Raw genomic sequence first — 56,581 nt, 5'->3', positions numbered from 1 at the left:
GCTGCTGATGTCGGAAATGGTCGAACACGGATACGACTCCGAACGAGGTCGCGAATCGTTGCGGACGGTCAATCGAATGCACGCGCAGTACGACATCTGCAACGACGACATGCTGTACGTGCTCACGACGTTCATCTACGAGCCCATCGAATGGATCGACACCTACGGGTGGCGTCGCCTGCATCCCCACGAGCGGCTCGCGACCTTCCACTTCTACAGCGAAGTGGGTAAACGCATGGGCATCAAAGACATTCCGGAGTCGTACACCGAGTTCGCACAGTTCAAGCTCGATTACGAAGAACGCACGTTCCGCTTCAGCGAGGACAACCGCCGCATCGGCACCTACACCCTCGATCTCTACTGCTCGTGGTTTCCCGCCGCGCTCACCCCGGCCGTCCGGCAGGGCGTGTTCGCGTTGCTCGACGATCGGATGGCGAACGCATTCGGCTTCCCCGCCGGCTCACCCACGCTGGAACGGGCCGCGGTGCGGGCGCTGCGGACCAAGGCCCGCGTGGAGCGCTTCCTGCCCACGAGAAAACACTCACGCACTACGGCCGACGCAGGCAACAAGACCTACCCCGGCTATCCCGTCGGGTACAGCCCGAAAGATCTGGGCACCCAGGCCGCATCACCGATTCGCGGTTGTCCGGTAGCGACGACGTAACTGCCAACTCGACGGGTCAGAGTCCGTCCACCCACCGACCGAACGCATCGCGAAACTCCCCCGAGAGCGGCAGCGGCGCCAGGGCGGTGTTCGGATCGGCGGGCAGCGGGCCGAGCTCGCCCAGCATGTGCGAGCTGTTGGCGAAGTGCGCGAAGTGGAGATCGGTGTGGCCCAGGGCCACTCGCACGTTCTCGACCTGGCCGCAGGACACGTTCAGGTCCTTGTCCGAGCAGGTCAGGAACGAGGAGTACGAGTCCGGTAGCGCGGCAGCCAGATCCGCCGGGTCCGTGGCATCCGCTTCCCGCAGGAAGGTGGCGCTCTGCCGCAGTCCCAGACCGTCGACGATCGGGTCGGGTTCGGCAGACAGCGGTCGTCCCGCGCGAATATCGGCGACGGCCTGCGCGAAGCGATCCCGCGACGACGCGGCCTGCTCCTCGGTGAACTGGCCGACCGCCACGGCCTCGCCGATGTTGCGATCGACCTGCGCGGTCAGCAGATCCAGGTAACGGATCGACAACGGCTCGAGCAGGCCGACATGGGTGAACGCCGCGCTGTCGGCATCAGCAAGGCGCAGTGCCGTCAGTGCACCCTCGCTGTGCCCGATCACCGTCGTGCGATCCGCCCCGACACCGGTGCGCTGCTGCAGGAAAGCCAGTGCGTCCGCGGCATTGTCGACCTGCGCATCGAAGCCGGGCGGGTTGTTCGGATCCACCCCGGCCAGGCCGGTGCGGCCGCTCCCGAGCTTGTCGAAACGCAGGCTCGCAATACCGCGTCGGGACAACTCGTCGGCGACGTATGCGGTCGTGTTCAGCTGCAGATCACCCGAGTTCCCGTTGCGATCGGTCGGCCCGCTGCCCGGCAGCACCAATGCCACGCCGCGGGTCTCGCCGACCGGCATGCGAAGGCTGCCGTAGAAGGTGATGCCACCGGACTCGAAGCTGACCTCCGAATCGAGCGCGTCGTCGGGTGACCACGGAACGTTGATCGGAGCAGCGGCCGCGGTACCCGCGCCGACGAGCAGGAGCATCGACGCGGCCAGTCCGGCCAGCAGTCCTCGGGTTCGCATCATGCCGCCAGAATAACAATCCGACCGACCGTTCGGATATGGGTACGCTGCCCGTAACCCGCGGCACGGCACTCGACGTCGCCCCTCGAAAAACGCACGCGACCGCTCCCGACCGAGCCGGCTCGAGGCGTCGAACACCCAGCACACACCGGCTCCGGAAGGCCGAAGTGCTGGTCGGGGCACACCCCGAATCGGATAGGACGTAGCCTGGCGAGGGAGGTTCGGTGGTTCGACCGTGAATGACACCCGTGTTGTTCGGTTAGATTGGAAGAGCCACCAGGCACGATGCAAGAGGGTCGAGACCTGTCAACGAGCGACGGGTCACCACAATCGAGGAGAACAGGCCATGGCTTTACCAGTATTGACACCGGAACAGCGCACCGCGGCGCTGGCCAAGGCGGCCGAGGCACGCACTGCGCGGTCGAAGCTGCTCGCATCCGTCAAGTCCGGCGAACTGAGCGTCGCTGACGTCCTCGCCAAGGCGGAGAACGACGAGATCGTCAAGAAGACCAAGGTGTCCGCGCTGATCAAGGCCCTGCCGGGCGTTGGATCCGTGCGCGCCGCACAGCTGCTCGAGCAGCTGTCCATCGCAGATACGCGCCGCATCGGCGGCCTCGGCGCAAACCAGCGCGAGGCGCTGCTCGCTGCCGTCGCATCCTGATTCACATTTTCATGGGTCGTTCCTGCAGGCTCCACTCCTGATCCTGCGATAACGCGTTGCCTGCAGGGCTAGCATTTCGACCATGAACGTCGAAGTGACCCTGCTGCCCGGAATCGGGGTGCGGAAAGATTTTGCCCTCGCTTCCGGGCGCCGCATCGGCGTCATCACCCGCAAGGACGGCGCGAACGAGTTGATCGTTTCGCGCAAGGACGACCCCGATGCGACGCAGGCGTCCATCACCCTGAGCAATGAGGAAGCGGCGGCCCTGGGCAATCTGCTCGGGTCGCCGCAACTCATTGCTCAGCTCGGGGAAGAGCATCGCGACCTCCCCGGAATCAACACTCGTCAACTCCCCATTCGCGCGAATTCACGGTTCGTCAGCCGCACACTCGGCGACACCGCCATGCGCACCAAGACCGGAGTATCCGTCGTCGCTGTCATGCGCGCCGGCCAGGTACAACCGTCTCCCACCCCCGACTTCACGCTCGCCGCAGGTGACCTGCTGGTCGCCGTCGGCACCGCGGACGGACTGGACGCAGCAGCCAAGTTGCTCGGCAATGCCTGAGATCAGTCGGGGCTGACCCGTGGCCGAGAGCGCGCTCGCCCTCACCGAGTTGGGTGCCGTGTTCTTCGTTCTCGGACTTCTCGCTCGCCTCGCCGGCCGGATCGGCGTCTCCCCCATCCCGTTCTACCTGCTCGGCGGACTGGCCTTCGGCAACGGCGGCTTCGTCAACCTCGGCGGCATCGACGAGTTCAGCGAGATCGCCAGCGAAATCGGCGTCATCCTGCTGTTGCTGCTGCTCGGCCTCGAATACACCGCAACAGAGCTCGTCACCGGCCTGCGTCGATCGTGGATGGCCGGTCTGGTCGACATCGTCCTCAACTTCGCGCCCGGTGCCGTCGTCGCGCTGCTGCTCGGCTGGGGCGGAGTCGGGGCGCTCGTGATGGGCGGCGTCACCTACATCTCGTCGTCGGGAATCATCGCCAAAGTTCTCACCGACCTGGGCCGACTGGGAAACCGTGAAACCCCCGTCGTACTGTCGATCCTGGTGTTCGAAGACCTTGCGATGGCCATCTACCTCCCGATCCTCACCGCCGTCCTGAGCGGAGTCAGCTTCCTCGGCGGACTCGAAGCCCTCGGCATCTCACTGTTCGTCATCACCTTCGTGTTGGTCGTCGCGCTGAAATACGGCAGATTCGTCTCGGCGATCGTCGACAGTCCCGACCGCGAAATCGTCCTGCTCAAAGTCCTCGGATCCGCCCTGCTGGTGGCCGGCATCGCGTCGGAACTGCAAGTCTCGGCGGCCGTCGGCGCGTTCCTGTTGGGAATCGCGATCTCGGGCTCGACGGCCGACAACGCGACCCGCGTCCTCGAACCCCTACGCGACCTGTTCGCTGCGATGTTCTTCGTCGTGTTCGGTCTGGGCACCGACCCGTCGACCATCCCGCCCGTGTTGGGCTGGGCCGTCGTCCTCGCCGTCACCACCGCCGCGACCAAGATCGCGACGGGCTGGTGGGCGGCAGGTAGGCAGGGAATCGGCAGGCCGGGACGACTACGCGCCGGTGCGGCTCTGGTGGCGCGCGGAGAGTTCTCCATCGTCATTGCCGGACTGGCCGTCGCCGCAGGAGCTGTCGAAGGCGAACTGGCAGCCCTGGCGACCGCATACGTGCTGCTGATGGCCATCCTGGGGCCGATCGCTGCTCGCGTCGTCGAACCCGTCGCGAAGGTTGTGCTCCGGACCAAGCCCGCGGTGTGATTGGCTTTTCGACATGGCAGACAAGCGGACGGCTCTGAGGCGACGGCCGCAGTTGTCCGAGGAAGTCGCCAGCCACGTCCGGCACCTGGTGATGTCCGGAGAGGTGAGTCCGGGAGACTTCATCCGGCTCGACGAGACCGCAGCTCAGCTGGGCGTCAGCGTCACACCTGTGCGTGAGGCGCTACTGACCTTGCGCGGTGAGGGCATCGTCGAGCTCGTCCCCCACCGCGGCTATGTGGTGTCTGCGCTGACGCCGAGCGACATCGTCGACATCTTCTGGCTGCAGGGGCAGATCGCGGTCGAACTCGTGCGCCGGGCGGCACCGAAGATCACCGAGGTCGAACTCGACAGGCTCGCCGAGCTGACCGCTGCCCTGTCGGTCGCCGTCGAGAACGGCCGGGCCGAGGACGTCGAGAACATCGAGTTCGAGTTCCATCGCGTGCTGAACCGTCTGGCCGAGTCGTCCAAGTTGGCGTGGTTTCTCAACAACGCCACCCGCTACACCCCGACCCGTCTCTACGCCACCGACCGCGACTGGGGCCGAGCAGCCGTGCGCAATCACGAGGATCTGATCGCGGCCCTGATTCGAAACGACATCGACGCCGCCTGCGAATTGATGAAGCAACAATTCACAGACGGCGCCGAGAGGTTGATCGCGCATCGCGGGTGAGAGCGCTACGCGCATGTGAGTGGAAACTCGTAGCCTGCTACGCGTTTCCACTCACATGGGGTCAGCGCAGCGAGGCCGGAACCTGGAAGCGCTCGCCGTACTTCTTGGCCAATTCGTCCGCGCGAGCGACGAATCCGGCCTGACCACCCGGGTAGCCGACGACGTACTGGTGCACGCCACCCGTCCATGCCGGGAAGCCGATGCCGAAGATCGAGCCGATGTTGGCGTCGGCGGTGGTGTTCAGGACACCCTCGTCGAAGCACTTCTGCGTCTCGATGGCCTCGATGAACAGCATGCGCTCCTTGAGGTCCTCGAACGGGATGTCCGCCGAACCCGACTTGAACGCATCACGCAGTCCGGGCCACAGCCCGGTGCGCTTGCCGTCCTCGTACTCGTAGAAGCCCGCACCCTTGGCCTTCGACGGACGCTCGAACTCGTCGACCATCTTGTCGATGACCTCGCCGGCCGGATCCTCGGGGGGAGTTCCGCCGGCAGCCTTGATGGCGTCGTAGGTCTCCTTGCGGATCTTCTGCATCAGGTTGAGCGTGAGCTCGTCCGAAAGCTGCAGTGGCGCAGCCGGGTAACCGGCCTGCAGACCTGCCTGCTCGATGGTCGACGGCTCGACGCCCTCGCCCAACATCGCGATGGCCTCGTTGATGAAGGTGCCGATCACGCGAGAGGTGAAGAAGCCGCGACTGTCGTTGACGACGATCGGGGTCTTCTTGATGAGCTGCACCAGGTCGAATGCCTTGGCCAAAGCGGCATCCGATGTCTTCTCGCCGCGAATGATCTCCACCAGCGGCATCTTGTCCACCGGTGAGAAGAAGTGGATTCCGATGAAGTCTTCCTGACGCTTGATGCCCTGAGCGAGGCTCGTGATGGGCAGCGTCGAGGTGTTGGAACCGAGCAACGCCGTCGGATCGACGAGGTCCTCGATCTCCTGGAAGACCTTCTGCTTCAACTCTTCCGACTCGAAGACGGCCTCGATGACGAGGTCGGCACCTTCGACGTCCTTGGCATCGGCGGTCGGGTGGATACGTGCGAGCAGAGCGTCCGACTTCTCCTGGGTGGTCTTGCCACGCGAGAGTGCCTTGGCCTCGATGGCCTCGGAGTACGCCTTGCCCTTCTGCGCCGACTCGATCGCAACGTCCTTGAGCACCACGTCGATTCCGGCCTTGGCACACACGTACGCGATGCCCGCGCCCATCATGCCTGCGCCGAGAACCGCGACCTTGGTGAAGGTGGTCTTCTCGATGCCGTCGGGACGAGACTTGCCGGCGTTGATCGCCTGCAGGTCGAAGAAGAATGCCTGAATCATGTTCTTGGACACCAGACCGGTGACCAACTCGGTGAAGTACCGCGACTCGATGGTGCACGCATTGTCGAAGTCGACCTGCGCACCCTCCACTGCCGCAGCGAGAATCGCGCGCGGAGCCGGCATCGGTGCGCCCTTGATCTGCTTGCGCAGGTTGGACGGGAAAGCAGGCAGGATCTGCGCGAGCTTCGGGTTCGACGGCGTACCGCCGGGGATCTTGTAACCCTTGACGTCCCACGGTGCGACGCCACCCTCGGGGTTGGCCTTGATCCATGCCTTGGCGGTGGGCACCAATTCGTCGATGCTGCCGACCAATTCGTGAACCAGACCGATTTCGAGAGCCTTGGCCGGACGGAACCGAGTGCCCTGCGCGAGGACCGTCATGAAGCCGGTCTGGATGCCGAGCAGCCGGGTGATGCGGGCAACGCCGCCGCCGCCGGGCAGGAGACCGAGCGAGACCTCGGGCAGACCGATCTGCACGCCGGGAACATCGGCCGCGATGCGGTGATGCGTCGCGAGCGCGATCTCGAGTCCGCCGCCGAGTGCCGCGCCGTTGATGGCGGACACGACCGGCTTACCGAGCTTCTCGAGCCGACGCAGCTGTCCCTTGACTTCCTGGACCTCGTCGAACACCCGCTGGGCGTCCTCGGGCTTGGCTTCGATGAGGGTGTGCAGATCGCCGCCGGCGAAGAACGTCTTCTTGGCGGAGGTCAGCACGACTCCGGTGATGCTGTCCTTCTCGGCCTCGAGGCGGTCGACCGTCGCGCCCATCGAGTCCTTGTACAGCTGGTTCATCGTGTTGGCGCCCTGGTTGGGGTCGTCCATCGTCAGAACGACGATGCCGTCGGCGTCCTGGTCCCACTGAATCATGTTGTCAGACATCGTTCTACCTCAGACTCGCTCGATGATGGTGGCAACGCCCATGCCGCCGCCGATGCACAGGGTGATCAAGGCGTACCGGCCGCCGCGGCGCTCGAGCTCGTCGAGCACGGTGCCGGTGATCATGGCTCCGGTGGCACCGAGCGGGTGGCCCATGGCGATGGCGCCGCCGTTGACGTTCAGCTTCTCGTTCGGGATCTTCAGATCCTTCTGGAAACGCAGCACGACGGAAGCGAACGCCTCGTTGAGCTCGAACAGATCGATGTCGTCGACGGTCAGTCCCGCGGTGGCGAGAACCTTCTTCGACGCCGGGGTCGGTCCGGTGAGCATGATGGTCGTGTCGGCACCACTGGTGGCCGTCGCGACGATGCGGGCGCGCGGGACCATGTTCAGGTCCTTGCCCGCCTGCTCGCTGCCGACGAGGACGAGGGCTGCGCCGTCGACGATGCCGGAGCTGTTTCCGCCGGTGTGGACGTGATCGATCTTCTCGATCCAGTGGTACTTCTGCAGCGCCACGTCGTCGAACCCGCCCATGGCCGCAATACCGGTGAATGCCGGGTTCAGCTTGCCGAGCGACTCGACGGTGCTGCCCGGACGCATGTGCTCGTCCTGATCGAGGATCAGCAGACCGTTCTGGTCGGTGACCGGAACGACGGACTTGGCGAAGTAACCACCGGACCACGCCGCTGCGGCGCGCTCCTGGGACTGGACTGCATACGCGTCGACGTCCTCGCGGGTGAATCCTTCGATGGTGGCGATCAGGTCGGCACCGATGCCCTGCGGGGCGAAGTAGGTGTCGTAGTTGGTGGCCGGGTCCATGGCCCAGGCGCCGCCGTCACTGCCCATCGGCACGCGAGACATCGACTCGACGCCGCCGGCAACGACCAGTTCGTCCCAGCCCGAGCGCACCTTCTGCGCGGCCAGGTTGACGGCCTCGAGGCCCGACGCGCAGAAGCGGTTGAGCTGGAAGCCGCCGACGGTGTCGGGCATCTTGGCTGCGAGCACGGCCGTGCGGGCGATGTCGGCACCCTGATCTCCGACGGGCGAGACCACGCCCAGGATGAGGTCGGAGATTCGGTTCTCGTCCATGTCGGGGAAACGTCGACGAAGCTCGTCGATCAGCCCAGTCACCAAGGAAATCGGCTTCACCGAATGCAGGGAGCCGTTCTTTCCTTTACCTCGGGGAGTCCTGATGGCCTCGTAAATGAATGCCTCTGTAGTCACAGCGCGCAGTTCCTTCCACATACTCGATCTTGTCGCGATCGCCGTGCCGGCCGATCGCGTCGGTGCGAGGCCATGACAGACCTCAGCTCATGCCACAGTAAGTTGGCATACCGATCCGACATAAGGACCGAAACGAGCGTTTCGCATGACCCACGATGCGGTTCAGGTTTGAACGACCCCGTCATGGGAAATTACGATGCGTCAGATCGACCGAAGGCGAAAGAAGACCGACCATGGAAACCGACAACGAACCGACCGTGGGCGCTCGCGTCAAGGTACGCACTCGCAACGACGACAAGTCCGGAGCCGACAGCTCTGGATCCGACGCCTACGAGACAGGCGCGATCGTCGACGACTTCGGAGTCCAAGCGACCGACAGCACCTCGCGGGACTGGGCCGTCGCCAAGCGTTGGGCCGTCGCTCTCGACAGCGGCCGATTGGTATTCGTCGACACCGACGATCTCACGCTCGCTTGAGCCTCAGATCTCCTTGAGCGGTACCGCTCCGAGTTCGCTCACCAGCAGCTCCATGGCGACCGTTTCCGGGTCCCGACGAACCGACGGGTCCGCGGGTTCGGCCGCGGCCTTGAGCAGTTCTTCCTCGTCCTCCGGCGTCTCCGGAGGCGGCGGACCTACCGGCTCGGGATCATCGGGATAGTCCGGGGCCTCGGGCATCGGAATATCTGCGTCCGATCCATCGCCCGCTGAACCGAAACCGTCCGACGTCGGACGGGGAGCCCCTGCCTGGCTCGGCCTCGAGAACTTCGGCAGCGACGCGGGTTTCGCTGCCGGTTCATCTTTTTTTGCTGATGACGGTTCCGGTGGTGCCGCAGCACCCACCAGACAGACCACCGACCATTCGACGCCGAACACGTCACGCAACGCGTCCCGAATGACGTCGGCGTTGCGGGGTTCTTCGAGACGCTTCGCCAGCGGTGCCGAATCGTGGCCCAGAGTGATGGTGCCGTTCTCGACGGTGCGTACCGACGCACCGGACAACATCACCTCGACGGTCCTGCTTCGCTCTCGTACCTTGGTTCGCACCTCGGACCACACCGCGCGGACGGCTGCCGCATCCGGCTCGTTGGAGGCAGCCGCGGGTGCCGCGACATGCTCGGGCTCGGATTCGTACACCGGCTCGGGTTCCGGGCCGTACTCGTCCTCGGGCTCCGGCGGAAAATCCTCGTGAGAGAGCGATGGTTCCGAATGCTGTTGCACTGCAGAGGAAGTCGCGACCGGTGCGGGCTCGGGTGCCGGTGCCGGTGCCGGTGCCGGTTCGGGGGTCGGAGCTGGCTCGGGTGTCGGAGCTGGTTCGGGTGTAGGAGCCGGTTCGGGTGTCGGGACCGGTTCGGGTGCGGGAGCCGGCTCGGGGGCTGCAGGCTCGGGTGTGGGAGCGGGCTCGGGCGTGGGAGCGGGCTCGGGCGTGGGAGCGGGCTCGGGGCTTGCAGGCTCGGGCACCTGCGACGGTTCCGGGATCGCCTTGGGTTCGGGTGCCGCGACAGGCGCAGGCGCTGGTGTCGGAGCGGGGGTTGGCGCCGGAGCGGGGGCGGACTCGGCGGCCGGCTGTCGCTGGGACGGTCGCTGGAATTTGTTCACCGGGGGCGGGCCGGAGGGTGCAGGCTCTTCGGTCGCGGGCAGCTGTGGTCGTGTCGGGTCTGCGGCTGCCTGTGCCACTGCGGCCTGTTCGCCGGCAGGAAGGGTGACGTCCAGGCGACGTTCGACGCGTTCGAGCCTCTGCAACACAGCCGATTCCGCATCGGAGGCCGAGGGCAGCAGCATCCGTGCGCACATCACTTCGAGCAGCAGGCGCGGCGCGGTGGCCCCTCGCATTTCGCCGAGGCCCGAGTGCACGATCTCGGCGTAGCGAGTCAGCGTCGCCGAGCCGAGCAGGTCCGCCTCGTCGCGGAGTCGTTCGAGGACGTCGCCCGGCACGTCGACCAGGCCACGTTCACCGGCGTCCGGTACGGCCTTCATGAGGATCAGGTCTCGCATGCGATCGAGGAGGTCGATCGCGAAGCGACGTGGGTCGTGGCCCGCGTCCATCACCTTGTCGACGGTGCCGAACAGTGCGCCGCCGTCTCCCGCGGCCAGTGCGTCGACGGCCTCGTCGATCAGCGCGACGTCGGTGACGCCGAGCAGCGACAGAGCTCGCGGGTAGGTGACGCCTTCCGGTCCGGCTCCGGCCAGCAACTGGTCCATGACCGACAGCGAGTCACGCGGAGAACCGCCACCCGCGCGGATGACGAGTGGATAGACCGCGTCCTCGACCGGTACCTGTTCCTGACCACAGATCTTCTCGAGCAGGCCGCGCATCGTCGACGGCGCGAGCAGTCGGAACGGGTAGTGGTGGGTTCGCGAGCGGATGGTGGGGAGCACCTTCTCCGGCTCGGTGGTCGCGAAGATGAAGACCAGGTGCTCCGGCGGTTCCTCGACGACCTTGAGCAGCGCGTTGAAGCCGGCCGGGGTGACCATGTGTGCCTCGTCGATGATGAAGATGACGTAGCGCGACTCGGCCGGGGCGTACACGGCTTTGTCTCGAAGATCGCGGGCATCGTCGACGCCACCGTGGCTGGCTGCGTCCATCTCGACGACGTCGAAGTTGCCGGGCCCGCCCGGTGCCAGTGCGACGCAGGAGTTGCACACACCGCAGGGGGTGGAGGTCGGTCCTTCGGCGCAGTTCAGCGATCGGGCGAGGATGCGTGCCGAGGACGTCTTTCCGCAGCCACGAGGGCCTGAGAAGAGATAGGCGTGGTTGATTCTGTTGGAATCGAGCGCCACGCTGATCGGTTCGGTGACGTGCTCCTGACCGACGACTTCGGCGAACGTCGCGGGACGGTACTTCCGGTAGAGGGCCACGCCCGAAAGGGTACCGGCGACCGACGACACAGTTGCATCGCGCGTCGGTGTGCGCGGTGGAACCATTGGCTCAGTTGCATCGCGCGTCGGTGTGCGCGGTGGAACCCACGGCTCGGTTGCATCGTGCATCAGTGCGGACCGGCGGACACCGCTCTGATGTTCATGATCGCGAAGCTTTCCCGGGTGCCGGTGGACGTCGACAGCGCGAGTAGCCAATTGCCGTCCTGCAGCGCGTCCGAGATCGCGTGCCGCACGATTGCGCCTTTGGAGTTCTGATAGTCGATCGAGACGGGTGCGCCGCGCGCTGCGGCGTCGGTCAGCGCATCGAGCTCCCGTGGCAGCAGTCTGCTGTGCCTGCCGAGTGCGGAGCGCACCCGTGCGTCGTCGACGGTGCCGGGGTCGCCTGTCTGCAGCAGCCGTGCCAGCTCGCGTGATTCGCGTCGACGTGGTGCTGCAGGTGCGCTCGGGTGCGGGGTTCGGGTGGTGTTGGCGCGGACCTTGGTCGCGCTGTCCAGCTCGAGCCGGCCGGTGTCGGAATGTCGCACCGGGGAGTATCCGTGCCTGCGCAGCACCGCGAGAGTGTCGATGGGTGTGGCAGAACTGATCAGGACTGTCGGCGCGAGCCGCTGAAACTTCAGCACCGCCAATGCCTCGTCCGTCTCGATGTTCGTCAGCAATACGACGTCCTCGGAGACGATGGCGCACGGGATCTTGCGCACGGCCAGTGCGCCGTAGGTGCGCCAACAGTCTCGGATCGTGTAGGCCAGGGCTTGGGGAACGTCGGTGGCGGCCATCTCGGCGAGGGCGTCGATCAACTCCTCCCCGGTGCCGCCGGTGTCGAAGAAGCTGCGGATCGTCGCCGGCGTGAACCGCCAGACCGATGCCACTTCCCGCGACTCGGGTTGCGCGGCCGCACCGAGTATCGACGCCACCTCGGTGCTCGGCGGCCCGGTGACCACTGCGGTCGAATCGGGCAGCAGGCGCACCGAGAACGGCACCCATTCGGCCACATCTTGTAGCTGCGTTGCCAGCGCGGAGGCGATCTGGCGCGGGTCGCCGTCTCGGCCCACTCGGAAGTCCGTCAGGGTGGCGCACAGATCGGTCGGTGCGCCGTCGACCAGAACTCCGAGGCGGGTGGCCTCGGCCCAGAGTGCGCGCACGTGGCCGGGCCCGGCGCTCGTCGAGACCACCGGGATATGCCACTCGAGGTAGCGGGCGAATTCGTCGGGATCGGACAACACCGGCGTCGGGCTGTCGGATCCGTCGAGGCGCAGAAGCGCCGCCAAGGCCGTCGAGCGCACGTCTGCGGCCGCGGGATCGTCGAGCATCTTCTTGAGTACCGGCGCGGTCTTCTGGGAGGATCGCGGCACCCGGTGGGTCGGTGTGAAGGACGAGCACCACCACGCGGCCAACAATGCTGCCGCCTGTTCGGATCGCGAGCTCGTCGACCATGTTTCGTACGTCGAGGTCAATGCGATACCGGTCTTTCCCCGGTCAGCGAGCAAACCGGCTTCGCGCGCCAGCATCAGCATCAGCGCGGTGTAATGCTCGTCGGCGAATCCCAGACGAGCAGTCAGCGCACGGAGTTCTTTGGCGCCGAGGCCACCGGTCTTCATCATTGCCAGGCCATCGGTGTCGATTGCCGTCAACAACGCCTGCGTGTGCTCACAGAACTGCAGCAAGGCGATGGAGCGCGCTCGCCGCGAGTCATTTTGCGACAGAACACGAGTGGCGAATTCCGGCGGCCTGAGCTCGATGGGCAATCGCCACCCGTCTCCTCGCAGCGCGATGCTCACTTCCAACGGCATCTCGACGCGATGCCCGTCCAATCGATACAGCAATCCGCGCTCGAAGGCTGCGGTACCCGCGGTCGGCGGCACGTCGAAGATCAACGACGCCGGTTGTCCATCGACGAAGCGAGACAACATCTCTCGCATTTCGGGCGGGCCGTCGTCGTACAAAGCTCGGATACGTTCGGGGGTCATCGCGGCCGCGACGGCGTCGGCGCGTTCGGCTCGATCGTGCGAGGAGTCGACTCCGAGGCGGGTCAGCAAAGCAAGTCGGTCCTGCTCGACGGCGCAGTGCAAGAACAACTTTCGCTGCCTACGGGCAAGCCCGAATGGGTGCGAGAACACGCCGGACAGATCGACGGGGCGGTACTCGACCGCGTCCGAGCCCCCTGCCGTGTGCGGCCAGATCAGGCCGTAGGCCATCAGCGTGTTCAGGGCCGTATCGATATGCGCCGTCTCGTTCGAGATTCCCTCGCCCGTCCAGTGGCCGATCTCGGCGCGGCTGAGATCTTCCATGAGCGCGAACAACTCGAGCAGGTCGAGCGCACCTCTGTCGAGTTTCCGCGGTAAGGCCGCCACCCGCCAGGGCGAGCCGAGGAGTTGCGCGAGCAACCCGAACGAGCGGGGTGGCGGGTCGGTTGCCACGTCCGGTCGACGTCGCAACAGATCCGTCAGTGCGTCCTCGTCGAGCGAGGCCAGCCACCCCTCGTACGTCCCGATCTTCTCGGTCATCTCGTCCCCCCGGTGCAAGTTCTGCCACAACGTACCGACGGGCACCGACAGACTTATTTGTTCTTGGCTGCCGCTTTCGCTGCCTTCTTGAATTCGCGTACCTCGAGCAGGGACTTCTCGTCGACGACATCGGCGATGGATCGACGCGCACCCTCGTCGCCGTACGCTCCGGCGGCCTTTCGCCACCCGTCGGGCGTCACGCCCATCTGCTTGCCGAGCAGCGCGAGGAAGATGCGCGCCTTCTGATCGCCGTAGCCGGGAAGTGCTTTGAGACGCTTCAGAACCTCGGCACCGTCGGGGTCGTCGCGGGTCCAGATTTCCTGCGGCTTGCCGTCGTAGTTCTCGACCAGAAATGCGGCGAGTCCCTGGATGCGCTTGGCCATCGAGCCGGGAAAACGATGCACGGCCGGGGTCTGCGCGCACAATGCGGCGAAGTCGTCCGGATCGGCGTCGGCGACGGTATCGACCTTCAGATCACCGAGGCGGTCGACGAGCTTCTTCGGCCCGGCGAAGGCGGATTCCATCGGCACCTGCTGATCTAGAAGCATGCCGATCAACAGCGCGAACGGATCCTCGGCGAGCAATGCATCGGCCTCCGGATCGCCGACGAGGTTCAGAGTGCGAGACATGGGCTCGATCCTGCCATGTCCGGCAGTAGCGACCCGATCAGGTGATGGACACCAATTGGGTGATGTCGTCGAAGGGCAGCGGCCCATCCACGACGGCTCCGACGACGGCGCTGTTGAGGATGATCGATCCGCCGTGATTGTCGAGGAATGCGGTATCGGCTGCGTCGCGTCCGGTTGCGATACGCACCAGGGTCGATCGCGGCGCGAGGCAGGTAGCGTCGACCACTCTCCATTGCCCTTCGACGAAGGCTTCGGCGACTGCGTGGAAGTCCATCGGATCGCAGCCCGGCGCGTACACGGCCACGAGTCGAGCGGGCACGTTCACTGCGCGGAGCAGTGCGACGACGAGGTGGGTGTAGTCGCGGCATACTCCGGCACCGGCGAGGAGGGTGTCGACGGCACCGTCGATGGGGTCGCTGCTTCCGGGAACGTAGCTCAGCCGAGCTCCCACCCAGGACGACACCTCGGCGAGAAGCTTCTCCGACGGCGGGTACGAGCCGAATTCCGTTGCTGCGAAACCGAAGAACTTGTCTGCCTCGGCGTAGCGGCTCGGCCGCAGATACAGCGACAGGTCGTAATCGGACACCGGTGCCGGGTCGGTGTTGCCGTAGATCGTCGCCGAGTACGACGCTTCGAGCTTGCCGACGCCGGCGTGCAGCTTGTGGATGCGGGTGCCGTGCGCGCCACTGATTTCCTGCGCTTCGACGGGCTGGCCGTCGAGTGTGAACGAGAGTGCTTCCCACACTTCGGTTCCTGGATGCGGCGCGATCGCGATCTGAAACTCGAGGGTGCTGGCCTCGGTCACATCGACATCGAGGTACGCGGAGACGTCACGTTTCATCGTGCCGATCCTGCCATCTCCGAGCGGTTCTCGCAGACTAAGACTCGTCGGTGGGGCGCGCTCCGGTCACCAGGAAGATGACCCGTTTCGCGACCTCGACGGTGTGGTCGGAATACCGCTCGTAGAAGCGGCCGAGCAACGTGATGTCGACGGCGGCCGGTACACCGTGCGGCCAGTCGGACGCGGAGGTCAACATGAACAGGCTGCGGTGCAGTGCGTCCATCTCCTCGTCCTGCGTTCGCAGACTCGCGGCGAGTTCGGCGTCCCGCGTCTCGAGCACTCGTTGGGTCGCCTCCGCTTGAGCGATGGCTACCCGACCCATCTCGGTGAACACGCCCTCGACCTCGGGCGGCAGCACATGTGCGGGGTGACGGCGGCGGGCAAGCTCGGCGATGTGCACCGCGAGGCCACCCATGCGCTGGAGGTCGGCCACGATGTTGATCCCGGATACGACACGGCGCAGATCGTGAGCAACCGGCGACTGTCGAGCGAGGAAAGCGAAGGCCTCGTGTTCCCATTCGACGGCGAGAGTGTCGATCTCTTCGCGGTACTCGATCGTCTGCTCGGCGAGCACGATGTCGGCGGTGAGCAGCGCGCGCGTGGCGTCAGCCATCGCTCGTTCCGCGATTCTCGACATTTCGGACAGCTCCGACGCCAACGTGTCGAGCGCCTCCGTGTAACTGTCCCGCATGTTCACTCACCCCAACCGCTCGACAGCCCAACCTCAGGGCATTGCAGGGCAGTACCCTGCTGCGCATCCTTCTACACCCTCACACCGCTGTGGGCTCGTTGGAGAACTCGACGGTGTGACGTCGGTCATGCCTGCTGAACACGAATCGATGGCCGACATGGGAGGGAACGCCGAACGGCCCGCGCTCGGTGAGCGCGGGCCGTTCGATCATCGGTTGCCGATCAGCAATTCGATGGGGCGGGCACTCCGTAGAAGCGATCCTTGATCCAGCTCTGAGCTTCGCCGAGACCGAGGATGTCCGGGATCAGATGCCCGGCACCGGAACCCGGCACGATAGCCGGGACCTGCGCGGAACTGAGCTGCACTGTTGCACCCTTGCCGCACCAGTCGCCGGCCAGTTCGACGGCCTGACCGTGGGGCACAATGTCGTCGGAGGTTCCGGACTGGATCAGTACCGGGGCGTTCGGCGTACGCTCACCGATCTTGTTCTTGGCCAGGATTTCCTGCGCGACGGGCAACCTGTCCAGCACCACCGACAGCGGCTCGCCGGTCTTGGTGTACTCGTTGGTGCGGTGCAGCCCGACGTTCAGAATCGTCTCTCCGACACACTGATTCGCGACCAGGTTGAGCATGGCCTTGCCTGCGTCGTTGATGTTCTCGTCGACGATCGGCTGCAGACCGGGGTCTGAATTGAGCAGGCCGTTGAGGGTGTAGCCGATCACGCCGGTGAGGATGGTGCCGTCGACCTGTTCGAGGGTCTTCTTCAGATCCGCGGGAGGCGCTCCTGCGTAGGTGCCGACCAGATCGAGTTCCGGGGCGTATTCATCGGCGATCTCGGCCGCCGCTGCGGCAGCTCCGCCGCCCTGCGAGTAGCCGTAGGCCGCGACCGGGCCGTCGCCGGAGATCTTGGTGCCCTGCAGCTGCCGAGCTGCGCGGGCCGCGTCGAGCACGGCATGAGCCTCGGACGCGCGGTTCACATAGGTGTGCGCGCCCGGCGTGCCGAGACCCTCGTAATCGGTGATGACGACGCCATAGCCCTGGGAGAGAAGCGAATACGCGGCCAGTACCTCGTACTCGACCATGAATCCGAGCGGCGGGGTGTAGGTGATGACGTTGTTGAGCATCTTCGACGGCGCGCACTGATCGCCCTGCCCCTGCGTTCCCGGTGCCAACACCACGAGCGGGCGCGGCCCCGGACCGGTCCACGGCGCGGCCGGGTCGATGTAGGTACCCGTGACGGCATTGGCGTCGTCGTTGGAATCGGTGCTGCGGTACATGATTCGGGTTGCCTCACCCGGCAGGGTGCCGCCGATGCCCGGCACCGACAGCGCGAGATGCGAAGGCTCGGAACGAATCACGTCGCCCGGCGCGCCGGCGGGCAGCGGGCTCGGCGGAATGTAGAAGTCTGATTCGACGGTCGAACCCGTCGACGGTGCTGCCGACACGGCCGGCGCAGTCACCCCCATGAACACTGCCATCACTGCCACGGCCGAACCGAAGACACGCGTCGAACGCAAATCGAACCCCCAACGTCTGAACACCTGCTGCCAGGTGTGCGCTACCCCGCGTAGCACTTACCGTGACGCACCCTACGTGACGGCGCACACAACGTACAGACCGAAGTTGGACGAATCACCAGTCAGCGGCGGCGACCGTGCATGGCCGCCTTCGCCGTATCCACTTCGTCGTCGGTGAAGGGACGTCCGGGGAGCTCCGATCGGGGTACCGAATCACCGCGCAGGCCGTCGAGCAGCACCGTGAAGTACCGTCGCCAGTTCGCGGGATCGACATGACTGGAGAATTCGACGGTCGAGCCGATCATCCCCAGCACCGGATAGAAGTCGGTGACGGCCACATCGGGACGCAGCTGACCGGATTCGAGGGCGCGATCGACGATTTTCGCGAAGAACGGGTCGATCCGTCGGCGCATCTCCGCGATGCCGCGGCACCCCTCGTCCGACCCGAGGACCACATCACCGAGGCCGCGGTCGGAGGCCATTTCCTCGCATACGTCCGAGAGAAAGCCCACCAACCCACTCCAGGGATCTTCCGCTTCGAGGGCGCGTTCGGCACTGGCGAGCATTCCCTCGAGGCGCTGCTCGAAGACGCCGTCGATGAGCTCTTCCTTGCACGAGAAGCGGCGATAGACGGTGCCGACGCCCACCTTGGCGTGTGCGGCGACGTCGTCGAGCGTGATGTCGATACCGCGGGAAGCGAACAGCTCGCGAGCCGCGTCCACGATGCGGCGTCGGTTGCGTTCGGCATCCGCCCGTAGGGGCTTCGATGCCGCTGTGTCCGCTCTCACACTCATTCGATGTCCGTTTCACCCGATAAGCGGAGGACATTCCTCCACTTAGCTGCTACCTTTGCCCTACAACCGGAGGATACACCTCCGCATAGTCGAACCGAGGACACCATGACCACCCTTTCATCGGAGAACGTGGACGGCGCAACGTCGACCACGACGCCGGCGGACGAGCGTGCGCACCGGAATCGCTGGTTGATTCTCGCCACTCTCGGACTGGCCCAGCTCATGGTCGTGCTCGACGCGACCATCGTGAACATCGCACTCCCTGCCGCCCAGCTCGATCTGGGCTTCGACAACGCCGACCGCTCCTGGGTCGTCACCGCCTACGCACTCGCGTTCGGCAGCCTGTTGCTCCTGGGTGGACGCTTGAGCGACCTCTTCGGTCGACGTAACACCTTCCTCATCGGCCTCGTCGGCTTCGCGCTGATGTCGGCAGTGGGCGGCGCGGCCGTCAACTTCGGCATGCTCGTCGCAGCCCGCGCCGGTCAGGGCGTCTTCGGTGCACTGCTGGCACCCGCGGCCCTGTCACTGTTGGCCACCACCTTCACCGACACCAAGGAACGCGCCAAGGCCTTTGGCATCTTCGGCGCCATCGCCGGCGGCGGCGGTGCACTGGGTCTACTGCTCGGCGGCATGCTCACCGAATGGGCCAACTGGCGCTGGAGCCTGTACGTCAACCTGATCTTCGCTGCGCTCGCCTTCGTCGGAGCCTTCCTGTTCTTGGCCAAGCACAAGGTCGACGTCCGACCCAAGCTCGACATCCCCGGAACGATCGCCGTCTCCGCTGCGCTGTTCTCGATCGTCTACGGCTTCGCCCACGCCGAGTCCGACGGCTGGAGCAACCCCGTCACCCTCGGCTTCCTTGCGGCAGGTGTCGTTCTTCTCGCCGTCTTCGTGACCATCCAGAATCGCGTCGAGCACCCTCTGCTGCCGCTGCGCATCGTTCTGGATCGCACCCGGGCCGGATCATTCCTCGCGGTGTTCGTCACCGGCGCAGGCATGTTCGCGGTGTTCCTGTTCCTGACCTACTACCTGCAGAGCACGCTGAAATACACCCCGATCACCACCGGGTTCGCGTTCATGCCGATGATCGCGTCGCTGATCCTCACCGCGACACTGTCGACGGCACTGATCCTCCCCCGGTTCGGACCGCGGATCCTGATGACGACCGGCCTGGTGGTCGCGTCGATAGGAATGGGACTGCTCACCCAGATCGATCTGGACAGCAGCTACGTCACCCACATCCTGCCCGGCTTGATCATCATGGGTCTCGGACTCGGTGCCACCATGGCACCGGCCATGCAGGGCGCCATCTCCGGCGTCGCTCCGGACGACTCCGGCGTCGCGTCGGCAACGGTGAACACCATGCAGCAGGTGGGCGGCTCGATCGGCACCGCACTCCTGAGCACCGTGGCAGCCAACGCCGCCACCAGCTACGTCAGCTCCAACATGGCGACGGCAACCGATGCGGCTCTGCTGCAGGCCAACGCCGAAATCGCCAGCTACACGACCACCTTCTGGTGGGCGTCGGGCATCTTCCTACTGGGCGCGGTGCTCTCGGCCACGCTCCTGAAGAAGGGGCCGTTGCCCTCCGCTCCCGAGGGTACGGTCGTCGTCGGGCACTGAGAGCGGCTTCGCCGCATGTGAGTGGAAACGCGTAGCCTGCTACGAGTTTCCACTCACATGCGTTCAGCCTTCGAGCAGCTTCTCCGTCGCGGCCAGCAGAACGCAGGTTGCGACGCCGTCCATCGACTTCTCCAGCTCACCGAGCGACGGGAAGCTCGGCGCGAGGCGAATGTTCTTGTCTTCCGGATCTTTTCCGTACGGAAAGGCCGAGCCGGCGGCCGTCAGAGCAATTCCGGCGTCCTTGGCCAGCGCGATCGACCGCGCGGCCGTGCCTTCGAGCACGTCGAGACTGATGAAGTAGCCGCCCTTGGGCTCGGTCCACGACGCGATCTTCGACGCACCGAGCCGGTCCTCGAGAATCTGCTGCACCAGCGCGAACTTGGGCTTCAGAATCTCGCGATGCTTGGCCATGTGAGCCCGCACCCCCTCGGCGTCACCGAAGAAACGCAGGTGACGTAGCTGGTTGAGCTTGTCCGGTCCGATGCTCTTCTTACCGAGGTGCTTCTGATACCAGGCGAGGTTCTCCTCGGAACTGCCGAAGAAGCTGACTCCGGCACCGGCGAACGTGACCTTCGAGGTCGACGCGAACACGAACGCACGATTGGGGAAACCTGCCTCGGCCGCCATGCCGATGACGTCGTAGGACGGCGCGAACTCGTCGGTCAGCGGATGCACCGCGTACGCGTTGTCCCAGAACAGACGGAAATCGGGTGCGGCTGCGGGCATCGTTGCCAGCGCGCGAACGACCTCTTCGGAGTAGACGGCACCGGTGGGATTGGCGTAGTTCGGCACCACCCACATGCCCTTGATCTGCGGATCCGACGCCACCAGGTTGGCGATCTCGTGCACGTCCGGTCCGTCGGGACCCATCGGCACCGTAATCATCTCGATGCCGAAGCTCTCGGTGATCGCGAAGTGACGGTCGTAGCCGGGGGCCGGGCACAGGAAGCGAACATTCGGCTCCGCCGACCACGGGCGCGGCGAATCCGACAGCCCGTGCAGCAGAGCCCAGACCACCAGGTCCTGCATGATCTCGAGGCTCGCATTGTTGCCGGCCAGCAAGTTCTTCACCGGGATGCCGAGCAACTCGCCGAAGATGGCACGCAGTTCCGGCAGACCCGCGAGGCCACCGTAGTTGCGGCAATCGGTGCCGTTGCCGTCCTTGTAGTCCGCGCCGGGGAGCGTCAACAGATCGGCAGCGAGATCGAGCTGCTCGGGCGACGGCTTACCGCGGGTGAGATCCAGCTTCAGATTCTCGGCTTTGAGCTGCGTGTACTTCGCGCTCTGCCGCTCGTGCTCGGAGGCGAGCTCCTCATGGTTCATCAGACCCAACTGGGTTTGCGCTGGCATGCGGAGCGGCCTCTCGGTGACTGGGTTCCCCGGACAGTGTCTATGTCACTGAAATAAAGGGGACCCCGCGCACCCGGCAGAGCCCATTGACCCTTGCTGCCTTCCGGCCCTGGGGGAGTTCACAGGATGCGCGCCGCGCGGGATCCGTTAGGAAGTGTAGCCGCCTCCCGTCGGACAACGCATCACCACCCTTCGCGCCTCCCGATTTGGGAGATGGTGGGGGTAACCGGGTAAGCTCCCCCACGGAGGATTCGCCTAGTGGCCTATGGCGCTCGCCTGGAACGCGGGTTGGGTTAACGCCCTCAGGGGTTCAAATCCCCTATCCTCCGCCAAAGAAGCCCCCGTGACCTGTCACGGGGGCTTCTTGCTGTTCGGGGAGGGGTGCTCCGGTTCGCGCCCACCCGTCTCCCGATCAGCCCACCCGTCTCCGGATCAATGGGCGTTCGAGTCCGTCTGAGTGCAACAAAGCCGCATTCATCCGGTGGGGTGCGGCGACCCGATCCGGATGAATGCGACTTTGTTGCAATCTGAGCGACTGAAACCCACATTGATCCCAAAGTGGGGGGCGCAGCAGACGGGCGGCACTGAATCTAACGAGCCGACCAACCACCGTCCATGGTGTACGACGCCCCGGTGACCATTCCTGCGTTCTCGGAGGTCAGCCATCCCACCAGTGAGGCGACTTCGGCGGGTTCGACGAGTCTCTTGATGGCGGCCTCGGTCAGCAGCACCTTTTCGAGTACTTCGTCCTCGGGGATGTCGTGCGCCTTGGCTTGATCGGCGATCTGTTTTTCCACCAGCGGTGTGCGGACGTATCCGGGGTTGACGCAGTTGCTCGTCACGCCGTGCGCGGCACCCTCGAGGGCTGTCACTTTCGACAGTCCTTCGAGTGCGTGTTTGGCGGTGACGTAGGCGACCTTGAACTCCGACGCGCGCAGTCCGTGCACCGACGACAGATTGATGACTCGGCCGAACCTGCGTGCGTACATCCCAGGCAGCGCCGCACGAATCAGCAGGAACGGGGCCTCGACCATCAGCGTCTGAATGCGACGGAACGCGCCCGGGTCGAAGTCGACGATCGGTGCCACCGTTTGGATACCCGCGTTGTTCACCAGGATGTCGACGTCGAGCCGAAGGTCGTCCAGTGCGGTGGTGTCGAGCAGATCGACCGACCACACCTCGCCTTCGAGCTCGGCTGCCAATTCCTTTGCTGCGACGTCGTTCACGTCGGCAATGGTGACGCGGGCACCGCGGCCGGCGAGCTCACGCGCGCACGCGGCCCCGATGCCGGACGCTCCCCCGGTGACGAGGGCGGAGCGTCCGGTCAGGTCGGTCACCGCTTTACACTCGGATCGAGCAGACCGGCCTTCGCCAGCTCGGCTTCGGTGGCCAGGTTCTTGGCGTCGGCAATGTCGATGCTTTCGAGCGCCAATCCCTTTGTCTCCCTGGCTACGACGACGGCAACCACGGTGATCGCGCAGGCCACGGCCAAGTACACCGCGATCGGCACGGACGAGCCGTAGATGTCGAGCAGCTTCACCGCGATGATCGGGGCCAGCGAGCCGGCGACGATCGAGGTGACCTGATAGCCGAGGGACACACCGGAATACCGCATCCGCGTCGGGAACATCTCGGCCATGATGGCGGGCTGTGTGGCGTACATGAAGGCGTGGAACATCAGGCCGATGATGATGGCCAGCAGGATCACGACGTTGTGGCCGCTGTTCATCATCGGGAAGGCGAAGAAGCCCCACGTTGCCGCGGTGAGGGCGCCGGCGAAGTAGACCGGACGGCGGCCGATGCGGTCGGCGAGCCTGCCCACCAACGGAATTGTGCAGAAGTGGATCGCGTGGGCGATGAGCATCCACCACAGGATCGTGCTGGTGTCGGTGCCGACCTCCACCTTGAGGTAGGTGATGGAGAAGGTGACGACGAGGTAGTACATGACGTTCTCACCGAAGCGCAGACCCATCGCGGTGAATACGCCACGCGGGTAACGCTTCACGACCTCGAAGACGCCGTACGACGCGGCCTTGATGACCTCGGCCTGCTTGTGTGCCTCGAGGAAGATCGGGGCGTCGGAGACCTTGGTACGGATGTAGTAGCCGACGAAAACGATGACGGCAGAGAGCCAGAACGCGACGCGCCAGCCCCAGCTGAGGAACGCTTCGTCGGACAGGGTTGTCGTCAGGACGAGCAGTGCGACGGTGGCGAGGAGGTTACCGGCGGGCACGCCTGCCTGCGGCCAGCTGGCCCAGAATCCGCGGCTCTTGTTCGGACTATGTTCTGCGACAAGGAGAACCGCGCCGCCCCATTCGCCGCCGACGGCGAAGCCCTGAATGAATCGCAGGGTGACCAGCAGTGCCGGTGCCCAGTAGCCGATGGCCTCGAATGTCGGTAGGCAGCCCATGAGGAACGTGGCACCACCGACGAGGACGAGGCTGAACTGCAGCAGCTTCTTTCGGCCGTACTTGTCGCCGTAGTGTCCGAAGACGATGCCGCCCAAGGGTCGTGCGACGAAGCCGACGGCGTAGGTGACGAAGGCCGCGAGAATGGCGTCGAGCTCACTGGTTCCGGCCGCGAAGAAAATCTTGCTGAACACCAGTGTGGCGGCGGTTCCGTAGAGAAAGAACTCGTACCATTCGACGATGGTGCCGGCCATCGATGCTCCGACGACCTTCTTCAGGCCCGTGGGGGTGGCATCGGGGTCCGGCTCGGACCTTTCTGCCAGCGGTCGGTCGACGCTCATAGCTTCTCCTGTGTTGCTCGGCACTGCGTGCTCGTGTTTGTGACAGACCACACATGTAGCGGGGTTGGTCTGAGTATTGGTGCAGATCTTTTTCTGCGCAAGAGGCATGGACGCAGGTTCGATCTGCAAAACTGCACACATGACACGCGGTGACGGGAAGGTTCCCAGTGCCGACGACCTGCTGGTCCTGCTCGCCGTCAGTCGAACCGGACGCTACAGCTCCGCTGCCGACGACCTCGGCATCAACCACACGACCATCTCCCGACGCATCGCCGCACTCGAGGACACACTCGGCGGACGAGTGCTCACCCGCGCCGGCGGAGGTTGGGAACTGACCCAACTGGGGCACGGCGCACTCGCCGCTGCCGAGGCCGTCGAAAACGCGCTGCAGACGCTGGTCTCGAGCGACGCGGGTGCGCTGAAGGGCGTCGTACGCATTTCGGCCACGGACGGCTTCAGTGCCTACATCGCAGCTCCCGCGGCTGCTCGCGTGCAACGCACCCATCCGCTGGTGTCGGTGGAGATCGTCGCGACCACCAGACGTGCGTCGAGGCAACGGTCCGGACTGGACATCGAGATCGTCGTCGGACAACCGCAGGTGCATCGCGCGGAGGCCATCCGGCTCGGCGACTACGTGCTGGGTCTGTACGCGTCGCAGACCTACGTGGACGAGCACGGCACACCGCAGGTGCCGGCCGACCTCGCCGCCCATCCGTTCATCTACTTCATCGACTCGATGCTGCACGTCGACGATCTGGATCTGGCCCCCAACTTCACTCCGACGATGCGCGAATCCGTGACGTCGACCAACGTCTTCGTCCACGTCGAGGCCACACGAGCCTCGGCGGGCATCGGATTGTTGCCGTGTTTCATGGCCGACCGACACCCCGACCTGCAACGAATCCTGCCCGACGCCATCGCCGTGACCCTGACGTACTGGCTCGTCACTCGCACCGAAACTCTCAGACGACCCGAAGTGTCGGCGGTGATCGACGCGATTCGCGCGGTGGTCACCGAACAACGCTCGGCTCTGCTGGGCGAGAAATGAACGCACGGAACCTATGCCCCACAAGGAGAGTCCCCTGATGTCCGATATCGATTTCTATTTCGATCCGGTATGCCCGTTCGCGTGGATGACCAGCAAATGGGTTCGCAAGGTTCAGGCCCAGCGCGACTACACCGTCGACTGGCGGTTCATCTCGCTTCGCCTGCTCAACTCGCATATCGACTACGACGCCCATTTCCCACCCGAGTACGAGGCCGGCCACACCGCGGGTCTGCGACTGCTGCGGGCCGCTGCCTCTGTTCGTCGTGAGCATGGGTCGGACGCTGTCGGGCCGCTGTATCAGGCCCTCGGAACGCACATCTTCGACACCGAGGCGGTGCCCGACGACGCTGCGAGTCACGGACATCGCGGCACCGCGGCATTCCTCGGGCCGATCCTTGAGGAAGTCGGGCTGCCCACCCGTCACACTGCAGCACTCGATGATTCGACGATCGACGACGAGATCCGGGCCGAAACCGATCATGCGCTGTCGCTGACCGGCAAGGACGTCGGAACTCCCATCATCGCCTTCGAGCCGCCGGACGGTGTGGCGTTCTTCGGTCCGGTGATCAGCCGACTACCCAGCGACGAAGAAGCAGTACCGCTGTGGGACAACGTGATCGGACTCGCACGATTCCCTGGATTTGCCGAGATGAAGCGCAGCATGCGTGAACTCCCCCAGTTGAAGGCACTGGGGGTGACGGAGGACGAGGTTGGCGTGCAACAGGATTGGCACGGCGGGAGCCGACGGCAGAAGAAATGAATTGCCCTCCGATCTAGTCGGTCAGTACGTCGTCCATGTTGCCGACGTCCGGGGTCCCGGTGTCGAGGCCGTACCGCAGGTAGACGGTGCCCTTGCCGTCGACGGCCGGTGGCTCGAGCAGCGTCAGATTGCTGGGCACGGTGCCGTCGGCGAACACCTTCTTTCCCACTCCGAGAAGGATGGGATGCACCCACAGATCGAGTCGATCGAAGAGCTTCTCGCGCAACAGGGTCTGCACCAGATCGAGACTTCCGACCACCTTGATATTGTCGTGTCGATCTCGGATCTCACGCACGGCTCCGGCCAGGTCCGGTCCGAGCTGGGTCGAACCGTTCCACAGCAGATCGGGTGTGCCGCGGGAGGCCACGTATTTCGGGATCGTGTTGAACAACGTTGCGAACGAATCGTGTTGGTGCGGCCAGTACGCGGCGAAGATGTCGTAGGTGCGCCGCCCGAGCAGGAGCGCATCCGTGCCCTCGTACGCGGCGGCGACCTGCGCCCCCGAAACCTGGTCGAGCAGAGGAGCCTGCCAGCCGCCGAAGGGAAAGTTCTCGGGGTCTTCCTCTGGGCTTCCGGGTGATTGCGCGACGAGGTCGAGGGTGGCAAAAAGCTCCAGCGTGATGAGGCCCATGATTGCTCCTGGTTCTGTAGGACGAAAGCTCGATCAGCCCAATACTTTCCGTAGTGTCTCGGCGAATTCGGTCGGCTTTCCCGTCTGACCGAATTCGCCACCGAGGAAGCCCGAGTGGCCGCCGGGAAAGACAATCGGCTCCGATCCGAGGAGCGCCGCAGTGGAATACGCTGCGCGAGCGGCGATGTGACCGTCCTCGGGACCGCCGGATTCCTCGCCGACTCCGATCACAACCGTGGTGGGAGCAGCACGCATTGCATCGACGTCGGGTGCGAAATCGACGCCGCCGCCGCGCATGTTGGACATCAGGGCGTCGTCGCGGGTTCCGTCGTCCTCGGCCGAGAGGCCGAACTGCGCCGGGTCCGGTGTCGGGCGATCGAAGAACGTGTTGTCGATGGGTCCTGCGTGCATGAGCAACGCCATGAACTGGGCCATGGCCGGACCGCGGCCGTGAGCATCGTATGCGGCCACCATGTTTGCGCACACGGTCGCGATGTTCTCGCGATCCGGCAAGGTGCCTCCGGCGGGTGGTTCGTGGGCCACCAACGTCCGGACATCGGACGGGTATCTGCTGACGAGTACCAGCGCATTGACCGCACCCCCGCTCGAGGCGAACACATCCACAGGCCCATGGCCGACGGCGGTGAGCACTGCGTGCAGGTCGTCGGCATGCTGGCCGAAGGTGACCGCGGCGGTCGTGTCGTCTCGTCGACTGCGTCCGACATTTCTCGGGTCGTACGTGACGACCACTCGGTCGCGGAAGTGCGATGCCAACGTCCCGAACCCGCTCGCATCCATCGGTGAGCCGATCAGCACCAAGGGAGTGACCCCGGGCTCGAGTTCGCCGATCACGTCGTACGTCAGGGTCGCACCGGGAACGGAAACTGTCTGTGTCGTCATGCTGGTGTGGACCTGGGTCTGCGCGAAAACTCACCGGCTAGTCGTAGAGAACCGCAGTTCCCGTCTGTCTCAACTTCTCCAGACCGTCCCGAAACCGGCTCAGATATTCGGGCGAATGCCCGACCCACTCGGACGTCTCTTCGACGACGCGTACCGGTTCCGCGCTGCGATAGGAGTGCGTCGGATTGCCGGGGAACTTCTTGTCGGTAACGTTCGGATCGTCCTCGACACTGCCGGTCGGCTGGACGATGTAGACCCGAGGACGCCCCTCGCCGACGGCCATCTCGGCCGCGAGCACGGCACCGTCCAGCACCTTGGTCATGTAGATGTAGTTCGAGATGTGCTCGGGACGGTAATTGGAGCGATAGCCGGGAGACAAGCAATCGCCGGCCTTCAGATCGGCCTTCGTGCCATGAAAGTAGGCACCGGACTCGTGCACCCGAAATCGCTCCGGTGTATCCGCCATGTCTGCCATAGAAATTCCTCCGTGTCGGTAGCCGGAAGAGTGTGCACCACCGACTGGGTCTTGCCGCAAGCCCCCAACTCAGCGATAAACTGAAGGCAACGGCGGCGGGCACGGCTATGTCACGTCGCGCGTTCACTCGACACGAGAAAGTCACGCGTAGTTCGTGGTTCGCGACCGAGCAGTTCGCCCAACAGCGGGTCGGTACCGGCGAATCGGCCGTCGTGGGCGGCGAGAAAGATGCCAAGGGTGAAGCGAGCCATGAACTCGTTCGCACCTGCAGCCACGCGATCGGCGACCCACTGCTCCTCACCCACGATCGATACCTCGATCTTTCGACCCACGACTGTCGACGCGATGGCCGCTACCTCGGTCATTGTCGGAGCATCGCGGGCCGTCAACACCGTGGGGCCCTCGTATGCGCCATCCGACGTGAGTATCGCGGCGGCAGCTTCCGCCGAATCCGCTCTGTCGGTCCACGAAACAGGGCCGTCCACGGGTATGGATACAACGCCGGTCTCGCGCCAATCGCCCATGACGAAATCGAGGCTGTGTGCGTAGAAGCCGTTGCGTAACGACGTCCACGCCACACCGCTGTCGGCCAACATCTGCTCGGTCGCAGCATGATCGCGCGCAGGCTTGAACGGACTGTCGAGCCCCGCGCCCTGGTGACTCGTATAGAGAATGCGCCCGGCACCGGCGGCGACCGCCGCGTCGATCGCGTTGCGATGCAACGCTGTCGCGTCGGCCCCGGGATCGCTGGACGAGACGAGCAACACCTGGTCTGCCCCGTCGAACGCCGTCGTCAGCGAGTCCGAATCGTCATAATCGCCTCGACGCACCTGCACGCCACGATCCGCAAAGCGCTGCGCCCGAGCCACATCGCGAACCGCGACGGCGATCTCCGAGGGGCGAACGTGGTCGAGTAGATGGTCGACGGTGGCACCGTTCAATGCCCCGGTAGCTCCGGTGATGACAATCATGACAACCTCCAGTTATCAATGGAATCAAATAGAAGGTAACACCGGAAACACAACGATAGCAACAGTGCGTTATCGTCGATACGTGAAGGATTCGTCGACGAGCACCAGAGACAGCACCCGTCGACGAATCGTCGATGCCGCAGCTCGGCTTCTGCAAGAAAACGGCCCTGGGGCGGTGACCACTCGCGGCGTCGCCGAGTCGGCCGGGGTTCAGGCACCGGCCATCTACCGATTGTTCGGGGATAAGAATGGTCTGCTCGACGCCGTGGCCGAACATGTCATGGCCACCTATGTGTCCACGAAGTCCGAGATCGCAGACAATGAGCTCGCCGAGAACTGTGACCCCGTGGAGGATCTGAGAACCGGATGGCGCGCACAGATCGAGTTCGGGATCGCCAACCCAACCTTGTTCGCTCTGCTCAGCGACCCTGCTCGAGTGCCCGATTCTCCCGCGGTCCGGGAAGGAGAAGCCGTTCTCGCGGCACGGATTCGCCGGATAGCCCGCGCCGGCCGACTTCGGGTCACCGAGCAGCGCGCGGTGGAGCTCATTCATGCCGCGGGTACGGGTGCTGTCCTGACCATCCTCGGCACACAGCACGATCGCCGAGACGTCGGACTCGCCGACGAGCTGTTCGATGCAGTCATGCGCCACATCGTCGTCGACACACCTCGGTATCCCGAAAGCTCTGCGCACGGTGCAGCGATTGCCTTGCGAGCCTCGATTTCCGACATCGACGTACTGAGTAATTCGGAGCGGCAGTTGTTGGCCGAGTGGCTCGATCGGATATCCGGGTGACGATGCACCCGATGCGCGGACACTGGTGGTATGGCCGCACGAATTGACTCGATCGCCGTTCGACGAGGCAGACCTCGCGCGACGAGGAGCCGTTCGACGCCACCGTTCATGAACTCGGCTCTGCCGAGCCAGAGTTGACAGTCCCGACGCGAATCTGGATATGGCCTCCGCGGACAGCGCGGGCCGAAAGATCCCGCAGCAGTGGCGTCATCGCCGTCCATGGATGCGCCTCGATGTCCGCCCCTCCGAGTCGACACGCAAGCTTCGCGAGCGGCGTCCACGCTGCGGCTCGTCCGACGGGCCGCTGCATGTCGACGACGGCCACGACGCCGCCCACTCGCGTAGCCGAGGTCATCGATTCGAGCGCCGCCTGCCATGGCGTCATCAATGACAGCGCGTAGGTGCTCAACGCCGCATCGAACGGGGTCTGCTTCCCCAGATCGGCGGACGTCAGGGCGGTGGCGTCGGCGGGGATCAATGTGACATTCATCCACCCCGCGCGGGCAGCTCGAAGTCGCGCCTGTTCGAGCATCTGCGGGCTGGCGTCGATTCCGGTGATCGATCCGGTCGGGCCGATCATCCGCTGCAACCCGGCGAAGTTCAGCCCCGTCCCGCAGCCGAGGTCCAGAACATGGCTCCCCGCAGGCAGATTCAGCAGCTCGAACGCCGCCTCCCGGCCCGCGCGATACACCGGCCATTCGGCGGAGATCACGTCGTACAGGCGCGCCGAGAAGGTGTACTTGGTCGGTCGTCTCATCTCGGGTCTCTCCAAGGCGCGGGCATAGTGGGAGGTATGGGAATTCGTCGTTCGTCTTCGAGTGTGCCCGAGAGCCGCGCCGACGTGGTCGTGGTGGGCGGCGGTACCGCCGGCATCGTGGCGGCGAAGACCGCGGCGGGCTTCGGCGTTCGCGTCGTGTTGATCGAACGGGACCGCACCGGCGGCGACTGCCTGTGGACCGGATGCGTGCCGTCGAAGGCCCTGCTCGCGGCGGCCTCGGTGGCACAGACGGTTCGATCCGCGTCCCGGTTCGGCATCGACACCGAGCCGCCGCGCGTAGATTTTGCGCGGGTCATGCAGCACGTGCACGGGTCGATCGCCGAGATCGCGCCGATCGATTCACCGGAGGCACTCACTGCGGCCGGGGTCGACGTCATCAGCGGTGACGCCGTGTTCACCGGTCCGAACACGGTGAATGTCGGCACGCGGATGCTGCATTTCGGTCAGGCGATCGTGACCACCGGCGCGCATCCCACAGTGCCGGCGATCGACGGTATCGATAGCGTCGACTACCTGACCAGCGACACTCTATGGGATCTGACGACCCTGCCCGAGCGGCTGCTCATCGTCGGAGCCGGATCGGTGGGTTGCGAAATGGCGCAAGCATTCTCGCGTCTCGGATCCGACGTCACCCTTGTCGGACGGTCAGCGACGATCCTTCCCCGCGAGCACCCTGAGGCCTCGTCGATACTGACGCAGGCCCTGACCGACGAGGGCGTGCGCGTCCTGACCTCCACCGCCGTCGTGCGCATCGAGAACGGCTCGGCCGTGACCGACGCAGGTGTCGAGATCCAATTCGATCGAGTACTGATCGCCACCGGACGGACTCCGCGGACCGCGTCACTCGGGTTGGGCACGGCCGGTGTGGAAGTGGGCGACAGCGGATTCGTGCATGTCGACGCGAATCTGCGGACCACCAATCCCCGCATCTGGGCCGCGGGTGATCTCACCGGTCATCCGCAGTTCACGCACACAGCGGGCGTGCATGGCAGCCTGGCGGCGAGCAACGCCGTGCTCGGCCTGAACCGAAAGGTGAGTACGACGGGGACTCCGCGGGTGACGTTCACCGATCCCGAGATCGCCTCGGCCGGAATCGATGTACGGACTGCGCGTCAGCGTGGGTTGCGGCTGCAGACACTCGAGCACCAACACGTCGATCGCGCCGTCACCGAGAGTGCAACGAACGGATCGACGACGCTCGTGCTCGACGCCAAGCGACGTATCGTCGGAGCCTGCGTGGTGGGTCCGCGAGCGGGCGAGACGATCGGGGAGCTGATCATCGCCATCGAGCAGGGTTTGCGTACTCGCGACCTCGCCGGGGCCACGCATCCGTATCCGACGTACAACGACGGGCCGTGGAATGCGGCGATCGCAGACGTGAAGGCGCAGTTGGGTTCTCCGGTAATTTCCCGAGCAACGGCCGCACTGGCGAAGGTGCGCGGCACGTGGATCAGGAGAGCGCGCGATACCCGGCGATGATCCGCTGACCGGAGCTCACCGCGACCACCGCTGCCCAGACCACCGCGATCTGCCACGAGATTCCCGGCAACAGTAGCCAGAGACTGTGCACCGCAATGGTTTCGGCACCCTCGGCCAAGCCGCCGAGGAACGACAGCGATCGACCGTCGTCGATGGTGCGACCGGTGTGCTCGGCAATGGAGGAGAACGCAAGAAACGCGGTGCCGTTGATGTAGTACGCCAACAAAACCAGCAGGAACGGCCACCAGGGGGCGTCGTACGCGGCTGAGGCACCGATCGCGACGCCCACCACAGTCGTTCCGTAGACCACAAAATCGGCGGTGATGTCGAAGAATCCGCCGGCACCGCCCGTAGTGGAACGCCTACGCGCGAGAGGCCCGTCCAGCCCGTCGGCGATGCGGGAGACGATCCACAATGCCAAAGCGAGCAACCAGAATTGCAGGCCGGCGGCCAGTGCACTACCCAGGCCCAGAACGAGTCCCGCCGCGGTGATCCGGTCGGGCGTGATCGAGGGACGGTCGAGCGCGCGTGCACAACGATCGAGTGGGCCTTCGAGGTGTCGGCGCAGAAAGCTGTCGATCATTCGGCTGCACCGGTGAGTCCCAGACGGCGTGCCAACAGGGCCGAGCCGGCCGCGATCGCCAGGACCGCGAGCAGTGCGATGGCGAACGGCCACGACAGCGGCGACGTTCCGTAGGCACCGAGCGCGGTGTAGGCGACGGTCGCGGGCACGATCCCGATCATGGTGCCCACCACGTAGTCACGTTGCCCTACGGCACTGACTCCGGCCGCGTAGTTGACCAGGGAGAACGGCAGCGGCACCAGTCGCACGAGCAGTACTGACAGCAATCCTCGTCGTCCGAGCATGGCGTCGAGCCGGCGGAGCCTGTCCCATTCGGTGCGGGCCACCTGTCCACGGCCAAGCGCCCGCGCTCCCCAGTACCCGAGATATGCCCCCGCGGTGGCGGCGAACACCACGACGGTCGCGCCCACCGCCAACCCGAACAGCAGTCCCGACGCGATGGTCAACGTGCTGGCGGGGAACGGGGTAGCCGACAGGACGGCATAGAGCACGACGAACAACGCGATGCCCCAGGGCCCGGCCGACACCACGCGATCGCGGATGAACGACGGATCGGGAAGATCGACGGTGCTCAGCACGATCACCACAGCGATGACGATCACGGCAGCCGCGAGCAATTTCAGGGTCGTGCCGCGGCGACTACGCGTCGGGCGGTCCTGCGTCACGGTGTGTGCCTCTCGTCCGACGGTTCACGATCCATTGTGCACACGGCCGGTCTGCCCGCGTGTTCAGCGGTTGTCGCATTCGACCGATTACGGTGGTGAGGGCAGCGTCGACGACGGCTGCTTCGGTTGATCTGGAGGCCCCCGGGTGATTCGTTCAGTACGGTGCGCAGTGGCGATTGCGGCGAGCGCAGGGTTGCTGCTCACCGCATGCGCAGCACCATCATCGGAGGCTCCGCGCGCCGACGACCTGTCCTGGAGCGAGATCCAGGAGCAGGCGCAAGGACAGACCGTCTCGCTGTGGATGTACGGCGGCGACGAGCAGGGCAATGCCTACGTCGACGACGTGCTCACCCCCGCGGCCGCCGCGGAGGGCGTCACATTGCGTCGCGTGCCGGTGGAATCGACGACCGATGCCGTCAATCGCATCCTGTCCGAGCGGCAGGCCGGGGTCACCGACGGCGAGGTGGACCTGGTGTGGGTCAACGGCGCGAACTTCGGCACCGGTAAGCAGGCCGGCGCGTGGCTGTGCGGGTGGACGCAGAATCTGCCGAACATGGAACTGACCGATCCCGAGGATCCGCTGTTGCGCGACGACTTCGGCACCCCGGTCGAGAACTGTGAATCACCCTGGCACAAAGCTCAATTCACCCTGGTCTACAACGCAGCAGCCATCCCCGATCCGCCGACGACATTCGACGGCGTGCTCGACTGGGCGCGGGCGAACCCGGGCCGCTTCACCTACCCCGCTCCCCCGGACTTCACCGGTTCGGTGTTCGTGCGTGAAGCCTTGATCAACGCCTCCGGCGGTGTCGACGAGGTTCCCGCTCAGTTCGATCAGGACTCCTACGACCGACTCGCCCCGGCATTGTTCGATCGATTGAACGAGCTCGCCCCGTCACTGTGGCGCGAGGGAACGACGTATCCGCAGTCCTCCTCCGAGCTCGACGCCCTCTACGCCGGTGGCCAGGTCGACATGACCATGACGTACGGCCCCGCGACCCTCCCGAAACTCGTCGCCGACGGCACCTTCCCACCGGAGACCCGCGTCCTGACTCTCGACGAGGGAACCGTCGGGAATGCGAGTTTTCTTGCCATTCCGTCGACGTCGGGGAAGTCGGCCGCGGCGCAGGTGGTTGCCAATCTCGCGTTGTCGCCCGAGCAACAACTTGCAAAGGCGACTCCGGAAGTGTGGGGCCAGTTCACCGTGCTCGATATCGACCGATTGCCCGATGACGCCCGCGCCAGGTTCGAGGCGTTGCCGAGTTCGACGGTTCTGCCGTCCTACGAAGAGCTGTCGGCCAACGCGCATCCAGAACTGTCAGCCGACTGGGTCTCGCCGGTCGACGAGGGTTGGCGTCGAAGCGTGCTCGCCGGTCAGTGAGCGCGTCCACGAGGAGCTTTCGCGGCACAGCGGCGGTCCTCCCCGCCGTCGTCTTGGTCGTTCTCGTCGTCGGCGGCGGCCTGGGAACCGTGGTGCTGCAGAGCCTGGGTCTGATGCCGTTGGTCGGAACCCCCGAACTATCGGTCGACGCGTACTCCGCTCTGGGCGGCGACCTCTGGCGCTCGGTGGTGCTGACGCTGTCGATCGCCATCGTCTCGACGGCGTTGGCCACGGTGATCGGGCTTGCCGCGGCGCTGACGGCGTTGTCGGGTGGACGCGCCGCGTTGGTCGCTGCTGGGGTGACGGTCACGGTGCCGCACCTGATCGGCGCGGCGGCGATGGCGTTGTTGCTGGCGGATTCGGGGATGCTGCCGCGCATTCTCGGCATGACCGACGGCGGCTGGCCGGAGTTGGTCGGTGGGAGGTGGTGGATCGCCGTTGTCGCCGAATACGCCTGGAAGGAATCGGCTTTCGTAGCCGTCGTCGTGGCCGGGACGCTCGCCACCCGAGTAGCGGCATTCGACGAGACGGCCGCGACCTTGGGTGCCGGACGGTGGGCTCGGCTCCGTTTGGTCACGCTGCCGTTGGCTCGGCCCGCGCTGATCGCATCGGCGGCCATCGCGTTCGCCTACACGGTCGGCTCGTACGAGGTAGCCCGCATTCTGGGTCGCCCGTATCCGGAGCCGTTGTCGGTGATGGCCATTCGACTGTTCACCTCGATCGATCTTCAGACGCGTCCGCAGGCAGCTGCTGCGGCGACGGTCGCCACCGCTCTGACGGTGGCCGTAGCCGCGGTGGCGCTGCACTATCTGCGCAGATCGGCAGCGTGGAAATGAACAGGGTGGAAGTGAACAGGATTCTTCCCGCTGTCGGCAGGTCCGTTCTGGTCCTGTGGTTCCTGTTGCCGCTGATTCCGGTTGTCTTGTGGGCCATCAGCAATCGCTGGTCGTTTCCCGGATCGGTTCCCCAGGAATGGGGATTCGACGGCGTCCGCAGCGCCCTCGACGCCGGTGGTGTCGATGCGTTCGTGCGGTCTACCCTCCTCGCTCTCGCCGTCGCCGCCATCGCAACACCATTGGGCGCGTTGGCCGCTCGCGCACTGGTGAACGGTTCCGTGCGTTTCCCCGCTTTCGTGGCCGGGGTTCTCTTCGCTCCGCTGGCCCTGCCCCCGTTCGCCGTGGCATTGGGGCTCGATGTTCTGGTGCTGCGCTCGCGCATTCCGAGCACGGTGGCAGTGATCGCGTTGCTGACCGTCGCGGCCATTCCGTACACGACGTATCTGATGCGAGTGGCGTTCGGCGCGTACGACATCGGCTACGAGGAGGAGGCACGCACTCTCGGTGCGTCGAATGCCATGGTGCTGCGGCGTATTCGCATTCCGCTGTTGGCTCCGGCGTTGGCGGGTGCGGCGTTGCTCGCGTTCCTCGTCGCGTGGAGCGACTACGTGATCACGTTGTTGATCGGTGGCGGCAGACTGGTCACTGTGCCCATTCTCGTCGCCTCCTTCGCTGCCGGCACCGGTAACGATTCGGTGGTGGCTGCATTGTCGGTCGCCGCCGTGGTGCCGCCGCTGTTGCTGGTGCTCATGCTGGCCCGGTTGCGTCGTAGGAGTGCACGATGAGCGTCGAACTGTCCGTTCACGAACTCACGAAAGTGCATGCCGGTCAATCGGTTGCGGCTCTGGATTCGTTGGATCTCACCGTGCCGCCAGGATCCTGCACGGCGATTCTGGGGCCGTCGGGTTCGGGCAAGAGCACGGCACTGCGGATCATCGCGGGACTGGATTCACCCACTGCCGGCACGGTGCGCATCGACGGCCGCGAGGTGAACGGCGTTGCGGCCGAGAACCGCGGCGTCGGGATGGTGTTTCAACGTCCGATGTTGTTCCCGCACATGTCGGTTCTCGACAACATCGGCTTCGCCTACCGCGCTGCCGGGGAGAGTCGCAAGCGGTCGCGCGAGCGGGCCCGGGAGTACCTCGACCTGGTGCATCTGGGCGACATTGGAGATCGTGCGGTGTCCGAGGTATCGGGTGGGCAGGCCCAGCGGGTGGCGTTGGCGCGCTCACTCGCCGGTTCACCGCGAGTGTTGTTGCTGGACGAGCCCTTCAGTGCGCTCGACCCGGTGTTGCGCACCGAAATGCACGACCTGGTGCGCGAATTGCGTTCGACGTTGGATCAGACCCTGCTGCTCGTCACCCACGATCAACAAGAAGCGGCGGTGCTGGCCGATTCGGTCGCAGTACTCATCGACGGCCGACTGGAGCATCACTCCGATATCGCAACGGCCTACACGCGTCCGAGCACGCTCGCAGTGTCGCGACTGATGGGTGGGATGAACGAAATCGAGGGGCAGTGGGACGGGGTTGGGGTGCATCGCTCCGTGCTCGGGGAGCTGGAGGTCGAAGGAGTTTCTTTGCCGGCTGGGCGTGCCGTGCTACTGCTTCGACATGAGTTGATCACATTGAATGACAACGGGATTCGTGGGGTTGTTTCTGCCTCGAGGCCTACCGGATTTCGCAGCATCGCCGATGTGACGGTGGGATCGACAGTGCTGAAGGTGGAGCTGGCGGCGGGATCTGCTGTGCGGGTCGGGGACGCCGTGGGATTGCAGATTCCGGGTGGGGCGAGGTTTGTCACGGGTTGAGGTCGAAGATGTGGCTGTTCGCAGTTCTCGCACTCCGGAGCCGGCCGAAGTCCCCATACCGCTGAGATGGTCGGCAGATCGGGCGTACCGGTCGCCTTAACGTGAAATAGCTACCCTTGTGGTGTTCGATCCGACGTGTCGCAGGCCGGGTCTTCGATGTCGGTCGTCAGGGCTTGCAGCCGAGGTCCGACCGTTCTCACAGCCGTCTTTCTGCCTGTCCGGTCCTCAACGGCTGTTCGAGTGGAGTTGTGAGCTGACGGCTCGTAGCGAGGACAGGTACGCGAACAGGGCGTTGGCCGCAATGACGCCGACTGCCAGCGACAGCGTTGCGGGCAGGCCGATCGGACCCACGAGGGCTCCGGCGAGGCCGGCACCGATGGGTTGTCCGCCCCACGCCAGCATGCGGGCCGTGGTGTTGACGCGGCCCTGAAGTTCGTCCGGGGTCACCAGGTGGCGGACGGTGATGCCGTTGATGATCACCGTCGATGCTGCTGCTTGGAAGACGACCAACGCGCACACTCCCAGCACCGGTACGGTGACCAGAATCCACACGCTGATCGCGCCTGCTTGTACGAGCAAACCGGCGATGGCGATCGTCCCAGCCGTGAACTTTCGGGACAGGCGCGGCAGTAATGCTGTCGAGATCAGGGTTCCAACGCCGAGGGCTGCGAAGAACAGACCCAGCTCGCCGCCGTCCTCGTCGACACCGTACCGCTCGACGGCGGTGACGACGAGGAGGCCGGTCATGATGCCGCCGGCCACACTGTTGCCGGTCCCGATCAGGGTGAGCAGGCGGACAAGTGGGTGACCGTAGATGAAGCGCACCCCATTGCCGATATCGCGCCACAAGTGGGGTTGTTCCGTCCGCGGCGCGGATGTGGGTTCACGTACCCACAGAAGCAGGATCGCGGTCACTGCGAACGTGGCCGCGTTGAGGGCCAGCGCGGCGAACGGCGAGGATGCGGCAACAAGCACACCACCCAGTGCGGGCCCGGCCATAGTGATGACCGTTGCCATCGCAGTTTGCCGCCCGACGGCGTCGGCCAGTCGAGCGCGTGGCACCAGTGAGGGCAGCAAACCGAAGCCGGCGGCGTCGAAGAACACCATAGCGGCGGCGCTGACGAACGCTGCAACGAACACGTGTGCCGTCGACAGAGTCGCCATCCAATGCGCCGCCGGTATGGATGCCGTTGCAGCGCATGCGGCGAGCGCGGTGACGACCATCGTCGGGCGACGCCGCCAGCGGTCGGCAACGGCACCGGCGAACAGCCCGAACACCAGGTACGGTACCGATTCGACAGCGGTGAGAAGCGCAGTGGCTGCGGCACTTCCGGTGGTGCGGTAGATGACGAGCGGGAAGGCTACCAACGCGACGGCAGTTCCGAACCAGGCGACGGTGCGCGCGAGCACCATCAGCCGGAACGCGGCCCCCAGCGACGTCCGAGCGTTCGTCGAGCTCACTTGCCGAACACGTTGTCCGCGGTGTTCTCGATGGCGTCGACGATGCGGACTCCGGCAGCCTGGAAGTCGGCTTCGTTCTGCGGGTACACCCGGGAGTTCCGCACCGCTGGTGAGTTCGCGAGCAGAGCCGATATGTCTGTCACGGCGGCCGCGGCGTCCGCTTCCGATCCGGCGTATTGCACCAGGACGACGTCGGGTGCAGCGCTCAAGGCTGCCTCGGGGGTGATTTCGGCGAAATTGCCGGCGATGTCGGCGAATTCGTTGGTCATGCCGAGTGCGTCGACCACTGCGCTGTAGTAAGACCCACTCAAGGCGTAGAGCTTGCCGTCGAAGCTCTGGACAACCGCTGCCGACAGCGGCGCACTGTCGGTGTTCTTCGCTCGTGCTGCGGTGACGCGATCGCGCAGCGAGGTCACGACCTCTGCTGCTTTGTCCGGGACGCCGTAGATGGTGCCGAGGTTGTCCACGTCGGTGTAGACCGCGTCGATTGTCGTGGGCGCGGGCGTGTTCTGGCAGTATTCGCCGAGGACGTAGAGGTTGCCGCCTGCAGCGGTCAGGTCATCGGAGCTCGCCGATCCTTGGCCGCCGAGTTGCCCTTGGTCGTTGGACAGGAACAGATCCGGTGAGGCCCCGATAAGGAATTCGCGTGAGGGTGCATAGTCGTCGGTGTTGGAGGTCAGGCCCGAGAATCGGTCGAGTCCGTCGAATGCGTAACTGCCGTTGGTGTATCCGATCGCGCTGTCGGCGACGCCGAGTGCATCGAGCGTGGCGATGACTCCCGGAGCTCCGAGGAGTACCCGCTCGGGTGGGGCGTCGTAGGTGTAGTCGACCCCGCAACTGGCCACGGTCACCGGGTATGCCGAGGTGCCGCTGTCGGTCTCGGTGCCTGCGGCAGTGGGTTCGGCCTGTCCGCTCGAGCAGGCGGACAGCACGAGAATGGTTGCGGCGAAGCAAGTTCCGGTTCGTACGGCGATCTTCATGGTTGGCTGCTTTCGGTGCGGGTGTCGAAATTGGGTTGAGTAGCGGTGCAGCTCGCGGTGGATGGGCGGTGCGAGGTGGCGGGTCCGAAATGGACGCAGGGTCGGCCGGTGATCGGGTTGACGGCGATGACCGAGTCGACGCCGTAGACCTCGCGAAGCATGTCCGTTGTCAAGACGTCGGTGGGAGTTCCGTGGGCGACGAGGGCACCGGATTTCATGACGAACAGGCTGTCGCAGTAGGCGGCAGCGAGGTCGATGTCGTGTAGTGCGACAACGACCGTGGCTTCGGTTGCGGTGAGCAGTTCGAGGAGGTCGAGCTGCGCCGAGATGTCGAGGTGGTTGGTGGGTTCGTCGAGGATCAGTATCGGAGCTTGTTGCGCGAGGGCCCGAGCTACGAAGACGCGTTGCCGCTCGCCACCGGACAGGGTCGAGATCTGACGGTCGACGAGGTGCGCGATCCCGGCGGCCATCACGGCGGCGTCCACTGCGGCGACATCGACCGCGCCGAAGCGTCGCAGACCGGTGTTGTGCGGGATGCGTCCGAGTTCGATGATCTCCCGTGCGGTGAACTCGAATTCCGGTGAATCGTCCTGCAGGACAACCGCAGTCCTGGTCGCTGATTCACGAGCGCTGAGGAGGCGAAGGTCGTCCTCGCCCAGTACGATCGTTCCGCCTGAGGGTATGAGGGCCCGGTAGAGCGTGCGCAGCAGCGTCGACTTTCCGCTGCCGTTCGGTCCGAGAAGTCCTACAACCGAGCCTGATTCGGCGTGTATGACCCCGTCGGTGAGAATCTTGACACCGTCGATGGCGACGGCGACACCCTGTGCGTCGAGTTTCATCGAGCCCTCGCCGTCCGCCCGGAGGAGACCAGCAGGTACAGGAAGAACGGAGCGCCGATGGCCGAGGTGACCACCCCGATCGGAAGTTCGGCGGGGGCGCGGAGCACGCGGGCGGCGATGTCCGAGAGCGGTAGGAAGCATGCGCCGAGCAGTGTTGCGGTGACGACGACGCGGCGGTGATCGGCGCCGACGAGCAGTCGCGCTATGTGCGGGATGACCAGGCCGACGAACCCGATACCGCCTACTTCGGCAACGATGACGCCGGTCAGGACCGACACCACCACCATCAGCGTCATTTGGAATCGCGCGACGTCGATGCCGAGGGAGTAGCCGAGGTCGGTGCCGGAAGCCAGGGCGTTCAAGCGGGCACTGTTCCACATCAGCCACGTCGTGGCCGCCGCAATGACGACCGCGGGCAGCAGCAGGCTCGCCCACGATGCTCCGGCGATCGAACCGAGACTCCAGAACAGCACGCGCTGAGATTGATTGGGAGTGGCGATGGTTTGAAAGAAGAACGTGAACGAGGAGACGAGGTACCCGACGGCGACCCCTGCCAGCACGAGCCGGGTCGGTGGCCATTGCCCTCCGCGGCGGGCGAGGACGAACACCAGCGCGAACGCCAGGAGGCCGCCGATGAAGGCAGCCGCGGACAGCGATACGCCGCCGAGTACCCCGGCGCCGAAGACGATGACGATTACTGCGCCCAGGCTCGCGCCCGGCACGATCCCGATCAGGTAGGGGTCGCCCAACGGGTTACGTACAACGACTTGGATGACCACGCCCGCTATCGCCAGACCCGCGCCGACGACGATGGCGAGAATTGTGCGCGGGACGCGGACCTGCCAGACGATCTGATCGTTGACCGGTGTCGAGGTGTGCGTGCCCGCCATGCCGAGGTGTTGGGCGACCGAACCCCAGATGTCGCCGAGTCCGATGGTGACAGCGCCGATACTGACCGACGCCACCGCGATGACCACGATGGCGAAGCCCGAGATCGCCAGCAACACGCGAAAGCGTTGGGGCGAGGCGAAGGGCGGTGCGCCCGTGCTGCGCATCGCAGTGGCCGGCGATCGTTTCATCAGGTCTACATCCCGACAGCTAGTTGTTAATGACAATCAGTGTCGATACTGTAGCGAACGCAGTGCGGAGACGACACCTCGGGCTGTGCGTACTGGTGAAGGAGCCGACCCTGATGCGCACGGAGATCGCCTCTCTCAGAGAGATTCACGATCGGCTCAACGGCGCAGTCGATCCTGCGCCGACTCAGAGACCCATGAATCGAAACGGTGCCTCGATTCACCTCCCGAAGCCACGCACACTCGACTCGCCGTTCACAGCGCTGGTCCACGCCCGGCGTTCGCGGTACGACTTCGACCCGAGTGGCGAACTGAGCGTGGATTCGGTCGGAACCCTGCTCGGCACCGCGCTCGGACTCGGACGCCGGATCGAGGCCTACGGCGACCGCGAATACCCGCTGAGCGTGGCACCGACCGCAGGCGGCCTCCGCACCCGCGACACGTTCCTGTTCGCAACCCGCATCGCCGGCATCCGGCCGGGAATCTACCGATACGACATGACCGATCACTCTTTGCAGCTCGTGTCCGCGGTGGACCCTGCCGTTGCACTGGCCGAGCTGTACGCCCAGAGCGAGTTCGCGGCGTTGCCGGCGGCGAGCCTCGCTCTGACTGCAAGGCTGGATGTCGCGCTGGCCAAATACCCACCGCGCCACTACCGCACGGTGCACGTCGATGCCGGCATCGGGGTCCAGAATCTGTATTTGACCGCCACAGCGATGGGCATGGCGTGCTGCGCAGTCTCGGGTTTTTCCGATCCGGCGGCGGAATCGGTGCTCGGACTCGATGCTGCTGCGATAGTGACGATGCTGGTGGCTGTTGGGCCACCGCGCATCACCGGGCTGGAAGAATCGTCGGTGTAGGAGTTGGTCTCAGTGTGGGAGTGGCGTAGTCGGCAGCGTGGTGCCCGCGGCGGCTGCGGCGGCGACAGCAGCAGGCATACGGCTCCCGCCGAGGAACGGAAGGCCGATCGGCGAGCTCGAATACAGCCCGGCGGCAACGACCCGAACTACGTGTAGTCCGGCCGCTCTCACGTCCGCGGTGGTGACATCGACTTCGACGACACGGTGCCCAGCGCTGTTCAAGACCTTGACCAATGCCGCGATTCGGTCGGTTGTCGGTGCGGCGTCGGCCGTGTCGAGGTCCGACAGGTCGACCGATCCGAGTGTGGCGGCGGCAAGTTCACGACGGAACTGTTCTTGCACTTCGGGATCGAGGTGTATCTGGAGGTGGCAGACGTAGTCGACCAGATCGCGCCGATCGCTTCGATAGGACATTCCGTAGGCGCGGTCCGCGCGCCAGGGTTTGAGCGGGCTGGTCGGTGACTGCGCGGCCTGCATATAAGCCGAGGTCGGGTCGTCGTATTCGGAGACGAACAGTTGGAGTTGCAGGGCTTCGGCGTATGCCTTTTCCGCAGCGCGCACCGCGTCTGTTCCCACACCCATCCCAAGCGTCAGAAATCCCGTCGAGCGGTCATGCACCAAAGACCCGAGTACCGGAATGCCGAATTCGGTGGTGAACGAATAGAAACGAGTGTCGAGTCGCCGCTGTGGCCCCCTCGCGAACTGGCGTAGCCACGTCGGTACGGACACTTCGTGAACGCCTTGTCCGCCGTACCAGGACAGTGTCATCGCATCACGTTCGAGTATTTCGCATAGTGCGCCCCAGCAGGCGAATTCACTGCTGGGGCCCGCGGCGAGACCTGCCTGGACGATCGGGTTCGTCAGCGGGCGGTCCTCGCCCACCGGGCGTGTGTGCGATCCGAAGTACGAGGGCCACACCAGTGACGCCGGCACCCACACCGAGCTCCCGGTCGAGAGGTCGGTGCCGTCGATCCATTCGACGTCGAGGCTTCCGGTGAACTCGGACGCAGGGAAGCGCGGTGCCGCATGCTGTTCGGCGGAGTACAGGCACACCGTGGCGGGGTCGAGAGCGTCGACACCCTCGGCGGTCAGAGAGAGGTAGCTGCCGCGGCGGAGGCCGTCCGGAACGAGGTTGCCGCAGTACCGTTCGACGCCTTCGCCGATTGCTGCGCCCAGCACGCGGTCCGGGGAGCCGAAGCCGTAGCCGGCCCCGGAATTGTCCGCCGGCCAGTCGCTGAATCGGCTGATGTCGCTGATACGGGAATGGGTCAGGGCGAAGGAGGAGGGAAAGTGCTCGGGAATGCAGCGGGGGTCCAGTCGGGTGAGAACTCCGAACCGGGGGTCGACCAACGCGTCGTACATGTCTTCCTTCTCGTTGCAGTCGGTCACAGGGCAAGCAATACTAGGCAAGCGGTAGGGGGACTCTGACCAGGTCAGAGCTGTTGCGCGGGTGCGCGTTCCACCCGAGAGCGGTGGGTAACTCGAGTAGACGCGGTGACCCGTGGAGCGGGAATGCCGGCGGGCCGTTGCCGACCAGTTGGGGTGTCAGCACTCGAACCACCGTCAGACCGGATTGCGCGATGTCGTCGGTGGTGAGATCGACGACGACCGCGTCGATGCCGTGGCGTGCGAGTGCGGCGAGGTAGGTTTCCCGCACCGAGCCCGTGACCGCGGGGATCTCGTCCATCGCGACCAGGTCGCGAGGTTCGAGGCGAAGGAGCGCGGTGCCGGCCTGCATGCGCCGGTCCTGGTAGAGCTGTGCGACGGCGGGGAGGTCGACCAGGTTGCGGAAGTTCTTTCCGGCCGCGTCGAGGTAGTTGCGATCCTCGCGGTACGGAAGGAAGACGTGGTCTGGCATCGCGCCGGTACGGACGGACTGCCAGGTCTCGCTGTCCGGGTCGGCAAGTTGACGGGAGAGTTGCATCGATCCCAGCGCTTCGACGAGCGCTTTCGTCGCAGCGGCATGCGGGGTGGCGCGGCAGGCGCTGCCGAAGGCGACGAGTTCGCGGGCACGGTCGCGGACCAGTGCCCCGACGACGGGCACACCGAATTGCGACGGGATGTGAATCAAAGTCACGTCGAGGTCGAATCCTTCGGCGGGGCAGCCCATCTGGCCTATGACCCGTCCCCCGTCGTCGAGTCGGTGAGCGTCGGTACCGCTGGCCCACCAGATCGTTGTGGCATCGCGCTCGAGCAGCTCCTCGATGGCGGATTGCTCGGCCCGCTGCCGGCTCGTACCGGTGGCAATACCGGAGTACATCAACGAGTGCAGCGGCGGCTCCGACGTGCGGGAGCCACGAATGTAGTTGAGATAGACCGATCCTGCCGGGGCTCGTACGGCCCGGCCGTCGTGCATGTCAACGCCTTCGACCCATTCGACAGGGGTATCGGCCGTGAACGGTACGAACGGGAAACCACGGCTTGCGTATTGCTCGGGTGAGTACAACGCGAAGGTGCCGGGATCGAGCGCGTCGATTCCGCGGGCGCGCAGTTCGCGGTAGCTCGCACGGTCGAGATGCGGGGGAACAGCATTGCCGCAATACCGTTCGACGGCTTCCCCGATCGCGGCACCACGTGCCACTCCGTGATCTCCGAACGAGGCACCGAAGCCGATCGGGTCGGTGACCCAGTCGACGACCCGATCCATGCATGCGACATGGGCGCGATAGCCCACCCACGCACTGGGCAGCTCGACATCTCGTTCGAGCGGACCCACACCGGTGAGGACGCCGAGCCGGGATCCATGAAGGCTCGATCCGTGAACGCTCACTGCTTTTCCTGTCGGATAGGGAGACGGACGAGGGTACGGGCGGCACCGACATACACTGTTTGCGTTGCCTTCTCGATTGTCGTGCCGGTGTAGCGGTTGCCGCTGTTCAAGTTGCGCGTGAGGGCGGGGAAGTCGCTGCCGGTGATGTGCAGGATCAGCTCCGACCCGCGTTCGAGATGTACAGCCGTGCGAGAGAGAGGAACGCGCACGGCGTCGGCGCTGGCACCGGTCACCGCGACGCCGTAGCCGATTTGGTGCAGCGAACCGCCGGCGCTGCGGTGGAGCAGCCGCACGATCCAGTCGGCTTCCGGTGCTGTGGTCGATGCGGTCAGGTGTGCTTCTGGGATGCCGTCGATGTGCAGGTCGGCTGCCAGCGGGCCGGTCGTGAAATCGACGAAGTCACTGCGGACGACAGCGCTGCGGTCGTGGTGGGTGGGGATGGTGGGGTACGGGTCGGCGGGGTTGTACTCGAAAGACAGTGCTGCCGAGCCGGACTGGGGCGCGGTTTCGAGACGGCGAAGTTCGTGTGCGTACAGCAGGATCGACGATTCCGGTTCTTCACGTGTCTCGTTGTCGATCCACGTATCGACCCCCCGGTGAAAGATCGACACGGACGCCGATTTGGATTCGGCGGCGCGGTGGCCGAGGACCGAATGCAGCCACTGCACGCATATCTTCCCCCACTCGATCGACGCGACCGGGCCGTGGCGGCCGGAAGGATCGACGAACAGCTTGTGGGTCCACGGCCCGATCATCAGCCGCCGGGCCGGGCGGGGTTCGACGTTGGAACCGACAAGGTAGAAATGGGCGATCGACGTCTCGGTCACCAGGTCGTACCACCCTCCGACGTGAAACGAAGGCACCGTCAATTCGGCCAGTTCGTTGTCGGTGATGCGTTGGTCGTCGAGATGGTCCGGGCCTCGATCGAGCACCCCGCCCCACGTCGGGAGGTGCACCCCGGTGGTGTCGGGTAGCTGCTTGACCGGAAGTGCGAGATACGACTCGAGGTCGGGTAAAGCATTGCCCGGCATGTCCGTTCGGCTCACCCGGGCGTCGCCGTGCTGCAGCCACCACCCCAGGTGCTCGTACAGGCGCAGAATGCCGGACGGGTCGAATTTGGTGCGAGCGAGTTCCATCGAGGGACACAGGCTCACCACCGCCCGGACCGCGATCGGGCGTTCTACGGCCATCGCCCATGCGGTGTAGGCGGAGTAAGAGCCGCCGTATGCGACGACGCCGCCGTTCGACCATGGTTGACCGCATACGAAGTCGACCAGTGCTGCGCCGTCGTCTCGTTCCGAGCGGTAGGGGGTGAAAGTTCCGTCGGAGTCGTACCGTCCGCGTACGTCGGCGACGATGTAGGCGAAGCCGTTGCGCGCCCAGCCGAGGCCTTCGGAGCGGTGGTGCGATCGTCCGTACATCGTGCGTGTGATGACAGCGGTGGCCGGGAAACATCCTGGCTCGGGAAGGTAGATGTCTGCGACGCAACACGTTCCGTCGCCGTTCGGCACGCGCAGGTTGTGCTGCGAGCGTGGACTGTTCGTCACAGCGTAGCGGTGCCGCGCCGAAACGGGATGGGCAGAACGGGATGATGAACGATGTGCGCCGATGCCGGGTCGACGTCGAGTTGCACCGAGCCGATCGCAGTGTCGCCCGTTGCGAGGTATGCGCGCACCTCGGCGGCGATGACACCGGCGACGACGGCGATACCGCTGCGGTGGGGCCACCGAACGGGAGGCAGGATCGAGTGGGGATCGTCGAGGTAGCGCCAATGATCGAGGAGTTGGTCGGCGACACCGGACGCGGCGAGACGGCGACCCCGGACGTCGTGGTAGTCGGCATTGTTCGATGCCGGTGACCACAGCGGACCGATGAAGAAGCGTTCGCCTTCGGCGTGGCAGCGGTGCCATGCCGTTCGGTGGGCAGTGCACCAGTTCTGCAATTGCGACCAGCGGGCGTCGGGCAGCCATGTAGCGCAGCTGACCACGACGTCCGCCGTCGACACCGAGCCCTCGTCTGCAATCCCCACCGTCACATCGCCGCAGTCCTCGAGCAGAGAAGCCACCGCCTCGGCGATCGGAGTGTCTCCGTCGACGAGAACAGACGACGCCGTCGATACAGATGAAGCTGTCGACTCCTCCGCAAGAATGCCGCGCTCATCCAGTAGTGCGATGAGCTGCCGAGTCAGGTCGGCATCGTCGCCGAGCGAGTCGATATCGATTTCCCTCCCCATGTGAGCCGACTCCTGCAGGAGTTTCACCACATGAGGTGGCCCGCTGAGGCGAACGAAGCGATCTCCCGGTCTCGAGCACAACCAGGTGCCGTCGACAGCCGGATACAGATGATGCCCGGCGGCAATACTTGGCATGACAAGCTCCGTCAGAGTGGGCCCGCGATCACAGGCGTGAGTAGTTCGGTGTCAGTTCAGTTGTCCACGAACGTGTGTCAGCCCTCGAAGGCGAACGGATTGTGCACGATCGAATTGGTGGTCGGGCTCTGCGGGGCGCTCTGCGCAGCCGACGACTCGATCTCCTCGAAGGCGAACGGATTGTGCACGATCGAGTTCGTGGTCGGACCCTGCAGTGCGCTCGTCGTGGGAGCGCCGGCGATATCGGTTGCGGTGAAGTTGGACATTACGCATACCTTCTTCCATTGTTGAACATGATTGTCGTTGTCGATCGACTTCCGCATCATCTGACGCTCGGTCACGGTTGTCAAGGTTGCGACACTGCATACGTGTACCGCTACGTGATCCGGGGCAGACAAAAAGCAACCGGCACAAACCAATCGGTCGACGCCGAAGACGACGCCCTACCCAAACAAGGCCACCGAAAGAAGCGCGGATCCGGCAGGACGCGACAATGGGTCCAACCCAGCCGACCTGGGCCCGTCAGCCACTGCCGCCCCGCACCTACCGAAGTCTTCGCGGCCGAAATTCGCTGCGATACCCAATACCGATATCGGTCGGTCAGTTATGAACACCCTGAAACTAAGCTGTTCCCATGCCCGCCGGACGCTTCGCTCCCAGTCCCTCCGGCGATCTCCATCTCGGCAATCTCCGCACAGGACTGCTGGCCTGGCTCTTCGCCCGCTCCACCGAACGGCGTTTCGTGATGCGCGTCGAAGACCTAGATCGCGTGAAGCCCGGCTCCGAGCAACGTCAACTCGAGGACCTTGCAGCCATCGGACTCGACTGGGACGGGCCGATCATGCGGCAATCCGAGCGTCGGGAAATCTACGACGCCACCATTCGCACGCTCACCGCCGCCGGGCTGACGTACGAATGCTTCTGCACGCGTCGGGAAATCCTGCAAGCCGCATCGGCTCCGCATGCACCGGACGGCGCCTATCCCGGAACCTGTCGAAATCTGACCGCAGACCAGCGAGCAGCGAAGGACCGCCCACCGGCCATTCGATTGCGTTCGCAGGTAACCGAATTCACCGTCGTCGACCAGCTGCACGGCTTGTTCCGGGGCCAGGTGGACGACTTCGTCCTTCGCCGCTCCGACGGTGTACCCGCCTACAACCTCGCCGTCGTCGTCGACGATGGCGCGCAAGGCGTCGACCAGATCGTGCGCGGCGACGACCTTCTCACCTCCGCGCCACGGCAGGGATATCTCGCTCAGCTTCTCGGCCTGACCCCCGCGACGTTCGTCCACGTGCCCCTCGCTCTGAACGTCGAAGGCAAGCGTCTGGCCAAACGGGACGGCGCGGTGACGCTGCGCGAACGACCCGATGCATGGGCGCTCATCACAGCATCCCTCGGCATGCCGGACGTCAAGAACGCCGAGGAACTGCTCGAGCGGTGGAAGCCGAGGCTGGTGCCGCGCGAACCATGGGTGTTCGACCCCTCGATCGTCTGACCACGGACCGATCGAGATCACGTTGCAACGCGACAGAACCCGACTCGAGGACGAATCGGACGTACAGTGACCGCGACAAACTTATCCCGAGGGAGAAGGACACCATGACCTCAGGCGGCTACGACCCCGACAAGGATCCACAGAACCCCGGTGGTTATCCCCCGCCGCAGGGCGGCGGCTACCCACCACCCGGCAACTACCCACCACCCGCGCAGGGCAACTACCCGCCGCCCGGGAACTACCCGCCTCCTCCCGGCGACTATCCCCAGCAAGGTGGCTACCCGCCACCCGGTGGCTACCCACCGCCACCACAGGGCAACTACCCGCCGCCTCCGTCCTTCGGTAACTCGCCGATGGCGACGCAGCTATCCGTGGGAACAGCCATCGGCTACGGATTCGAGAAGTTCAAGCAGAACGCACTCGTCTGGGTCGGCATCGTCCTGATCGCCGCGGTCATCCAGGTCGTACTGAACTACGTGTTGAGCTCCAACAACATCGTCTTCAGCTTGATCTTCAGCGTCATCATCGGTGTCGTCTCACTCCTGATCCAGGCGGCACTCGTTCGCGGCGCTCTGCACGAGGTGGACGGGGTCAAGCCCGCGTTCGGGTCCTTCTTCCAGTTCGGCAATGTTGCCGCCGTCATCATCGCCGGCATCCTCGTCGGCATTGCAACCAGCATCGGCTTCGTCCTGCTGATCATCCCCGGCATCGTCATCACGTTCTTCACGTGGTGGACCTTCCAGTTCGTCATCGACCGCGGCGACGAGCCAATCCCCGCTATCAAGGCGAGCGCTCAGGCGATTGCCTCGAACGGTGGGACCCTTTTCGTGCTCGCACTCGCCCTGGTCGGCATCAACATCGTCGGCGGTCTCCTCCTCGGCATCGGCCTGCTGGCGAGCATTCCGATCACGATCATCGCCGGTACCTACGCCTACCGCGTCACTGTGCGTGGCAACGTCGCCTGACCTGTAATCCGCCTCGATGGGCGCGAATCCCCCACCCCGGGATTCGCGCCCATCGTCGTCTCGGTGCTTGGATTGTCAGGTGACTACTACCCAACACACCGCCCCTGACGGCGGCACCGAGTCTGGGCAGGCCACGTTCGCTCACATCAGCCGGGGCTACTACCCCACCATCGTCGCGTTGTTCGTCGCGACGCTGCTGATCTCGAATGTGGCCGCCAGCAAAGGTGTCGCCTTCTTCGCCTCGTCCGACGTCATGCTCGGACCGTTCCAAATTCTGCCGATCAATACCGACGGCGCATTCTTTCTGTTCCCCCTCGCCTACATCCTCGGCGACGTGCTCAGCGAGGTCTACGGCTTCAAAGCCACGCGCCGCGCGATCTACCTCGGCTTCGGCTCCCTGCTGCTCACGTCCGTGTGCTTCTGGATCGCCATCGAACTCCCCGCCGCCTCGTTCTACGAGAACCAGGCCGCGCTCGAAAGCGTCGTCGGCGTCGTGCCCCGGCTGGTCCTCGCCGGTCTCGCCGGTTACACCGTCGGGCAGCTCCTCAACTCCGTCGTGCTGGTCAAGATCAAGGAACGCACCAAGGAAAAGCACCTCTGGGCGCGACTGATCGGCTCGACCATCGTCGGCGAATTCTTCGACACGCTGATCTTCTGCTCCATCGCCGCCGGAGTCATCGGCATCACCACGTGGACCGACTTCATCAACTACGTCATCGTCGGATTCTTGTGGAAGACGCTTGCCGAGGTCATCGTCATGCCCATCACGTACCGCGTCATCTCGTACATCAAGAAGCGCGAGCCGTCGTACCAGGATCGCTAGAACGCGACCCATTCCATACTCAGATCGAAGTAGCGCTCCCGGGCCGTCTCGAACGTGGCGACGGCCCGGGTGCCCGGCCAGCCTTCCGGTGTCATACACGGCGGAAGACCCGGGTCGACGTAGGGAATGACGCGCCATTCGTCGAGCAACGGCACGAACGTGACAAACGCGTCGCGGGAGTTCCGAGCCGGCGACCCGCCGTCGAAAGCGTCGAGAAATGCCCGATGCCGATTGGCAATTCCGGCCAGATCCCACCACTGCTCGGCACTCTCACGCAGCGTCCCGGGAGGCGCGACCTCGGACGCGACGAACGTCGTGACGTACTGCGACAACTCCAACGCGTCGACGATGGCAACGGCCTCCGCCGCCAGATATTCGGGCGCGATCCACAATCCCGGTGAGACGGTCCCACAACCTATCGACGTGAGCCGACGCCTCAGCTGGTGCCGAGCCGCGCGTTGCGTCTCGGGAATGGTGAACGAGATCAACCGAAATGGATCGCCGTCGGCCATCCGCCGGAAGCCGAAGATCCGGCCGTCTCCCCGAGCGAACATGGCGTCGGCCTGCTCGGTGATCCGATAGCCGGTGCGGCCCTCACGATTAGCGGATTCGACGACGCCCTTCTTCTTCAACCTCGTCACCGCAATGCGCGCGCTTTCCGGTGGCACTCCCAGCGTGTCCATCCAGACGACGAAATCGGCGATGGCGAACCACCCGCCGAGAGGGCGAACGTAGGCACCGAGCACCGTGCGCACCAACGACGTCGCACTACCTGGACGCGACTCGAAGTCGTCGAGGATGGCCCCGGCGGTGCTAGGCGCGGAGTTCGTCACGAATCGCCACAATACCCAGGTACACCTCGCGATACGAGGTACTCAGCGGGCTCAGCCCCAGCCGAATACCCTGTGGTGCGCGGTAATCCGGGATGACACCCTGCTCCCACAGCCGAGCAGTGATGGCCTTGAAATCTGGGTGGTCGATGGTGACGTGACCACCGCGCCGATTCGAATCCTCGGGTGAGGCGATCTCCACCCCGAGCGGTACCAGCATCTCACGCACGAGTTCGAGGGCGTATTCGGTGAGCGCAACGGACTTCGCACGGATCGCGTCCATGCCCACCTCGGCGATCATCTCGATGGTGTCCTGCATCGCGATCATCCCGAACACCGACGGCGTACCACTGATGACACGTCGAATACCCTGTGCCGGAACGTAACCCTGCGCCATCTCGAACGGATCGGCCCGGCCCATCCACCCCCAGATCGGCTGCACGAAGTCGGCCAGAAGATCACTGCGCACGTACGCGAAGGCCGGCGATCCCGGACCTCCGTTGAGGTACTTGTAGGTGCACCCGACTGCCAGATCGACTCCCCACGAATCGAATTCGAGCGGCACCGAACCGACGGAATGGCACACGTCCAACAGCATCAGTGCGCCGGCTTCGTGCGTGATACGCGTCGCCTCGGCCACGTCGACAAGGAAGCCTGACCGGTAGGCGACGTGGGTGATCACCACCAGGGCGGTGTTCTCCCCCACCACCTCGGCGAGTTGTTCCGGTTCGATGCCTCCGCGGCGGTCCGTCTCGATCCACCGCAGCGTCATATTCATCTCTGCCGCAATACCTTCGAGCAGGTATCGGTCGGTCGGGAAGTTGTCGCGGTCGATGACGATCTCGGTGCGGCCCGGCCGCATGGCGATCGCCGCCCGCGCCAGCTTGTACAGCAGTACCGTCGTCGAATCACCGATCGCGGTCTGGCCGGGCGCTGCCCCGAGGGTGGCGTCGGCCAGGGCGTCGCCGATGGTGACGGGGAGGTCGAACCACTGCTCATCCCAGCCGCGGATGAGGCGTCCGCCCCAGGCGTCGGTCATGAAGGTGTTGATGCGTTCGACGCTGGCTTTGGTGGGCCGACCCAGGGAATTGCCGTCGAGATATGCGGTGATCGACGGGTCGTCGCTACCGAGGAACTTGTCGCGATAGCTGCGGAGCGGATCCGTGTTATCGAGTTCAACTGCGCGTTCCATCATCGACCGATCTCCGTTCTCACAGCGAGCAATTCGGGGAAGAACGTGAGTTCGAGTGCTTTCTGTAAGAACCCGACGCCGCTCGACCCTCCCGTCCCGCTCTTCATTCCGATGGTGCGCAGCACCGTGCGCATGTGGCGGAATCGCCAGAGCTGGAAGTTTTCCTCCAAGTCGACGAGCTCTTCGAATGCCTCGTACACCGCCCAATGTTCGGTGTGGTTCTCGTAGACGAACTTGATCAGCGGCATCAAGTCCTCGTTGACCGTGTACGCCGTGGTGACGTCACGGTCGAGGGCCGATGCCGGTACGTCGTAACCCTGCCGCGCCAACGACCGCCAGAAGGCGTCGTACAGGCTGGGCTCGTGCAGCAGCGTCGAAAGCAGCTCATGCGCAGCCAGATCGGACTCGAAGACTTTCAGCATTCCCGCATTCTTGTTTCCCAGCACGAACTCCACGGCCCGGTATTGATACGACTGGAACCCCGAGGAGTTCCCGAGAAAGTCGCGGAACTGCGAGTACTCCGTCGGCGTCAGAGTGGCCAGTACCGACCACTGCTCGGTCAGCGTCTTCTGAATGTGCTTCACCCGGGCCACGCATTTGAGTGCGGTACCGATGTCGTCGGCATCGAAAGCTGCGCGCGCGGCGAGGGTCTCGTGCAGCACCAGCTTGAGCCACAGCTCGGTAGTCTGGTGCTGGATGATGAACAGCAGTTCGTCGTGATGCTCGGGGGTGCTCACCGGTTTCTGAGCGCTGAGCAGCGTATCGAGGTCGAGGTAGGACCCGTAGCTCATGCGGTCACTGAAATCGGTGACGACACTCTTCTCGATCTTCCGGGTGTTCGCTTCGACGCTCATGGATCGTCCTCGAGGTGGTGGGCTGATGAGATCAGCGTATTACATCAATGTGCCGACCGCTAGGCATCTGTAAGCTAGCGAATGCCACGAATCCGTACGGCACCGATCAGCGCAGCGATGCTGACCAGGGACACCGCCAGGATGTAGTAGCCCGGGGACACCGCCTGACCTGTTGCAGCCACCAGAGCGGCCGCGATGGTCGGAGTGAATCCACCGAAGATCGCCGTGGTGACGTTGTATCCGAACGACAGGCCGGTGGCCCGCGAATGGACCGGGAACGCGTCGGACATCACCGACGGCAGCGCACCGAAGTACAGCGCCTTCAGCAATCCGAGCACGGTCATGACGAGAGCGAGGGTGAGGAACGACGGCACCGCGATGAGCCACATGAAGAGCGGGACGACGCTGACGCCGATCGCGATCGCCGACGGCAACATGATCTTGATGCGGCCGACCTTGTCGGACAACTGACCGACGAACGGCGTCACCACGGTCAGAATCACGCCGGTGATCATCAGTGCGACGAACGACAGCGAATTGTTCAGTCCCAGTTGCTTGATACCGAAGGTCGGCAGGTACTGCAGGATGAAGTTCAGCGCAGTGGACACCACCAGCACGCCGCCGGCAATGAGAATTCCGCCCCACTGATTCCGAAACAGATCGCGTACAGGCGATTTCGGCGTGTCCGACGCGGCGACGATGGCCGGCGATTCGTCGACGTGACGGCGGATGAACCATCCCACCGGACCCACCATGAGCCCGAAGACGAACGGCACTCGCCAACCCCAGTCGACCATGCTGGCCTCGGACAACACCGCGGTCAGTCCGGCGGCGAACGAGGCCGCCATCAGTGTGGCCAGTCCCTGGCTGGCGAACTGGAAGCTGCCGAAGAATCCGCGGCGCTTGCCGTTCTGTTCGACGAGAAAGGATGTGGCCGCACCGAATTCACCACCGGCAGCGAAACCCTGAATCAGGCGCGCCACGATGATGCCAATGGGGGCGAGGATGCCGATGTCGTCGTAGTTGGGCATGAAGGCGATCAACGCGGTGCCGAGCACCATCAGGCGAATGCTCATCACCAGAGCCTTCTTTCGCCCCTTCCGGTCTGCGTAGGAGCCGAGGATCAGTCCGCCGAGGGGGCGAATCAGATACGAAACCCCGAAGACCGCGAACGTCTGCACCAGTTGCACGCCGGGGTCCGCAGACGGAAAGAAGTTCTGCCCGATGTAGATGGCGAACAGCGCATAGATGGCGATGTCGAACCACTCGAGAGCGTTGCCGATGGTGGCGGCAGCGATGGCGCGGACCGGATTCTTGACGGACACAACGGCTTCACCCGCGCCGTCACGATCGGGAGTTCGATGAACGTGTGCAGTGGACATGTCGGATTCTCCGGTGGTGTTCAGGAGCGCGAGGCGCTGGCGGATTCGAGCGGTGCGTCGCGGTCGTCTTCTGTACCTGCGCCGAGGTCGAAGAACAGGCCCGTGGCCATGGCGAGTCCTTGGCGAGCAACGGATGCGAGCATGTGTTCGTCGGGTGCATGTTGACGGCATCCCGGGTAGGAGTGCGGCATCCAGACCGTCGGAATTCCGAGGGTGTCGGTGAACACGTGATTGGGCAGGGACCCACCGATGTTGGGCAGCAAGGTGACTGGGGAACCGACTGTGCGCTCGACCGACTGGGCGACCGTGCGAACCCAGGGGTCGTTCGGGTCCGTTCGGCTCGCAGGAAACGAGATGCCGAGTTCGACGGCGACCATCGAGTACCCGTGCGCGTCGAGGTGTCGTCGTAACCGCGCGGCGAGATCGTCGAGGTCGGTCCCGACGACGTACCGCAGCTGCAACCGCGCTCGCGCCTGGCCGGGAATCGCATTGACCGGTTCGACGATGTTGCCTGCGTTCATAGCGATCACTTCGAGAGTGTTCCACCCGAAAACCCGCTCTGCCGGCGACAATTCCGTCGCCGACCAGCCGGAGTCGACCACCGGATCGCCCGGGGTGCGTCCGACCTCGATAGCTCTGAGCGCATCGACGACGGACTCGGGAATGCGCTCGGGTACGAGGCTGTCGAGCTGGATACGGCCGTGGCCGTCGACGAGGGTCCCGATGGCACCGGCCAGGGTGGTCGCGGGGTTGCGGAGCAGTCCACCCCAGTTGCCCGAGTGGTAGCCGCGCTCACGTAGGTCGACGACGAGGTCGAAGTCCACGCCCCCACGGGCACCGAGAAACAGTGTGGGCGTCTGGGCGTCGAGGCGTGGTCCGTCCGAGGCGATCAGCACGTCGGCAGCGAGTTCGCCTCGGTGATCCGACACGAATTGTTCGAGTCCGGGTGAGCCGATCTCTTCACCGGTCTCGAACAGCAGCGTCAGATTGAATCCCAACGATCCGCGGGCTTCGAGAACCGTCCGCAGCGCCGCGAGGTTCACCAGATGCTGACCCTTGTTGTCGGCTGTTCCGCGCCCGTAGAGCCGTCCGTCCCGCTCGACGAGAGTCCAGGGCGACAAACCGTCCGACCAGTCCTCGGCCATGCCCAGAACCACGTCGGCGTGGCCGTAACAGAGCACGGTCGGCAGTTCGGGGGCCTCGTGACGGGTGGCGATCAGGAAGGGACCACCCTCCTCGACCGGGTTGGAATAGGTCTCGACCGCACACCCGAGCGCCTCGAGCCTCGGCACGAGCAGATCCTGGAGATATGCCGACAACGCAACTCGACCGGCCGTCGACTGGCTTTCCGAGGGGACCGACACGAGCTCGGAGAGTTCACGATGGAACGCACCCGAATCGTAGAAGTCCTGGGCCTGCGCGATCACATGCTCGCGGTTCATCGAATCTCCCTCGTCGTCGGCCTGGTGTTCGCCTGACAGTAGCGAGCCCGATACCGTCTACACCATTGCCGATTGGTGGCCTCAGCGTTGCTTTCACGGCAACGCAGGACCAGCGAGTGGCTCGATGACAATCACGTGTCACCGCCGTGACAGTGCTGTGAAAGAAGGGGTGATGTCGTTGCATCTGATGCCATCTGCGCTGACGTACTTCTGCGAAGTTGCGCGAACGGGTTCGGTCACCGAGGCGGCCGCAACACAACATCTGGCCGCGTCGGCGGTCAGCAGACAGATCGCCAAGCTCGAACGTGACATCGGCGTGCCGCT

The 56,581-nt window shown here is 64.9% G+C and carries 54 protein-coding genes, 1 tRNA gene and 1 other RNA gene (2 of these 56 only partly in view); 21 read left to right on the top strand and 35 right to left on the bottom strand.

All coding sequences use genetic code 11. The features are described 5' to 3' along the window. Positions 1 to 664, top strand: the 3' portion of a protein-coding gene (locus CH285_RS12150; protein ID WP_032374635.1) for an oxygenase MpaB family protein. Its footprint begins 239 nt before the window's first position; only the last 664 of its 903 coding nucleotides appear in the window; its start codon lies off the left edge, out of view; the stop codon is at positions 662 to 664. A gap of 16 nt (positions 665 to 680) precedes the next feature. Here the strand turns inward: CH285_RS12150 and CH285_RS12145 are convergent, their stop codons facing one another. Beyond that, entirely contained in the window at positions 681 to 1,733 is a 1,053-nt protein-coding gene (locus CH285_RS12145; RefSeq protein WP_052073582.1) for an alpha/beta hydrolase, read from the bottom strand. 343 nt (positions 1,734 to 2,076) lie between these two features. Between CH285_RS12145 and mihF the strand changes: the two genes are divergently transcribed. From mihF to CH285_RS12125, 4 genes are all read left to right on the top strand, one after another. After that, on the top strand, positions 2,077 to 2,391 hold the full coding sequence (gene mihF / locus CH285_RS12140) for an integration host factor, actinobacterial type (protein WP_008712632.1): 315 nt from the start codon (positions 2,077 to 2,079) through the stop codon (positions 2,389 to 2,391). An 82-nt stretch (positions 2,392 to 2,473) separates the two neighbouring features. Next, the gene (locus tag CH285_RS12135; RefSeq protein ID WP_027494547.1) at positions 2,474 to 2,956 is read left to right on the top strand and encodes a cation:proton antiporter regulatory subunit; all 483 of its coding nucleotides are present in this window, start codon (positions 2,474 to 2,476) and stop codon (positions 2,954 to 2,956) included. Between the two features lie 19 nt (positions 2,957 to 2,975). Beyond that, complete coding sequence (locus CH285_RS12130) at positions 2,976 to 4,148, top strand: cation:proton antiporter (protein ID WP_027494548.1); 1,173 nt, start codon at positions 2,976 to 2,978, stop codon at positions 4,146 to 4,148. Between the two features lie 13 nt (positions 4,149 to 4,161). Beyond that, entirely contained in the window at positions 4,162 to 4,818 is a 657-nt protein-coding gene (locus CH285_RS12125) for a GntR family transcriptional regulator (RefSeq protein ID WP_176458574.1), read from the top strand. Between the two features lie 61 nt (positions 4,819 to 4,879). Here the strand turns inward: CH285_RS12125 and CH285_RS12120 are convergent, their stop codons facing one another. Together CH285_RS12120 and CH285_RS12115 are read right to left on the bottom strand one after the other, a co-directional pair. Continuing rightward, on the bottom strand, positions 4,880 to 7,015 hold the full coding sequence (locus tag CH285_RS12120; protein ID WP_094644226.1) for a 3-hydroxyacyl-CoA dehydrogenase NAD-binding domain-containing protein: 2,136 nt from the start codon (positions 7,013 to 7,015) through the stop codon (positions 4,880 to 4,882). A 9-nt stretch (positions 7,016 to 7,024) separates the two neighbouring features. Further along, positions 7,025 to 8,236 carry an acetyl-CoA C-acetyltransferase gene (locus CH285_RS12115; protein WP_027494551.1) on the bottom strand — a complete coding sequence of 404 codons (1,212 nt, stop codon included), beginning with the start codon at positions 8,234 to 8,236 and terminating at the stop codon, positions 7,025 to 7,027. Positions 8,237 to 8,469: 233 nt separating this feature from the next. On the opposite strand from CH285_RS12115, the gene CH285_RS12110 reads away from it, so the two are divergent. Next, a complete protein-coding gene (locus CH285_RS12110; protein ID WP_027494552.1) occupies positions 8,470 to 8,712 on the top strand; it encodes a hypothetical protein in 243 nt (80 codons plus the stop codon). Positions 8,713 to 8,715: 3 nt separating this feature from the next. Here CH285_RS12110 and CH285_RS12105 read toward each other — a convergent pair whose 3' ends face one another. From CH285_RS12105 to CH285_RS12075, 7 genes are all read right to left on the bottom strand, one after another. Then, a complete protein-coding gene (locus tag CH285_RS12105; RefSeq protein ID WP_094644241.1) occupies positions 8,716 to 11,091 on the bottom strand; it encodes a DNA polymerase III subunit gamma and tau in 2,376 nt (791 codons plus the stop codon). Between the two features lie 128 nt (positions 11,092 to 11,219). Beyond that, on the bottom strand, positions 11,220 to 13,613 hold the full coding sequence (locus CH285_RS12100) for a helicase-associated domain-containing protein (protein ID WP_032374638.1): 2,394 nt from the start codon (positions 13,611 to 13,613) through the stop codon (positions 11,220 to 11,222). Positions 13,614 to 13,666: 53 nt separating this feature from the next. Then, a complete protein-coding gene (locus CH285_RS12095) occupies positions 13,667 to 14,242 on the bottom strand; it encodes an HhH-GPD-type base excision DNA repair protein (protein WP_027494555.1) in 576 nt (191 codons plus the stop codon). Positions 14,243 to 14,279: 37 nt separating this feature from the next. Further along, positions 14,280 to 15,083 (bottom strand): transglutaminase-like domain-containing protein, encoded by an 804-nt coding sequence (locus tag CH285_RS12090; RefSeq protein WP_027494558.1) that lies wholly within the window; start codon positions 15,081 to 15,083, stop codon positions 14,280 to 14,282. Between the two features lie 37 nt (positions 15,084 to 15,120). Continuing rightward, positions 15,121 to 15,774, bottom strand: a complete 654-nt coding sequence (phoU, locus tag CH285_RS12085; protein WP_032374645.1) for a phosphate signaling complex protein PhoU — start codon at positions 15,772 to 15,774, stop codon at positions 15,121 to 15,123. A 221-nt stretch (positions 15,775 to 15,995) separates the two neighbouring features. Further along, positions 15,996 to 17,252, bottom strand: coding sequence for a lipase family protein (locus CH285_RS12080; protein WP_255032452.1), 1,257 nt, complete (start codon positions 17,250 to 17,252; stop codon positions 15,996 to 15,998). 161 nt (positions 17,253 to 17,413) lie between these two features. After that, positions 17,414 to 18,085, bottom strand: a complete 672-nt coding sequence (locus CH285_RS12075; protein ID WP_032369276.1) for a TetR/AcrR family transcriptional regulator — start codon at positions 18,083 to 18,085, stop codon at positions 17,414 to 17,416. 105 nt (positions 18,086 to 18,190) lie between these two features. On the opposite strand from CH285_RS12075, the gene CH285_RS12070 reads away from it, so the two are divergent. Further along, positions 18,191 to 19,708: an MFS transporter gene (locus tag CH285_RS12070; RefSeq protein WP_094644224.1), complete on the top strand. Its 1,518-nt coding sequence runs from the start codon at positions 18,191 to 18,193 to the stop codon at positions 19,706 to 19,708. Positions 19,709 to 19,771: 63 nt separating this feature from the next. Here the strand turns inward: CH285_RS12070 and CH285_RS12065 are convergent, their stop codons facing one another. Together CH285_RS12065 and ffs are read right to left on the bottom strand one after the other, a co-directional pair. Next, positions 19,772 to 21,058, bottom strand: coding sequence for an aminotransferase class I/II-fold pyridoxal phosphate-dependent enzyme (locus CH285_RS12065; RefSeq protein ID WP_032364594.1), 1,287 nt, complete (start codon positions 21,056 to 21,058; stop codon positions 19,772 to 19,774). 54 nt (positions 21,059 to 21,112) lie between these two features. Next, positions 21,113 to 21,207, bottom strand: an RNA gene (gene ffs / locus CH285_RS12060) — signal recognition particle sRNA small type. Between the two features lie 95 nt (positions 21,208 to 21,302). Between ffs and CH285_RS12055 the strand changes: the two genes are divergently transcribed. Then, positions 21,303 to 21,390, top strand: a tRNA-Ser gene (locus tag CH285_RS12055). Between the two features lie 258 nt (positions 21,391 to 21,648). Here the strand turns inward: CH285_RS12055 and CH285_RS12050 are convergent. Continuing rightward, on the bottom strand, positions 21,649 to 22,395 hold the full coding sequence (locus CH285_RS12050; RefSeq protein ID WP_094644223.1) for a 3-hydroxybutyrate dehydrogenase: 747 nt from the start codon (positions 22,393 to 22,395) through the stop codon (positions 21,649 to 21,651). Next, the gene (locus CH285_RS12045; protein WP_032408437.1) at positions 22,392 to 23,807 is read right to left on the bottom strand and encodes an MFS transporter; all 1,416 of its coding nucleotides are present in this window, start codon (positions 23,805 to 23,807) and stop codon (positions 22,392 to 22,394) included. Before CH285_RS12045 ends, CH285_RS12050 begins: the two co-directional genes overlap by 4 nt. 139 nt (positions 23,808 to 23,946) lie before the next feature. Here CH285_RS12045 and CH285_RS12040 point away from each other — a divergent pair, with 139 nt between their 5' ends. After that, on the top strand, positions 23,947 to 24,855 hold the full coding sequence (locus CH285_RS12040) for a LysR family transcriptional regulator (RefSeq protein WP_094644222.1): 909 nt from the start codon (positions 23,947 to 23,949) through the stop codon (positions 24,853 to 24,855). A 37-nt stretch (positions 24,856 to 24,892) separates the two neighbouring features. Beyond that, a complete protein-coding gene (locus CH285_RS12035) occupies positions 24,893 to 25,615 on the top strand; it encodes a mycothiol-dependent nitroreductase Rv2466c family protein (protein WP_032364754.1) in 723 nt (240 codons plus the stop codon). Between the two features lie 13 nt (positions 25,616 to 25,628). Here the strand turns inward: CH285_RS12035 and CH285_RS12030 are convergent, their stop codons facing one another. From CH285_RS12030 to CH285_RS12015, 4 genes are all read right to left on the bottom strand, one after another. Further along, positions 25,629 to 26,246, bottom strand: coding sequence for a dihydrofolate reductase family protein (locus CH285_RS12030; RefSeq protein WP_032384115.1), 618 nt, complete (start codon positions 26,244 to 26,246; stop codon positions 25,629 to 25,631). A 33-nt stretch (positions 26,247 to 26,279) separates the two neighbouring features. Continuing rightward, the gene (locus CH285_RS12025; protein WP_057472541.1) at positions 26,280 to 27,146 is read right to left on the bottom strand and encodes an alpha/beta fold hydrolase; all 867 of its coding nucleotides are present in this window, start codon (positions 27,144 to 27,146) and stop codon (positions 26,280 to 26,282) included. 37 nt (positions 27,147 to 27,183) lie between these two features. Then, the gene (gene arr, locus CH285_RS12020) at positions 27,184 to 27,612 is read right to left on the bottom strand and encodes an NAD(+)--rifampin ADP-ribosyltransferase (RefSeq protein WP_032364755.1); all 429 of its coding nucleotides are present in this window, start codon (positions 27,610 to 27,612) and stop codon (positions 27,184 to 27,186) included. Positions 27,613 to 27,731: 119 nt separating this feature from the next. Further along, complete coding sequence (locus CH285_RS12015) at positions 27,732 to 28,592, bottom strand: NmrA family NAD(P)-binding protein (RefSeq protein ID WP_094644221.1); 861 nt, start codon at positions 28,590 to 28,592, stop codon at positions 27,732 to 27,734. An 82-nt stretch (positions 28,593 to 28,674) separates the two neighbouring features. Between CH285_RS12015 and CH285_RS12010 the strand changes: the two genes are divergently transcribed. Further along, a complete protein-coding gene (locus CH285_RS12010) occupies positions 28,675 to 29,388 on the top strand; it encodes a TetR/AcrR family transcriptional regulator (RefSeq protein ID WP_217900690.1) in 714 nt (237 codons plus the stop codon). Positions 29,389 to 29,494: 106 nt separating this feature from the next. Here CH285_RS12010 and CH285_RS12005 read toward each other — a convergent pair whose 3' ends face one another. Further along, positions 29,495 to 30,145, bottom strand: a complete 651-nt coding sequence (locus tag CH285_RS12005) for a class I SAM-dependent methyltransferase (RefSeq protein ID WP_094644219.1) — start codon at positions 30,143 to 30,145, stop codon at positions 29,495 to 29,497. 36 nt (positions 30,146 to 30,181) lie between these two features. Between CH285_RS12005 and CH285_RS12000 the strand changes: the two genes are divergently transcribed. Beyond that, complete coding sequence (locus CH285_RS12000) at positions 30,182 to 31,645, top strand: dihydrolipoyl dehydrogenase family protein (protein ID WP_094644218.1); 1,464 nt, start codon at positions 30,182 to 30,184, stop codon at positions 31,643 to 31,645. Here the strand turns inward: CH285_RS12000 and CH285_RS11995 are convergent. Together CH285_RS11995 and CH285_RS11990 are read right to left on the bottom strand one after the other, a co-directional pair. Continuing rightward, positions 31,617 to 32,228: a CDP-alcohol phosphatidyltransferase family protein gene (locus CH285_RS11995; RefSeq protein ID WP_027494575.1), complete on the bottom strand. Its 612-nt coding sequence runs from the start codon at positions 32,226 to 32,228 to the stop codon at positions 31,617 to 31,619. The genes CH285_RS12000 and CH285_RS11995 overlap by 29 nt on opposite strands. Then, positions 32,225 to 32,893, bottom strand: a complete 669-nt coding sequence (locus tag CH285_RS11990; RefSeq protein ID WP_237606117.1) for a TVP38/TMEM64 family protein — start codon at positions 32,891 to 32,893, stop codon at positions 32,225 to 32,227. The genes CH285_RS11995 and CH285_RS11990 overlap by 4 nt, the downstream gene beginning before the upstream one ends. A gap of 169 nt (positions 32,894 to 33,062) precedes the next feature. Between CH285_RS11990 and CH285_RS11985 the strand changes: the two genes are divergently transcribed. The 4 genes from CH285_RS11985 to CH285_RS11970 are packed head-to-tail and all read left to right on the top strand — an operon-like array spanning position 33,063 to position 36,920. Continuing rightward, positions 33,063 to 34,274: an ABC transporter substrate-binding protein gene (locus tag CH285_RS11985; RefSeq protein ID WP_027494577.1), complete on the top strand. Its 1,212-nt coding sequence runs from the start codon at positions 33,063 to 33,065 to the stop codon at positions 34,272 to 34,274. Continuing rightward, the gene (locus CH285_RS11980; protein WP_027494578.1) at positions 34,271 to 35,110 is read left to right on the top strand and encodes an ABC transporter permease; all 840 of its coding nucleotides are present in this window, start codon (positions 34,271 to 34,273) and stop codon (positions 35,108 to 35,110) included. Before CH285_RS11985 ends, CH285_RS11980 begins: the two co-directional genes overlap by 4 nt. A gap of 11 nt (positions 35,111 to 35,121) precedes the next feature. Continuing rightward, on the top strand, positions 35,122 to 35,895 hold the full coding sequence (locus CH285_RS11975; RefSeq protein WP_255032442.1) for an ABC transporter permease: 774 nt from the start codon (positions 35,122 to 35,124) through the stop codon (positions 35,893 to 35,895). Continuing rightward, positions 35,892 to 36,920, top strand: coding sequence for an ABC transporter ATP-binding protein (locus CH285_RS11970; protein ID WP_094644216.1), 1,029 nt, complete (start codon positions 35,892 to 35,894; stop codon positions 36,918 to 36,920). Before CH285_RS11975 ends, CH285_RS11970 begins: the two co-directional genes overlap by 4 nt. A 225-nt stretch (positions 36,921 to 37,145) precedes the next feature. Here CH285_RS11970 and CH285_RS11965 read toward each other — a convergent pair whose 3' ends face one another. The 4 genes from CH285_RS11965 to CH285_RS11950 are packed head-to-tail and all read right to left on the bottom strand — an operon-like array spanning position 37,146 to position 41,279. Continuing rightward, positions 37,146 to 38,381, bottom strand: coding sequence for an MFS transporter (locus CH285_RS11965; protein ID WP_094644215.1), 1,236 nt, complete (start codon positions 38,379 to 38,381; stop codon positions 37,146 to 37,148). Beyond that, positions 38,378 to 39,361, bottom strand: coding sequence for an ABC transporter substrate-binding protein (locus tag CH285_RS11960; RefSeq protein ID WP_094644214.1), 984 nt, complete (start codon positions 39,359 to 39,361; stop codon positions 38,378 to 38,380). The genes CH285_RS11965 and CH285_RS11960 overlap by 4 nt, the downstream gene beginning before the upstream one ends. Next, positions 39,358 to 40,200, bottom strand: a complete 843-nt coding sequence (locus CH285_RS11955; protein ID WP_094644213.1) for an ABC transporter ATP-binding protein — start codon at positions 40,198 to 40,200, stop codon at positions 39,358 to 39,360. The genes CH285_RS11960 and CH285_RS11955 overlap by 4 nt, the downstream gene beginning before the upstream one ends. Further along, positions 40,197 to 41,279, bottom strand: coding sequence for a FecCD family ABC transporter permease (locus CH285_RS11950; RefSeq protein ID WP_217900691.1), 1,083 nt, complete (start codon positions 41,277 to 41,279; stop codon positions 40,197 to 40,199). Before CH285_RS11950 ends, CH285_RS11955 begins: the two co-directional genes overlap by 4 nt. A 113-nt stretch (positions 41,280 to 41,392) precedes the next feature. Here CH285_RS11950 and CH285_RS11945 point away from each other — a divergent pair, with 113 nt between their 5' ends. Continuing rightward, the gene (locus tag CH285_RS11945) at positions 41,393 to 42,136 is read left to right on the top strand and encodes a SagB family peptide dehydrogenase (RefSeq protein WP_176458575.1); all 744 of its coding nucleotides are present in this window, start codon (positions 41,393 to 41,395) and stop codon (positions 42,134 to 42,136) included. A gap of 9 nt (positions 42,137 to 42,145) precedes the next feature. Here CH285_RS11945 and CH285_RS11940 read toward each other — a convergent pair whose 3' ends face one another. From CH285_RS11940 to CH285_RS11925, 5 genes are all read right to left on the bottom strand, one after another. Then, entirely contained in the window at positions 42,146 to 43,525 is a 1,380-nt protein-coding gene (locus tag CH285_RS11940; protein ID WP_255032443.1) for a YcaO-like family protein, read from the bottom strand. Between the two features lie 13 nt (positions 43,526 to 43,538). Then, positions 43,539 to 44,906, bottom strand: coding sequence for a YcaO-like family protein (locus CH285_RS11935; RefSeq protein WP_094644210.1), 1,368 nt, complete (start codon positions 44,904 to 44,906; stop codon positions 43,539 to 43,541). After that, entirely contained in the window at positions 44,903 to 46,453 is a 1,551-nt protein-coding gene (locus tag CH285_RS11930) for a CocE/NonD family hydrolase (protein WP_176458576.1), read from the bottom strand. The genes CH285_RS11935 and CH285_RS11930 overlap by 4 nt, the downstream gene beginning before the upstream one ends. After that, a complete protein-coding gene (locus CH285_RS27910; protein ID WP_176458577.1) occupies positions 46,450 to 47,274 on the bottom strand; it encodes a hypothetical protein in 825 nt (274 codons plus the stop codon). The genes CH285_RS11930 and CH285_RS27910 overlap by 4 nt, the downstream gene beginning before the upstream one ends. Positions 47,275 to 47,351: 77 nt before the next feature. Further along, positions 47,352 to 47,615, bottom strand: coding sequence for a streptamidine-related RiPP repeat protein (locus CH285_RS11925; RefSeq protein WP_094660322.1), 264 nt, complete (start codon positions 47,613 to 47,615; stop codon positions 47,352 to 47,354). Between the two features lie 293 nt (positions 47,616 to 47,908). Here CH285_RS11925 and gluQRS point away from each other — a divergent pair, with 293 nt between their 5' ends. The 3 genes from gluQRS (at position 47,909) to CH285_RS11910 (ending at position 50,557) form a co-directional block, all read left to right on the top strand. After that, entirely contained in the window at positions 47,909 to 48,769 is an 861-nt protein-coding gene (gene gluQRS, locus CH285_RS11920) for a tRNA glutamyl-Q(34) synthetase GluQRS (RefSeq protein ID WP_094644207.1), read from the top strand. A gap of 104 nt (positions 48,770 to 48,873) precedes the next feature. Then, positions 48,874 to 49,734, top strand: coding sequence for a hypothetical protein (locus tag CH285_RS11915; protein WP_082519162.1), 861 nt, complete (start codon positions 48,874 to 48,876; stop codon positions 49,732 to 49,734). 79 nt (positions 49,735 to 49,813) lie between these two features. Then, complete coding sequence (locus CH285_RS11910) at positions 49,814 to 50,557, top strand: queuosine precursor transporter (RefSeq protein WP_032384124.1); 744 nt, start codon at positions 49,814 to 49,816, stop codon at positions 50,555 to 50,557. Here CH285_RS11910 and CH285_RS11905 read toward each other — a convergent pair. The 5 genes from CH285_RS11905 to CH285_RS11885 all read right to left on the bottom strand — a co-directional run bounded on the left by CH285_RS11905 (position 50,554) and on the right by CH285_RS11885 (position 56,257). Beyond that, positions 50,554 to 51,390 (bottom strand): PaaX family transcriptional regulator, encoded by an 837-nt coding sequence (locus CH285_RS11905; RefSeq protein ID WP_057472531.1) that lies wholly within the window; start codon positions 51,388 to 51,390, stop codon positions 50,554 to 50,556. The genes CH285_RS11910 and CH285_RS11905 overlap by 4 nt on opposite strands. Then, positions 51,371 to 52,579 carry a kynureninase gene (locus CH285_RS11900; protein ID WP_094644206.1) on the bottom strand — a complete coding sequence of 403 codons (1,209 nt, stop codon included), beginning with the start codon at positions 52,577 to 52,579 and terminating at the stop codon, positions 51,371 to 51,373. Before CH285_RS11900 ends, CH285_RS11905 begins: the two co-directional genes overlap by 20 nt. Then, entirely contained in the window at positions 52,579 to 53,433 is an 855-nt protein-coding gene (locus CH285_RS11895; protein ID WP_027494590.1) for a tryptophan 2,3-dioxygenase, read from the bottom strand. The genes CH285_RS11900 and CH285_RS11895 overlap by 1 nt, the downstream gene beginning before the upstream one ends. A 74-nt stretch (positions 53,434 to 53,507) precedes the next feature. Continuing rightward, the gene (locus CH285_RS11890) at positions 53,508 to 54,815 is read right to left on the bottom strand and encodes an MFS transporter (protein WP_051364912.1); all 1,308 of its coding nucleotides are present in this window, start codon (positions 54,813 to 54,815) and stop codon (positions 53,508 to 53,510) included. A 20-nt stretch (positions 54,816 to 54,835) separates the two neighbouring features. After that, positions 54,836 to 56,257 (bottom strand): M20 family metallopeptidase, encoded by a 1,422-nt coding sequence (locus CH285_RS11885; RefSeq protein ID WP_094644205.1) that lies wholly within the window; start codon positions 56,255 to 56,257, stop codon positions 54,836 to 54,838. 172 nt (positions 56,258 to 56,429) lie between these two features. Here CH285_RS11885 and CH285_RS11880 point away from each other — a divergent pair, with 172 nt between their 5' ends. Next, positions 56,430 to 56,581, top strand: partial view of a LysR family transcriptional regulator gene (locus tag CH285_RS11880; RefSeq protein WP_217900692.1) — the beginning only. 748 nt of this gene lie beyond the right edge of the window; only the first 152 of its 900 coding nucleotides appear in the window; the start codon lies at positions 56,430 to 56,432; its stop codon lies beyond the right edge, outside the window.

Origin of the sequence: Rhodococcus sp. 05-2256-B1 (assembly GCF_002258465.1) — a bacterium.
In the GTDB taxonomy this organism is placed as follows: domain Bacteria; phylum Actinomycetota; class Actinomycetes; order Mycobacteriales; family Mycobacteriaceae; genus Rhodococcoides; species Rhodococcoides fascians.
The sequence above is the reverse complement of the archived record's forward strand: the minus strand, read 5'-3'. Positions and strand labels throughout refer to the sequence as shown.

Excerpts from the sequence above, each read along its gene's own strand:
- CH285_RS12145 (WP_052073582.1), bottom strand. The coding sequence starts at position 1,733 with ATGATGCGAACCCGAGGACTGCTGGCCGGACTGGCCGCGTCGATGCTC.
- mihF (WP_008712632.1), top strand. The coding sequence starts at position 2,077 with ATGGCTTTACCAGTATTGACACCGGAACAGCGCACCGCGGCGCTGGCC.
- CH285_RS12135 (WP_027494547.1), top strand. The coding sequence starts at position 2,474 with ATGAACGTCGAAGTGACCCTGCTGCCCGGAATCGGGGTGCGGAAAGAT.
- CH285_RS12125 (WP_176458574.1), top strand. The coding sequence starts at position 4,162 with ATGGCAGACAAGCGGACGGCTCTGAGGCGACGGCCGCAGTTGTCCGAG.
- CH285_RS12120 (WP_094644226.1), bottom strand. The coding sequence starts at position 7,015 with ATGTCTGACAACATGATTCAGTGGGACCAGGACGCCGACGGCATCGTC.
- CH285_RS12110 (WP_027494552.1), top strand. The coding sequence starts at position 8,470 with ATGGAAACCGACAACGAACCGACCGTGGGCGCTCGCGTCAAGGTACGC.
- CH285_RS12100 (WP_032374638.1), bottom strand. The coding sequence starts at position 13,613 with ATGACCGAGAAGATCGGGACGTACGAGGGGTGGCTGGCCTCGCTCGAC.
- CH285_RS12095 (WP_027494555.1), bottom strand. The coding sequence starts at position 14,242 with ATGTCTCGCACTCTGAACCTCGTCGGCGATCCGGAGGCCGATGCATTG.
- CH285_RS12090 (WP_027494558.1), bottom strand. The coding sequence starts at position 15,083 with ATGAAACGTGACGTCTCCGCGTACCTCGATGTCGATGTGACCGAGGCC.
- phoU (WP_032374645.1), bottom strand. The coding sequence starts at position 15,774 with ATGCGGGACAGTTACACGGAGGCGCTCGACACGTTGGCGTCGGAGCTG.
- CH285_RS12080 (WP_255032452.1), bottom strand. The coding sequence starts at position 17,252 with ATGGCAGTGTTCATGGGGGTGACTGCGCCGGCCGTGTCGGCAGCACCG.
- CH285_RS12075 (WP_032369276.1), bottom strand. The coding sequence starts at position 18,085 with ATGAGTGTGAGAGCGGACACAGCGGCATCGAAGCCCCTACGGGCGGAT.
- CH285_RS12070 (WP_094644224.1), top strand. The coding sequence starts at position 18,191 with ATGACCACCCTTTCATCGGAGAACGTGGACGGCGCAACGTCGACCACG.
- CH285_RS12065 (WP_032364594.1), bottom strand. The coding sequence starts at position 21,058 with ATGCCAGCGCAAACCCAGTTGGGTCTGATGAACCATGAGGAGCTCGCC.
- CH285_RS12045 (WP_032408437.1), bottom strand. The coding sequence starts at position 23,807 with ATGAGCGTCGACCGACCGCTGGCAGAAAGGTCCGAGCCGGACCCCGAT.
- CH285_RS12040 (WP_094644222.1), top strand. The coding sequence starts at position 23,947 with ATGACACGCGGTGACGGGAAGGTTCCCAGTGCCGACGACCTGCTGGTC.
- CH285_RS12035 (WP_032364754.1), top strand. The coding sequence starts at position 24,893 with ATGTCCGATATCGATTTCTATTTCGATCCGGTATGCCCGTTCGCGTGG.
- CH285_RS12030 (WP_032384115.1), bottom strand. The coding sequence starts at position 26,246 with ATGGGCCTCATCACGCTGGAGCTTTTTGCCACCCTCGACCTCGTCGCG.
- CH285_RS12025 (WP_057472541.1), bottom strand. The coding sequence starts at position 27,146 with ATGACGACACAGACAGTTTCCGTTCCCGGTGCGACCCTGACGTACGAC.
- arr (WP_032364755.1), bottom strand. The coding sequence starts at position 27,612 with ATGGCGGATACACCGGAGCGATTTCGGGTGCACGAGTCCGGTGCCTAC.
- CH285_RS12015 (WP_094644221.1), bottom strand. The coding sequence starts at position 28,592 with ATGATTGTCATCACCGGAGCTACCGGGGCATTGAACGGTGCCACCGTC.
- CH285_RS12005 (WP_094644219.1), bottom strand. The coding sequence starts at position 30,145 with ATGAGACGACCGACCAAGTACACCTTCTCGGCGCGCCTGTACGACGTG.
- CH285_RS12000 (WP_094644218.1), top strand. The coding sequence starts at position 30,182 with ATGGGAATTCGTCGTTCGTCTTCGAGTGTGCCCGAGAGCCGCGCCGAC.
- CH285_RS11995 (WP_027494575.1), bottom strand. The coding sequence starts at position 32,228 with ATGATCGACAGCTTTCTGCGCCGACACCTCGAAGGCCCACTCGATCGT.
- CH285_RS11970 (WP_094644216.1), top strand. The coding sequence starts at position 35,892 with ATGAGCGTCGAACTGTCCGTTCACGAACTCACGAAAGTGCATGCCGGT.
- CH285_RS11960 (WP_094644214.1), bottom strand. The coding sequence starts at position 39,361 with ATGAAGATCGCCGTACGAACCGGAACTTGCTTCGCCGCAACCATTCTC.
- CH285_RS11955 (WP_094644213.1), bottom strand. The coding sequence starts at position 40,200 with ATGAAACTCGACGCACAGGGTGTCGCCGTCGCCATCGACGGTGTCAAG.
- CH285_RS11950 (WP_217900691.1), bottom strand. The coding sequence starts at position 41,279 with ATGAAACGATCGCCGGCCACTGCGATGCGCAGCACGGGCGCACCGCCC.
- CH285_RS11945 (WP_176458575.1), top strand. The coding sequence starts at position 41,393 with ATGCGCACGGAGATCGCCTCTCTCAGAGAGATTCACGATCGGCTCAAC.
- CH285_RS27910 (WP_176458577.1), bottom strand. The coding sequence starts at position 47,274 with ATGCCAAGTATTGCCGCCGGGCATCATCTGTATCCGGCTGTCGACGGC.
- gluQRS (WP_094644207.1), top strand. The coding sequence starts at position 47,909 with ATGCCCGCCGGACGCTTCGCTCCCAGTCCCTCCGGCGATCTCCATCTC.
- CH285_RS11915 (WP_082519162.1), top strand. The coding sequence starts at position 48,874 with ATGACCTCAGGCGGCTACGACCCCGACAAGGATCCACAGAACCCCGGT.
- CH285_RS11900 (WP_094644206.1), bottom strand. The coding sequence starts at position 52,579 with ATGGAACGCGCAGTTGAACTCGATAACACGGATCCGCTCCGCAGCTAT.
- CH285_RS11895 (WP_027494590.1), bottom strand. The coding sequence starts at position 53,433 with ATGAGCGTCGAAGCGAACACCCGGAAGATCGAGAAGAGTGTCGTCACC.
- CH285_RS11890 (WP_051364912.1), bottom strand. The coding sequence starts at position 54,815 with ATGTCCACTGCACACGTTCATCGAACTCCCGATCGTGACGGCGCGGGT.
- CH285_RS11885 (WP_094644205.1), bottom strand. The coding sequence starts at position 56,257 with ATGAACCGCGAGCATGTGATCGCGCAGGCCCAGGACTTCTACGATTCG.